Origin of the sequence: Kitasatospora sp. NPDC051914 (genome assembly GCF_040680995.1) — a bacterium.
Lineage (GTDB): Bacteria > Actinomycetota > Actinomycetes > Streptomycetales > Streptomycetaceae > Kitasatospora.
Map to the genome: position 1 here is coordinate 1 of NZ_JBFAXX010000036.1, position 56,611 is coordinate 56,611.

47 protein-coding genes, 1 rRNA gene and 1 riboswitch are annotated in these 56,611 nt (G+C 73.3%); of the genes, 20 read left to right on the forward strand and 28 right to left on the reverse strand.

Features of this window, described 5'->3' with window-relative positions:
* The 4 genes from AB0M03_RS23305 to AB0M03_RS23320 form a co-directional block, all read right to left on the reverse strand.
* A 16S ribosomal RNA gene (locus AB0M03_RS23305) occupies positions 1–93 on the reverse strand; the annotation flags it as partial.
* Between the two features lie 681 nt (positions 94–774).
* Positions 775–1,860, reverse strand: a complete 1,086-nt coding sequence (locus AB0M03_RS23310) for a low specificity L-threonine aldolase (RefSeq protein ID WP_363493956.1) — start codon at positions 1,858–1,860, stop codon at positions 775–777.
* A complete protein-coding gene (locus AB0M03_RS23315; RefSeq protein ID WP_363493840.1) occupies positions 1,857–2,600 on the reverse strand; it encodes an SDR family NAD(P)-dependent oxidoreductase in 744 nt (247 codons plus the stop codon). The genes AB0M03_RS23310 and AB0M03_RS23315 overlap by 4 nt, the downstream gene beginning before the upstream one ends.
* Entirely contained in the window at positions 2,597–3,994 is a 1,398-nt protein-coding gene (locus AB0M03_RS23320; protein ID WP_363493842.1) for a DUF6421 family protein, read from the reverse strand. The genes AB0M03_RS23315 and AB0M03_RS23320 overlap by 4 nt, the downstream gene beginning before the upstream one ends.
* Before the next feature lie 417 nt (positions 3,995–4,411).
* Here AB0M03_RS23320 and AB0M03_RS23325 point away from each other — a divergent pair, with 417 nt between their 5' ends.
* Together AB0M03_RS23325 and AB0M03_RS23330 are read left to right on the forward strand one after the other, a co-directional pair.
* Positions 4,412–5,032 (forward strand): DUF5134 domain-containing protein, encoded by a 621-nt coding sequence (locus tag AB0M03_RS23325; protein ID WP_363493844.1) that lies wholly within the window; start codon positions 4,412–4,414, stop codon positions 5,030–5,032.
* Positions 5,033–5,242: 210 nt separating this feature from the next.
* Positions 5,243–6,211: a M56 family metallopeptidase gene (locus AB0M03_RS23330; RefSeq protein WP_363493846.1), complete on the forward strand. Its 969-nt coding sequence runs from the start codon at positions 5,243–5,245 to the stop codon at positions 6,209–6,211.
* 31 nt (positions 6,212–6,242) lie between these two features.
* Here AB0M03_RS23330 and AB0M03_RS23335 read toward each other — a convergent pair whose 3' ends face one another.
* A complete protein-coding gene (locus tag AB0M03_RS23335; protein WP_363493848.1) occupies positions 6,243–6,641 on the reverse strand; it encodes a MarR family transcriptional regulator in 399 nt (132 codons plus the stop codon).
* 87 nt (positions 6,642–6,728) lie between these two features.
* Here AB0M03_RS23335 and AB0M03_RS23340 point away from each other — a divergent pair, with 87 nt between their 5' ends.
* The 4 genes from AB0M03_RS23340 to AB0M03_RS23355 all read left to right on the forward strand — a co-directional run bounded on the left by AB0M03_RS23340 (position 6,729) and on the right by AB0M03_RS23355 (position 11,289).
* On the forward strand, positions 6,729–8,249 hold the full coding sequence (locus AB0M03_RS23340; RefSeq protein WP_363493850.1) for an MFS transporter: 1,521 nt from the start codon (positions 6,729–6,731) through the stop codon (positions 8,247–8,249).
* Between the two features lie 247 nt (positions 8,250–8,496).
* Positions 8,497–9,120: a helix-turn-helix domain-containing protein gene (locus AB0M03_RS23345; RefSeq protein WP_363493852.1), complete on the forward strand. Its 624-nt coding sequence runs from the start codon at positions 8,497–8,499 to the stop codon at positions 9,118–9,120.
* A gap of 90 nt (positions 9,121–9,210) precedes the next feature.
* Positions 9,211–10,863 carry a LuxR C-terminal-related transcriptional regulator gene (locus tag AB0M03_RS23350; RefSeq protein WP_363493854.1) on the forward strand — a complete coding sequence of 551 codons (1,653 nt, stop codon included), beginning with the start codon at positions 9,211–9,213 and terminating at the stop codon, positions 10,861–10,863.
* A 126-nt stretch (positions 10,864–10,989) separates the two neighbouring features.
* Positions 10,990–11,289 carry a hypothetical protein gene (locus AB0M03_RS23355; protein WP_363493856.1) on the forward strand — a complete coding sequence of 100 codons (300 nt, stop codon included), beginning with the start codon at positions 10,990–10,992 and terminating at the stop codon, positions 11,287–11,289.
* 74 nt (positions 11,290–11,363) lie between these two features.
* On the opposite strand, the gene AB0M03_RS23360 is transcribed toward AB0M03_RS23355, so the two are convergent.
* Positions 11,364–12,230, reverse strand: a complete 867-nt coding sequence (locus AB0M03_RS23360) for a helix-turn-helix transcriptional regulator (protein ID WP_363493857.1) — start codon at positions 12,228–12,230, stop codon at positions 11,364–11,366.
* Between the two features lie 418 nt (positions 12,231–12,648).
* Here AB0M03_RS23360 and AB0M03_RS23365 point away from each other — a divergent pair, with 418 nt between their 5' ends.
* Positions 12,649–13,167, forward strand: a complete 519-nt coding sequence (locus tag AB0M03_RS23365; protein WP_363493859.1) for an ATP-binding protein — start codon at positions 12,649–12,651, stop codon at positions 13,165–13,167.
* Between the two features lie 260 nt (positions 13,168–13,427).
* Here the strand turns inward: AB0M03_RS23365 and AB0M03_RS23370 are convergent, their stop codons facing one another.
* Positions 13,428–13,664 carry a DUF397 domain-containing protein gene (locus AB0M03_RS23370; protein ID WP_363493861.1) on the reverse strand — a complete coding sequence of 79 codons (237 nt, stop codon included), beginning with the start codon at positions 13,662–13,664 and terminating at the stop codon, positions 13,428–13,430.
* 385 nt (positions 13,665–14,049) lie between these two features.
* On the opposite strand from AB0M03_RS23370, the gene AB0M03_RS23375 reads away from it, so the two are divergent.
* Positions 14,050–14,943 (forward strand): hypothetical protein, encoded by an 894-nt coding sequence (locus AB0M03_RS23375; protein ID WP_363493863.1) that lies wholly within the window; start codon positions 14,050–14,052, stop codon positions 14,941–14,943.
* A gap of 122 nt (positions 14,944–15,065) precedes the next feature.
* Here the strand turns inward: AB0M03_RS23375 and AB0M03_RS23380 are convergent, their stop codons facing one another.
* Entirely contained in the window at positions 15,066–17,171 is a 2,106-nt protein-coding gene (locus AB0M03_RS23380) for a hypothetical protein (protein WP_363493865.1), read from the reverse strand.
* A gap of 260 nt (positions 17,172–17,431) precedes the next feature.
* A riboswitch (cyclic di-AMP (ydaO/yuaA leader) is annotated at positions 17,432–17,630 on the forward strand.
* Between AB0M03_RS23380 and AB0M03_RS23385 the strand changes: the two genes are divergently transcribed.
* Positions 17,615–18,814: a transglycosylase family protein gene (locus AB0M03_RS23385; RefSeq protein ID WP_363493867.1), complete on the forward strand. Its 1,200-nt coding sequence runs from the start codon at positions 17,615–17,617 to the stop codon at positions 18,812–18,814. It overlaps the preceding riboswitch by 16 nt.
* A 198-nt stretch (positions 18,815–19,012) precedes the next feature.
* On the forward strand, positions 19,013–19,216 hold the full coding sequence (locus tag AB0M03_RS23390; RefSeq protein ID WP_363493868.1) for a hypothetical protein: 204 nt from the start codon (positions 19,013–19,015) through the stop codon (positions 19,214–19,216).
* 145 nt (positions 19,217–19,361) lie between these two features.
* On the opposite strand, the gene AB0M03_RS23395 is transcribed toward AB0M03_RS23390, so the two are convergent.
* From AB0M03_RS23395 to AB0M03_RS23425, 7 genes are all read right to left on the reverse strand, one after another.
* Positions 19,362–20,405 carry a LacI family DNA-binding transcriptional regulator gene (locus AB0M03_RS23395; protein ID WP_363493870.1) on the reverse strand — a complete coding sequence of 348 codons (1,044 nt, stop codon included), beginning with the start codon at positions 20,403–20,405 and terminating at the stop codon, positions 19,362–19,364.
* 1 nt (position 20,406) lies between these two features.
* Positions 20,407–22,125, reverse strand: coding sequence for a glycoside hydrolase family 13 protein (locus tag AB0M03_RS23400; RefSeq protein WP_363493872.1), 1,719 nt, complete (start codon positions 22,123–22,125; stop codon positions 20,407–20,409).
* A gap of 137 nt (positions 22,126–22,262) precedes the next feature.
* Positions 22,263–23,168, reverse strand: coding sequence for a carbohydrate ABC transporter permease (locus tag AB0M03_RS23405; RefSeq protein ID WP_363493874.1), 906 nt, complete (start codon positions 23,166–23,168; stop codon positions 22,263–22,265).
* A gap of 49 nt (positions 23,169–23,217) precedes the next feature.
* Positions 23,218–24,219 (reverse strand): sugar ABC transporter permease, encoded by a 1,002-nt coding sequence (locus AB0M03_RS23410; RefSeq protein WP_363493875.1) that lies wholly within the window; start codon positions 24,217–24,219, stop codon positions 23,218–23,220.
* Between the two features lie 111 nt (positions 24,220–24,330).
* The gene (locus AB0M03_RS23415) at positions 24,331–25,614 is read right to left on the reverse strand and encodes an extracellular solute-binding protein (RefSeq protein ID WP_363493877.1); all 1,284 of its coding nucleotides are present in this window, start codon (positions 25,612–25,614) and stop codon (positions 24,331–24,333) included.
* A 343-nt stretch (positions 25,615–25,957) separates the two neighbouring features.
* Positions 25,958–27,025 (reverse strand): aldose epimerase family protein, encoded by a 1,068-nt coding sequence (locus tag AB0M03_RS23420; RefSeq protein ID WP_363493879.1) that lies wholly within the window; start codon positions 27,023–27,025, stop codon positions 25,958–25,960.
* Positions 27,026–27,353: 328 nt separating this feature from the next.
* Entirely contained in the window at positions 27,354–30,308 is a 2,955-nt protein-coding gene (locus AB0M03_RS23425) for an AAA family ATPase (RefSeq protein WP_363493881.1), read from the reverse strand.
* 288 nt (positions 30,309–30,596) lie between these two features.
* On the opposite strand from AB0M03_RS23425, the gene AB0M03_RS23430 reads away from it, so the two are divergent.
* Positions 30,597–31,547 (forward strand): terpene synthase family protein, encoded by a 951-nt coding sequence (locus AB0M03_RS23430; RefSeq protein ID WP_363493883.1) that lies wholly within the window; start codon positions 30,597–30,599, stop codon positions 31,545–31,547.
* A gap of 71 nt (positions 31,548–31,618) precedes the next feature.
* Here AB0M03_RS23430 and AB0M03_RS23435 read toward each other — a convergent pair whose 3' ends face one another.
* Entirely contained in the window at positions 31,619–32,041 is a 423-nt protein-coding gene (locus tag AB0M03_RS23435) for a DUF6325 family protein (protein ID WP_363493884.1), read from the reverse strand.
* A gap of 185 nt (positions 32,042–32,226) precedes the next feature.
* Between AB0M03_RS23435 and AB0M03_RS23440 the strand changes: the two genes are divergently transcribed.
* The 4 genes from AB0M03_RS23440 (at position 32,227) to AB0M03_RS23455 (ending at position 36,319) form a co-directional block, all read left to right on the forward strand.
* Positions 32,227–32,550 carry a nuclear transport factor 2 family protein gene (locus AB0M03_RS23440; RefSeq protein WP_363493886.1) on the forward strand — a complete coding sequence of 108 codons (324 nt, stop codon included), beginning with the start codon at positions 32,227–32,229 and terminating at the stop codon, positions 32,548–32,550.
* Positions 32,551–32,654: 104 nt separating this feature from the next.
* Positions 32,655–33,722: a LacI family DNA-binding transcriptional regulator gene (locus AB0M03_RS23445; protein WP_363493888.1), complete on the forward strand. Its 1,068-nt coding sequence runs from the start codon at positions 32,655–32,657 to the stop codon at positions 33,720–33,722.
* Positions 33,723–33,931: 209 nt separating this feature from the next.
* Positions 33,932–35,953, forward strand: coding sequence for a TIM-barrel domain-containing protein (locus AB0M03_RS23450; RefSeq protein ID WP_363493890.1), 2,022 nt, complete (start codon positions 33,932–33,934; stop codon positions 35,951–35,953).
* Positions 35,954–35,989: 36 nt separating this feature from the next.
* The gene (locus AB0M03_RS23455) at positions 35,990–36,319 is read left to right on the forward strand and encodes a hypothetical protein (RefSeq protein WP_363493892.1); all 330 of its coding nucleotides are present in this window, start codon (positions 35,990–35,992) and stop codon (positions 36,317–36,319) included.
* Between the two features lie 327 nt (positions 36,320–36,646).
* Here the strand turns inward: AB0M03_RS23455 and AB0M03_RS23460 are convergent, their stop codons facing one another.
* Positions 36,647–37,870, reverse strand: a complete 1,224-nt coding sequence (locus tag AB0M03_RS23460) for a serine hydrolase domain-containing protein (protein WP_363493958.1) — start codon at positions 37,868–37,870, stop codon at positions 36,647–36,649.
* A gap of 88 nt (positions 37,871–37,958) precedes the next feature.
* Between AB0M03_RS23460 and AB0M03_RS23465 the strand changes: the two genes are divergently transcribed.
* Positions 37,959–38,468, forward strand: a complete 510-nt coding sequence (locus tag AB0M03_RS23465; RefSeq protein WP_363493894.1) for an NUDIX domain-containing protein — start codon at positions 37,959–37,961, stop codon at positions 38,466–38,468.
* On the opposite strand, the gene AB0M03_RS23470 is transcribed toward AB0M03_RS23465, so the two are convergent.
* Complete coding sequence (locus AB0M03_RS23470; RefSeq protein ID WP_363493896.1) at positions 38,444–39,067, reverse strand: cytochrome b/b6 domain-containing protein; 624 nt, start codon at positions 39,065–39,067, stop codon at positions 38,444–38,446. The genes AB0M03_RS23465 and AB0M03_RS23470 overlap by 25 nt on opposite strands.
* Positions 39,051–39,704 carry a molybdopterin-dependent oxidoreductase gene (locus AB0M03_RS23475; RefSeq protein WP_363493960.1) on the reverse strand — a complete coding sequence of 218 codons (654 nt, stop codon included), beginning with the start codon at positions 39,702–39,704 and terminating at the stop codon, positions 39,051–39,053. Before AB0M03_RS23475 ends, AB0M03_RS23470 begins: the two co-directional genes overlap by 17 nt.
* A 213-nt stretch (positions 39,705–39,917) precedes the next feature.
* Here AB0M03_RS23475 and AB0M03_RS23480 point away from each other — a divergent pair, with 213 nt between their 5' ends.
* Entirely contained in the window at positions 39,918–40,703 is a 786-nt protein-coding gene (locus AB0M03_RS23480; protein ID WP_363493898.1) for a TetR/AcrR family transcriptional regulator, read from the forward strand.
* Between the two features lie 46 nt (positions 40,704–40,749).
* Here AB0M03_RS23480 and AB0M03_RS23485 read toward each other — a convergent pair whose 3' ends face one another.
* The gene (locus AB0M03_RS23485; RefSeq protein ID WP_363493900.1) at positions 40,750–41,613 is read right to left on the reverse strand and encodes a helix-turn-helix transcriptional regulator; all 864 of its coding nucleotides are present in this window, start codon (positions 41,611–41,613) and stop codon (positions 40,750–40,752) included.
* A 174-nt stretch (positions 41,614–41,787) separates the two neighbouring features.
* On the opposite strand from AB0M03_RS23485, the gene AB0M03_RS23490 reads away from it, so the two are divergent.
* Both AB0M03_RS23490 and AB0M03_RS23495 read left to right on the forward strand, forming a co-directional pair.
* Positions 41,788–43,776 carry a hypothetical protein gene (locus tag AB0M03_RS23490; protein ID WP_363493902.1) on the forward strand — a complete coding sequence of 663 codons (1,989 nt, stop codon included), beginning with the start codon at positions 41,788–41,790 and terminating at the stop codon, positions 43,774–43,776.
* Between the two features lie 365 nt (positions 43,777–44,141).
* On the forward strand, positions 44,142–46,394 hold the full coding sequence (locus AB0M03_RS23495; RefSeq protein WP_363493904.1) for a glycosyl hydrolase family 18 protein: 2,253 nt from the start codon (positions 44,142–44,144) through the stop codon (positions 46,392–46,394).
* Between the two features lie 18 nt (positions 46,395–46,412).
* Here the strand turns inward: AB0M03_RS23495 and AB0M03_RS23500 are convergent, their stop codons facing one another.
* The 7 genes from AB0M03_RS23500 to AB0M03_RS23530 all read right to left on the reverse strand — a co-directional run bounded on the left by AB0M03_RS23500 (position 46,413) and on the right by AB0M03_RS23530 (position 54,074).
* Positions 46,413–47,102: a spermidine synthase gene (locus tag AB0M03_RS23500; protein ID WP_363493906.1), complete on the reverse strand. Its 690-nt coding sequence runs from the start codon at positions 47,100–47,102 to the stop codon at positions 46,413–46,415.
* A gap of 51 nt (positions 47,103–47,153) precedes the next feature.
* Positions 47,154–48,230 (reverse strand): putative sulfate exporter family transporter, encoded by a 1,077-nt coding sequence (locus AB0M03_RS23505; protein ID WP_363493908.1) that lies wholly within the window; start codon positions 48,228–48,230, stop codon positions 47,154–47,156.
* A 5-nt stretch (positions 48,231–48,235) separates the two neighbouring features.
* Complete coding sequence (locus AB0M03_RS23510; RefSeq protein WP_363493962.1) at positions 48,236–48,847, reverse strand: cysteine dioxygenase family protein; 612 nt, start codon at positions 48,845–48,847, stop codon at positions 48,236–48,238.
* Positions 48,848–49,030: 183 nt separating this feature from the next.
* Positions 49,031–49,936, reverse strand: coding sequence for a LysR family transcriptional regulator (locus tag AB0M03_RS23515; protein WP_363493910.1), 906 nt, complete (start codon positions 49,934–49,936; stop codon positions 49,031–49,033).
* Positions 49,937–50,058: 122 nt separating this feature from the next.
* A complete protein-coding gene (locus AB0M03_RS23520) occupies positions 50,059–50,319 on the reverse strand; it encodes a LapA family protein (protein ID WP_363493912.1) in 261 nt (86 codons plus the stop codon).
* A gap of 111 nt (positions 50,320–50,430) precedes the next feature.
* Entirely contained in the window at positions 50,431–52,221 is a 1,791-nt protein-coding gene (locus tag AB0M03_RS23525) for an ABC transporter ATP-binding protein (protein ID WP_363493914.1), read from the reverse strand.
* The gene (locus AB0M03_RS23530; RefSeq protein ID WP_363493916.1) at positions 52,200–54,074 is read right to left on the reverse strand and encodes an ABC transporter ATP-binding protein; all 1,875 of its coding nucleotides are present in this window, start codon (positions 54,072–54,074) and stop codon (positions 52,200–52,202) included. Before AB0M03_RS23530 ends, AB0M03_RS23525 begins: the two co-directional genes overlap by 22 nt.
* A gap of 379 nt (positions 54,075–54,453) precedes the next feature.
* On the opposite strand from AB0M03_RS23530, the gene AB0M03_RS23535 reads away from it, so the two are divergent.
* A complete protein-coding gene (locus AB0M03_RS23535; protein ID WP_363493918.1) occupies positions 54,454–55,308 on the forward strand; it encodes an aldo/keto reductase in 855 nt (284 codons plus the stop codon).
* A 125-nt stretch (positions 55,309–55,433) separates the two neighbouring features.
* On the opposite strand, the gene AB0M03_RS23540 is transcribed toward AB0M03_RS23535, so the two are convergent.
* Complete coding sequence (locus tag AB0M03_RS23540) at positions 55,434–56,270, reverse strand: MarR family winged helix-turn-helix transcriptional regulator (RefSeq protein ID WP_363493921.1); 837 nt, start codon at positions 56,268–56,270, stop codon at positions 55,434–55,436.
* Positions 56,271–56,611 lie beyond the last annotated feature (341 nt).

Consider the following 56,611-nt stretch of genomic DNA (forward strand, 5'->3'; position numbering starts at 1 on the left):
ACTGATCCACCCCGAAGGGCTTCACCGTTCGACTTGCATGTGTTAAGCACGCCGCCAGCGTTCGTCCTGAGCCAGGATCAAACTCTCCGTGAATGCTTTACCCGTCATCGGGTGCACACTCGCGTTGAGCGGCACGGCAACCACCGGAATAGGGCGGCCCCGCGCACTGCGTCCTCGCTGTGTTATTTCAAAAGGAATCTCCAACCGATCGATGACCGACCGGCCGGGGATGTCAACATATCTGGCGTTGACTTTTGGCACGCTGTTGAGTTCTCAAGGAACGGACACTTCCTTCGGACCGCCTTCCAGCGGACCCTCCGGGCGTTTCGCTCTTTCGTGTTTCCAGCTTATCAGACCCGAGTCAGTGCTCTTCGCCGACTTGCTTTCTCCACCGCTTTGCCGGAACCGGCCCTGCGGCCCGCCCGACGTTTCAAACCTTAGCCGATCCCCGCTCCGAGAAGCGAATCGGCCGCAATCCGAATGCAATTCCTATAAACAGGCACGCCGAATTCGCACTGGGACGCGACAAGACGCGACCCAGCCCGAGCCGGGAAGTGGTGTTTCAAGGGATTGGCCGCTCCGGGACCGTCCGCGCAGACGCGTGTCCGGTGCTCCCTGCCGAGCGACCAGTGAACACTACGCCGATCCGGGAGCGGATGCAAAACTGCGCCGCAGGCCACCGGCCGGGGCCGCACGAACGGCGACGGCCCCGGCGCGGGTTTCCGCGCCGGGGCCGTCGGTGCCGAGCCTCGAGGGGCCGGTCGTCGGGTCAGGTCAGACCCGGCCCATCTCCTCGGCGATCGCTGCCGCGAAGGCGTCGATGTCGGCCTCACTGGTGTCGAAGGACGCCATCCAGCGCACCTCGCCGGTGTGCTCGTTCCAGAAGTAGAAGCGGTAGCGCTTCTGCAGCCGCTCGCTGACCTCGCGCGGGAGGATCGCGAACACGGCGTTGGCCTGCACCGGGCGGACGACCGTCACGCCGTCGATCCCGCTGACGGCCGCCTCCAGGCGCTTGGCCATCGCGTTGGCGTGGCCGGCGTTGCGCAGGTACAAGTCGCCGGCGAGCAGCGCCTCGAACTGCACGGAGACGAAGCGCATCTTCGACGCGAGCTGCATCGACATCTTGCGCAGGTACTTGAGGTTGCGGACGCGCTCGGGGTTGAGCACGACCACGACCTCGCCCAGCATCAGGCCGTTCTTGGTGCCGCCGTAGGACAGCACGTCCACGCCGGCGTCCGTGGTGAACTCGCGGAACGGGCGGCCGAGGGTCGCTGCGGCGTTGGCGAGCCGGGAGCCGTCCACGTGCACGAGCATGCCGCGCTCGTGGGCGTGGTCGCAGATCGCCTTGATCTCCTCGGCGGTGTAGACGGTGCCGAGTTCGGTGCTCTGGGTGATGGAGACGGCGAGCGGCTGCGCGCGGTGCTCGTCGTCCCAGCCCCAGGCCTGCTGGTCGATCAGCTCGGGGGTGAGCTTGCCGTCCGGGGTGGGGACGGTGAGGATCTTGATCCCGGCGATCTTCTCCGGCGCGCCGCACTCGTCCACGTTGATGTGCGCGGACTCGGCGGCGATCACCGCGCCCCAGCGCGGCAGGAGGGCCTGCAGGGCGACCACGTTGGCGCCGGTGCCGTTGAAGACGGGGTACGCCTCGGCCCGGTCGCCGAAGTGGCGGCGGAAGACCTGCTGCAGGTGGGCGGTGTAGTCGTCCTCGCCGTAGGCGACCTGGTGGCCGTCGTTGGCGAGGGCTATCGCGGTGAGGATCTCCGGGTGGATGCCGGCGTAGTTGTCGCTGGCGAATCCACGCACGGCGGGGTCGTGGTGCCGCACCGCGTCGGTGCGGGCGCCTTCGGTGCCGATGGTCATCGGGCTGTCAGCCACAGGTGCTGTCCGTTCAGTTCTGCTGCGGGGCGGTCCCAGAGGCCCGCCAGGGTCTCGGCCAGGTCGGCGGTGTCGGTGAATCCGGCGAACTTGGCCTCCGGCTTCTCGGCCCGCATCTCCGGGGAGACCAGGGCCTTGATCACCAGGATGGCAGCTGCGGCGGTGGGCACGCCGTTCCCGGAGGTGGTCTCCTTCACGAAGGAGTCCGCCATGGCCAGCGTCCAGGCCTCGGTGGCGGCCTTCGCGGCGGCGTACGCGGCGCCGCCGGCGGTCGGCTTGTGGGCCGCGGCCGCGGACACCATGGCGTAGCGGCCGCCGCTGCGGACCAGCGCGGGCTGGAAGGCCAGCGAGGTGTGCTGCAGGGTGCGGACGACGGTGTCGTGCAGGAAGTCCCAGTCGTCGATGCGGCTGTCGAAGAAGGTCTTGCTGCCGCGCCAGCCGCCGACCAGGTGGAGCAGGCCGTCGACGTGGCCGTGCTCGGCCTCCAGGTGGTCGGCCCAGTCGTGCACCTCCTGCGGGTCGAGGAGGTCGATGACCTGGCCGTCGACCTTGGCGCCGGGCACGGTGGTGCGGACGCTGTCGAGGGCCTTGTCGAGGCGCTGCTGGTCGATGTCGGCGCCGATGACGGTGGCACCGTCGGCGGCGAGGCGGCGCATCGTGGCCTGGCCGGCGGGGCCGCTGGCCCCGGCGACGGCGATCACCTTGCCTTCGAGGCGGGCGGTCACGCGGCGACCCCCTGCACGCCGGCGCCGGTGATGCCGGTGGTGGCGGCGATGACGCCGCCCAGCTTCTTGGCGAGGGCCTCGTAGAACATGCTGAGCGGGAACTCGTCCGGCTTGACCGCGTCGCACAGGGCCTTGTTGAGGGCCTTGCCGTCGGTGATGTCGAGCGGGAGCGCCTCGGTGCCCTTGGCCCAGGTGGAGGCCGGGTGCGGGGTGAGGTAGCGGGAGACCAGCTCGTAGGCGGCGATCCAGTGGGCCGTCTTCGGGCGGTCGATGCCGTCGCGGTAGAGGTTCTCGATCTCGCCGCACAGCTGGTTGGTGACCTCGGCGACGCGGTCCCAGTCGATGGAGAGGCGGTTGTCGCGCCAGCGCAGCGCGTCGTGCTTGTGCAGGTACGCGAAGAGCAGCTGGCCGCCCATGCCGTCGTAGTTGCGGACGCGGTCCCCGCTGACGGGGAAGCGGAAGAGGCGGTCGAAGAGGATCGCGTACTGGACGTCCCGGCCCTGGGCGTAGCCCTCGGCCTGCAGCTTCACGGCCTCCTTGAAGGCGGTGAGGTCGCAGCGGAGCTCCTCCAGGCCGTACATCCAGAACGGACTGCGCTGCTTGATCATGAAGGGGTCGAACGGCAGGTCGCCGTGGCTGTGGGTGCGGTCGTGGATGAGGTCCCACAGCACGAAGGTCTGCTGGGCGCGGTCCTGGTCCTTGAGGAGGCCGGTGGCGTCCTCGGGGATCTCCAGGCCGAGCAGCTCGACGGCGCTGGTGGAGACGGCGCGGAAGCGGGCCGCCTCGCGGTCGCAGAAGATGCCGCCCCAGGTGAAACGTTCCGGCGCCTTGCGGACGGCCACGGTCTCCGGGAAGAGCACGGCGGAGTTGGTGTCGTAGCCGGCCGTGAAGTCGGTGAAGGTGATCGGCACGAACATCGGGTTGTCGAAGCGCTCGCGCTCCAGCTCGGCCAGCCAGTCCGGCCAGACGACCTTCAGGAGGACGGCCTCGAGGTTGCGGTCCGGGTTGCCGTTCTGGGTGTACATGGGGAAGACGACGAGGTGCTCGAGGCCGTCCGCGCGCTGCTCGGCGGGCTGGAAGGCGAGCAGCGAGTCGAGGAAGTCGGGCTCGCGGTACCCGGTGTCGGCCCACTTGCGCAGGTCGTCCTGGACGGCGGCGAGGTACGCGGCGTCGTGCGGGAAGAGGGGGGCGAGCTCCTGCACCGAGGTGAGCACCGTCTCGACCAGCGGGTCGACGGTGGTGCGCTGGACGTCGGAGAGGTCGATGGAGCCGTCCTTGGACTGCAGCGGGCGGAGGGCCTCCACCGCGTCCTTGAGACGGAGCCACGCGGGGTGGCCGGCCGGAGAGGCGGAAGCATCGCCCGCTACGGCGAGCGTCGGCGAAAGATTCTGCATCGGAGACTCACTTCGACAGGAGGTATTGCGACGTACCCACCATAGATACGAAAGGTTCTTCTGTTCAAGGGGGGTCTACCGGGCAATCCTGCGGCTCACGGGCTTCACGGCGGGAAATCCGGCCGTTCGATCACCCCTCGGGGCTGTCCCGGGCGGTGCCGGGACGGCGGGCAGCGGGGCGGCCGGACGGTCGCCGGGGCATCGTCGCGGTACGGCGGTGCCGCCGTATCCCGACCATCCCGCGCGACCCGCGGCCCCGCCACCGGGGCGGGCGCGCCCCGCCGGCCGGGCACCGCTCCCCCGCCCCCGGCGCCTCGCCCCGAGGACGGGCCGGGGCGCGACCCGGCGTTCCGGCCGGAGCAGCACCACCGTGCGCCCCCCTGCGCGCCCTGCTGCCCCCGGCCGCCATCGGTGATCGTGGACGTACTGTCCGTACGCACCGGTCGGGAGGGCGCCGTGCACGGTCCGGCCGTCGTCACGTGGTTGCTGGCGGGGCTGTCCGCGGGCTCCGCCGCACTGTGCGTCCTGCGGCTGCGGCATCCGGGCTGCACTGCCGCGCACCGGGAGGGCGATGCCGCGGAGGCCGCGATGGCGGTGGGGATGGCGGGCATGGCCGTCCTCCCGGGGGCCCTCTGGGGCTGGCTGTTCACCGTGCTCGCCGGCGGGCTGGTGCTAAGCGCCCTCGCGGTGCGGGGCGGGCGGGTGCACCGGCTGCACCACGGCGTCGGGGCGCTCGCCATGGCCTACTCGGCGCTCGCCATGGCCGGGGCCCCCGCGCACCCCCACCACACAGCGGGAGTCCCCGGCGCAGCCGCCGCCCCGATGGGGCTGCCGCTGCTGACCGGCGTGCTGCTGCTCTACTTCGGCGGGTACACGCTGTGGGCCGGGAGCCGGCTGCTGTCCGTCCCGGGCGCGGTGGCGGGGGTGGCGGCCGGGGCCGGCGGGGTCGTCGGGCCGGGGCACGGGGAGGACAGGACGGTCCGGGCCTGCCGGGTGGCGATGGGCATCGGGATGTTCGCCATGCTGCTGACGATGTGAGGGCCCGCGTTCACCGCCCCGGGCCGGCCCCTGCGGCTCCGTCCGTGCGGGAACGGCCCGCCGCCCCACGTCCTGGCGGTGGCCCGAAGAGCCTGACGGGGTGTCGTTGGTCACCTGTGCACCGAACCCGTTCCACGGCGGGCGCCGGGCGCATAGGTTGGGAGCAGCGCACTGTCGCGCTCCTGACCGCTCCTCGGGGGAGCCCCTGTCATGACGGCCCTGCTGAGCCTGCTGCTGCTCGGACTGCTGCTCGCCACCGTGGCGCCGGGCCGGCTGGCCCGGGCCCGCTGGCCCGAGCGAGAACCCGTGCTGGCCCTGCTCGCCTGGCAGTCCCTGGTCGTTGCCGTGCTGCTCTGCTGCCTGCTCAGTCTGCTGCTCGCCTGTGCGGCCGCGCTCCCCGCGCTGCGGGAGGCGGTGTTCGCCGGCGCACCGTCGGGGGTGGAGGAGGCGTACGGCCTTGCGGGCGCGGAGGGCTGGGGGCGTCTGACGGCCGCTCTGCTCGCGCTGGGCGCGCTGCAGACCGCGGTGGCGCTGACCCGCGAGGTGCGCGCCGCCCGTGCGCTGCGCGGCGCCCGGCAGGCCCATCTGGACGATCGCGCACCGGAGTTGCCCGCCGAGCTGACGGCGGGCAACCGCTCCGGCGCGGAGCGGCGCACCGGCGAGCGGCTGGTGGTGCTGGAGAACGTCCGCCCCGAGGCCTGGTCGCTGCCCGGCCCGGAGGCCCGCCTGGTGGTCACCACCGGCGCCCTGCAGCAGCTGACCGACCGTGAGCTGGCCGCCGTGCTGAGCCACGAGCGCAGCCATGTGCGGGCCCGGCACCACTGGCTGGCGCAGTGCGCGGAGGCCCTGGCGACCGGGTTCCCGGGGGTGGGCGTGTTCAGCGCGTTCCGGCACCAGGTCGGCGAGTTGGTGGAGCTGGCGGCCGACGACCGGGCGGCGAGGCGGCACGGGCGGCTCACCACGGCGCTGGCCCTGGTGGAGATCAACGCCGGACGCCGCGTGTTCGGCTCGTGCCCGCCGCATCATCTGGCGCAGGCGCCGCGGCGGGTGGACCGGCTGCTGGCCGGGCGGCCGCGGCTGACGGTGCTCCACCGGCTGCGGCTGACGCTCGCGGCCCTGGTGGCTCCCGCGGGGGTGGTGCTGGTGGCACTGGCCCCGGCGCTGGCCGCCGTGCTGTAGGGCGCACTGCTCACGGCCTCCGGCGAGAGCCTCAGCCGAGGGTGCGGGCGAGCACCTCGCGGTGGAGCGGCTTGGCCTCCAGGTAGCGGGCGCGCCCGTCGTCGGTGAGGGCGACGAAGATGCCGCGGCGGTCGAGCTCGCACATCACCCGGCCGACCAGGCCGTCCTTCTCCAGCCGGCCGATCAGCCGCGAGAGGGCGCTCTGGCTGAGGTGCACCGTCTGCGCTATCTCCTGGACCCGGAGCTTGCCGGGGCCCTCGCGCAGCTCGTCCTCCCAGAGGCGCTCCAGCACCTCGAACTCGCTCATGCCGAGGCCGTACTGCTCGCCCAGGGCGCGATCCAGCGCGCAGGAGACGGCGGCGTGCCGCGCGAGCACGTCCCGCCACTCGAACACGAGGGCGGACTCTGGGGCAAGGTCCGGTTCAGCCACCCTGCAAGGCTAGCACATGCCCGCACATCTAATGCAGGTGCATTAAATTCACTTGCACTGGATGCATGCGCATGTACTCTCATTGCCATGACGACCGCATCTGACGACCCGTCGACGACTCAGGCCTGGAGCCCACGACTGTGGGGCACCCTCGTCGTCCTCTGCGCCGCCCTCTTCCTCGACGCCCTCGACGTCTCGATGGTGGGCGTGGCCCTGCCGTCCATCGGCACCGACCTGCACCTGTCCACCTCCGCCCTCCAGTGGGTGGTCAGCGGCTACGTGCTCGGCTACGGCGGCCTGCTGCTGCTCGGCGGCCGCGCCGCGGACCTGCTCGGCAGGCGCCGCGTCTTCCTGATCGCCCTCGCCGTCTTCGCCGCCGCCTCGCTGCTCGGCGGCCTGGTGGACGACGGCGGCCTGCTGATAGCCGCCCGCTTCCTCAAGGGCGTGAGCGCCGCGTTCACCGCCCCGGCCGGCCTGTCGATCATCACCACGACCTTCGCCGAGGGCCCTGCCCGCAACCGCGCGCTCTCCATCTACACGACCTGCGGCGCCAGCGGCTTCTCGCTCGGCCTGGTGCTCAGCGGCCTGCTCACCTCGGCCGGCTGGCGCTGGACGTTCCTGATGCCCGTCCCCGTCGCGCTGATCGCCCTGGCCGCCGCCTTCCGGCTGCTGCCGCGGCAGCCCGCCCCGCCGCGCGGCACCTCCGGGTACGACGTGGCGGGCGCGATCACCGGCACCGGCTCCCTGCTCCTGCTCGTCTTCACCGTGACGGAGGCGCAGAACGCCGGCTGGGCGAGCGCCCGCACGATCGGCTCGCTGGCCGCCGTGGCGGTGCTGATGGCCCTCTTCCTGGTGATCGAGTCCCGGGCGGCCCACCCGCTGGTCCGCCTCGGCATCTTCCGCAACGGCGGGGTCACCCGGGCCAACATCGCGGCGCTGGCGGTCTTCGGGTCGTACGCCGGCTTCCAGTTCATCGCCACGCTCTACCTGCAGCGGCTGCTGGGCTGGTCGGCGCTGGAGATGGCCCTCGCCTTCCTCCCGGCGGGCGCCCTGGTCGCCCTGTCGGCGACGAAGATGGGGGCCGTGGTCGACCGGTTCGGCACCGCCCGGCTGCTGCCGCTCGGTGTGCTGTCGCTGACCGCCGGCTACGCGCTCTTCCTCCGGCTGGACGAGCACTCCGGATTCCTGGGCCTGGTGCTGCCGAGCATGGTGCTGCTCGGCGTGGGCTTCGCGCTCGCCTTCCCGTCGGTCAACATCGCCGCCACCAACGGGGTCGCCGACGACGAGCAGGGGCTCGCCTCGGGCCTGGTCAACACGGCCTTCCAGGTCGGCAGTGCGATCGTCCTCGCCGCCGCCACCGCGGTGATCACCGCGGGCAGTGCCGGCGGCCAGAGCCCGCAGGCCCAGCTCGACGGGTACCGCCCGGCCCTGCTGCTGGTGGCCGGGGTCTCGCTGGTGGCGCTGCTGGTGACGACGGTCGGATGGGTCCTGGAGCGCCGCCCGGTCAGGCCGACCGGGGAGGCCGCTGCTGTCGCTCCCGTCGGCGACCCGACTGCCGCGGCCGGGGAGCCGGTCGGCACCTCACGAAAGGTCCTCGCCGACCGCTGATCGGCACCGGCCGCGCCGCCCGCTCCGTCCCGCCGGACGGGCCGCGGACTGCCGGGGAACACGGCAACGCCGGCTCCACCAAACCCCCGTGTTGGTGGAGCCGGCGTTCGCCGTACACCGCCGCCGACGGCCTCGGCCCGACTCGTCCGGCCGTGCCGCGACGGGCCCGGCCAGTATATTGGCCGGGAGCCAGTCAACGTACGGAGCAGACACGATGGCACCTCGCGGGGAATCGGTCAATGAGGAGATGCGCCGGCGCTCCCGCCGCCGCATCATGCGCGCCACCGTGGAACTCGTGGACCAGCGGGGATACGCCGGGACGACCCTCGGCGACATAGCCGAGCAGGCAGGGCTGGCACGTGGTCTGGTCTCGTACTACTTCGACGGCAAACGGCTGTTGATGCAGGCCGCCACCCATCGACTGATGCATCTGGAGCTGGCCGCCGCCCTGGCGGAGCTGCCCGCCGGGGCCTCCCCCGACGCCCGGCTGGCGCGGGCCATCGACGCCGTCCTCGGCCTCGCCCTGGACCACCCGCGGGTGATGCGCTCGCACCTGGCCCTGATCCTCGACCCGGACGTCGGCGCCTTCGTCCAGGACCCGGAGCAGCAGCAGCTCGGCGCGATCCTGCGCGGCCTGCTGAAGGACTGGGGCGCACCCGACCCGGTCGCCGAGCACGCGGTGCTGCGCAGCGCACTGATGGGCGGCTGCATCGGCGTCCTGCTGCCGGGGGCGTCGACGCCGCTGGCCCCGATCCGCGCGGATCTCTTCGCCCGCTACGGGCTCCCGTGGTGCCTGGGCGTACCGCCGCAGCCCGAGGCGCCCGAGCGCGCCCAGACGTCCGCCCGCGCGGGGGCCTCGACCCGGGTGTGACATCCCGCCCCCCCGGCCCTGCCGGCCGACGCCCGCCCGGGCCTGCCGCGCACTTCTGCCGGTCCGGTCCGGCGGATCGATAATCGGCTCGTGGACACCCGCACCGATCTCGTCCGGGGCCGTGCGAGCTACACCGCCGACGCCTGGCGCGAGGCATTCGAGAGCCTGAGCGCCGCCGACAGGGCCGCACCGGTGGGCGCCGGCGACCTGGAGCTGCTGGCCAGGTCCGCCTACATGCTCGGGCTCGACGAGGACTACGTGGCCGCGCTGGAACGCGCCCACGCGGGGTGGCTGGACGCCGGCGACGTGCCGCGGGCCGTCCGCTGCGCGGTGTGGATCGGCCACAGCATGCTGTTCCGGGGCCACGGTGCGCGGGCGAGCGGGTGGTTCTCCCTGGGCGAGCGCCTCCTCGATGCCGACGGGCGGGACTGCGTCGAACGCGGCTACCTGCTGATCCCCGTGTGGCTGGGCCAGATGGGCGGCGGCGACTGGCAGGCCGGCCACGCGACGGCGGCCGAGGGCGCCGCGATCGGCGAGCGGTTCGGCGACGCCGACCTGGTGTGGCTGGCGCGTGACGAGCAGGGCCGGGCGCTGATGAACCTGGGCCGCCTCCACGAGGGCCTCCGGCTGGTGGACGAGGCGCTCGTGGTCGTCGAGTCCGGCGCACTGTCGCCCGTCGTCAGCGGCATCGTCTACTGCAACACCATCAGCTTCTGCCACGACCTGTACGACCTGCGCCACGTGCGCGAGTGGACGGACGCACTGACCCGGTGGTGCGAGCGCCGGCCGCAGATGGTCGCCCACAACGGACTGTGCCTGATGCACCGCGCCGAGGTCATGCAGTACGGCGGCGCCTGGCCCGCCGCACTCGACGAGGCCTGCCGGGCCACCGGCCGCTACACCCGGGGGGTGCTGAACCGGATCGCCTGCGGGCAGGCCTTCTACCGGCAGGGCGAGATCCACCGGCTGCAGGGCCGTCCGGCCGAGGCCGAGCAGGCCTACCGGGAGGCCAACCGCTGCGGGTTCGAGCCGCAGCCCGGGTTCGCGCTGCTGCGGCTGGCGCAGGGCAACGGCGAGGCCGCGGCGGCAACGATCCGCCGGGCCGTGTCCGAGCACACCCGGGAGCTGGAGCGGGCGGCCCTCCTGCCGGCGTACGTCGAGATCGTGCTGGCCGGCGGCGACATCGACGCCGCGGCCGAGGCCGCCCGTCAGCTGGAGGCCATCGCCGAGCACCAGGACAGCGAGGTGCTCCGCGCGGCGGCGGCGTACGGCTCGGCCTCCACGGCACTGGCCGGGGGCGACGCCGCCACCGGTCTCGCCGCGGGGCGGCGGGCGTGGCACGGATGGCAGGAGCTCGAGGTGCCGTACGAGGCGGCGCGGGCCCGTGTCCTGGTGGCGCGCGCCTGCCACGCGATGGGTGACGACGACACCGCCGCCCTCGAACTCCAGGCGGCCCGTGCGGTGTTCGCCGAACTCGGGGCCGGCCCGGACCTCGCCCGCATCGACTCGCTCGCCCACGACGGCCCGGACACCGGCACGGGCGCGAGCGGCTACGGTCTCTCGCCGCGCGAGGTCGAGGTGCTCCGCGAGGTAGTAGGCGGCGCGAGCAACCGGCAGATCGCCGCCGCCCTGGTGATCAGCGAGCACACCGTCGCCCGGCACCTGCAGAACATCTTCGGCAAGCTGGGCGTCTCCTCTCGCACCGCGGCGAGCACGTTCGCGCTGGAGCACGGCCTCGTCTGAGCCGCATGGCCAGGATTGACCATCCCGCCCGCACCGGTTTGGTGAATGTGCGGGACGCGGCGGCCGCCTCCGCGGGCCTAGCGTCGAACCGTCGGTACAAAGCGACCACGAGCGAGGAGGACTCCCATGTACGTCGTGGTCCAGCACACGATCCTCAACCCGGAGACCGCGTTCCCCCGCGGCCAGGCCCTCATGAACGGCACCGGCGCCCCGGACGGCACCCGGGTGCTGCAGTTCTACCCGCACGTCGACGGCTCCGCCGTGACCTGCCTCTGGGAGACCGGGTCCGTCGGGGACGTCCAGCGCTTCGTCGATACCACCCTCGGCGACTCGAGCATCAACCTCTGCTACGAGGTCGACCCGGAACAGGCGTTCGCCGACCGCCCCCTCGGCCTGCGGCCCTCACCGGCACCGGTCGCCCGCTGAGACGAGTCGTCAAAAAAAGTCGGGCACCCCGCCAGGGGCGCCCGACCGTCCTCCGTCCTGTGCCGCGGATCCGTTCAGCGCTCCTTGAGGATGGAGGTGAGCAGGTCGACGGTCTGATCGGGCGTCAGGCTGTCGACGCAGAGGCGCTCCATGACCTGGATGTAGGCGTCGACGTCGTCCCGCTTGTCGAGGTAGAGGGCGCTGGTGAGCTGCTCCAGGTAGACGACGTCGGCGAGGTCCTGCTCGGGGAAGCGCAGGATGGAGAAGGCCCCGCTCTCGCCGGCGTGGGCGCCGAAGCGGAACGGCATCACCTGGATGGTGACGTTCGGGCGGTCGGCCATGTCGATCAGGTGCTGCACCTGGGCCCGCATGACGGCCGGGCCGCCGACCGGGCGGCGCAGCGCGGCCTCGTCGATGACGGCCCACAGGCGCGGGGCGCGCTCCTCGGTCAGGAGGTTCTGCCGACGCATGCGCAGGCTGACCCGGCGCTCGAGCTCCTCGGGGGCGATGGCGGGGCGGCTCTGGGAGAAGACGGCGCGCGCGTACTCCTCGGCCTGCAGCAGACCGGGGATGAACTGCACCTCGTAGGTGCGGATGAGGGCGGCGGCCTCCTCCAGGCCGACGTACGTCTGGAACCAGCCGGGCAGGACGTCGTTGAAGCTGTGCCACCAGCCGGACTTGTTGGCCTCGCGGACGAGTCCGAGCAGCGCCTCGCGCTCGGTGGTGTCGTCGACGCCGTAGAGGCTGAGGAGGTCGGCGACGTCGCGCTCCTTGAAGGAGACGCGGCCGAGCTCCATGCGGCTGATCTTCGACTCGGAGGCGCGGATGGTGTAGCCGGCGTCCTCGCGGGTGATGCCGCGTCCTTCGCGCAGGCGCCGCAGCTGGGAGCCGAGGAGGATGCGGCGCACCATCGAGCCCCCGCCGGGCTGAACTGTGGTCATGCGGTCGGAACCTCCACCTCGGGTCAAACAGCGCACAGTCTGCCATCAGTTGGGCGCGCTCGGTGCCCGTAGTGGCGCAAGGTTCTCCTATTTCTGCATCACTTCCTCCATCTTGCACGTGCATCCGCTCCTTGCATATGCCAATCATGCGATTGCACGTGAATCGACTCTTGCATCTGCAGTGAGCGCAGAGGACCATGGTGCACGTGCACTTGCACGCACCTGACAACTCCGCGGGCTTCGCGTCGACCGAACGCGCGACCCCCCATGCCCTCCCGGCCGCTCCCCTGTGCGGCCGGGAGTTCGTGTGCGGGTCCGGGCTTACGGGCGAACGGCCGAGCGGCCGAGCGAGTCGGAGGTGACCGGCATGACCCGGGTGGGTCCCGCCGTGTCCGCCCCCTTATGGGAGGAGCTCTTCATGAGCACCGGTACGGCCATCGCTGCCGACCCGTACGTGGTCAGCTGTACCCTCGCCCCTCGCTACGAAGCCGTCAGATCGGCCCGCGACTTCGCCAGGACCACCCTGCGGAACTGGGGACTCGAGTCGCTCTTCGACGATGTCGCCCTGGTGGCCTCGGAGTTGGTGACCAATGCGCTGCGCCACGCGGTGGGTGCACCGCCGGACGGCTGCACCGGCCAGGGCGTCCAGGTGCCCGCGCAACCGAGCCGGCTGCAGGCGGCGGACAGCCGTACCCCCATACGCATAAGCCTGGTGCACCGCGCCCCGCAGGTGGTGTGCGCGGTGAGCGACCCCAGCAGCCAGGGCCCGGTCGCGCGGGAGGCGGACTTCGTGGCGGAGTCCGGTCGCGGCCTGCACCTGGTCGATTCCTTCAGCAGTTCCTGGGGCTGGCACCCGCTGGCCGGCGCGGGCAAGGTCGTCTGGGCCCTGTTCGAATCAGCCCCGGCCACCGGCACCGGTCGGCACCGCTCGATCTGACCCCGGGAGCTGCGGCCCCGGGAAGTCGGAAGGCGGCCGCAGACACAACCGGGCCGCCGCGGCGATCCTCCACGACGGCCCTCATATATCGGTGCAACGACCACCGGTGCAACAACTGCCGGTACAACAACTGCCGGCGCGAACGACTCCCGGCGCATCGCCCACCGGCGCAGCCCCGCCCGGCAGAACCTCGTCGGCACGACACCCCCACCGGCCGCCCGACGCACCGGGCCCGCGTGCCGCCGCGGGCCGGCGCCCCGTCAGGTCGCCAGGTGGTCGAACTCCCCGTCTTTCGCCCCGAGGAGCAGTGCGGCTATCTCGGCACGGGTGTAGATGAGCGCGGGCCCGTCCGGGAAACGGGAGTTGCGCACGGCGACCTCGCCGCCCGGGAGGGCCGCGAACTCGACGCAGTTGCCCTGCGAGTTGCTGTGCCGGCTCTTCTGCCAGACCACCCCATCGAGGTCCGTCGCCGCCATGCCGTTGTACGTGTCACCCATGGTCTTCTCCCAAAGCCTGGCGTTCGCCTCACTTGACGTGATGATAGCTGGCCTGCACGTGCATCAGCACGGGACAAAGCGCGTGCATTTGACCCATCAGTAGCGTCGAATCCGGGTGCATCAATCTGGGCAAACCAGGGCAAGCCGACCCAGAGGTCCACCGGGACGATCACGGTGGGTGCGGGCGGCCCTGCGGCCCGTCGATCCTCAACCTTCGTATCGGAGCTTACGCGCAGTCACATCAGCCACTGTGAGCCGCGTCACGCGGGCATCCGGCGCACGGCGTAGAGCTTTGCGCGCTTATGTCCGGGGTTGCGCCGTCACCACCAACCCCTCACGGGAGTCGACTGCAGTCCGGACCCCGGAATGTCCTACGATCTCCGCCATGAGCACCGCAGCCATCCCGGGCGCGCCACTGCCCGTCCGTACGCCAGGCTCCCGTGCGCGGGGGCGCCACCGCCGTCCCGAGCGCCCCGAGGTCCCGGCCGGCTCCCCGGCCCTGCTGCTGGCCGTGCCGGCCACGGCCGGCCCGGAGGCCCGCCCGATCGTCGACGAGCTGCTCTCCATCGTGCGCGGCGAGCAGCCGGGCATCGAGATCGCCGCCGGCTACCTCGCGGACGAGGCGGAGGACGCCCCGACCGTCGCCGGCCTGCTGGCCATGGCCGCCGGCAACGGCGCGCCGCCGCCGATCGTCGTCCCGCTGCTGCCCGGCCCGCACGGCTTCCTGACGGAGCTGCACGAGGTCGCGGCCGGCGCCGGCTCCCCGGTGACCGATCCGCTGGGCCCGCACCCGCTGCTCGCCGAGGCCGTCCACGTCCGCCTCTCCGAGGCCGGTCTGGCCCGCGCCGACCGCGCCCGGCTGTTCGCCATCGCGACCTCCGCCGACGGCGTGGTGCTGACCGTGTCCGGCGGTGAGGAGGCCGCTGCCGCGGCCGGGATCACCGGCGTGCTGCTGGCCGCCCGCCTCGCGGTGCCGGTGGTGGCCGCGGCACTGGACGTGCCCGGCTCGGTGGCCGCCGCGGTGGACCACCTGAAGGCCACGGGTTCGCAGCGTCCCGCGCTGGCTCCGCTGGTGATCGGCCCGGAGGCCGACTCGGAGCTGCTGGCGACCGCCGCCGAGGAGACCGGCTGCCCGAGCGCCGCGCCGCTGGGCGCCTACCCGGCCGTCGGCCAGCTGATCGCCTCCACGTACCTGGCCGCGCTGCCCGCGCCGGCGCCGGTCGAGGAGCAGGAGCAGGAGCAGGCCGCCGAGGCCGAGGAGCCCGCGGCCGAGCAGTGAGCACGGGCGAAGGGCCCCGACCGGAGCGGTCGGGGCCCTTCGCCATGCCCGCACATGCACACCGAACCTGCGCGACCCTCACCGGATCCGCACGAAAGGGAGGTCCGCGTCGGACCCGCACCTCAGACGGGCAGCCGCCGGGTGGGCGCCGCGGCGTCCGCGAGCCGGATCGAGGGGGTGCTGACGGCACGGGGCGGGCCGTCCACGGCGACGGGTGCCGCCGCCGCGTTCCACTGCGGTTTGCCGGCGCCCGGCTCCAGCCGCACGGCCTGACGCTCGCCGGCCCTGCGCAGCACGATCCGGGTGGGCGGCGGGGACTGCGGGTCCAGCCAGACCTCGTTGCCGCCGAAGGAACAGTCGAGCACCGCGATGTCGTCCGGCTCGCCGTCGGGGGCGGCACGGAAGGCCACTCCGGCCTTCCGGTAGCCCGTCAGGCGGCTCCGGCCGATCGTCACCGTCGTTCCGGCGAGCTGATGCTTGGCGGTGGCGACGGCGCAGTCGGACTGCCCTGCGGCGTCGATGAGCATGCCGTCGAAGACGGTGCCCTTGTCGCGGCCGAGGGCGTGCACGGCCACTCCCCCGGCGGCGTTGCCGTACAGCACGCCGGAGGTGTAGTCGAAGTCGTTGAGGTAGGCGCCGTGCTCGATGCCCCAGCCGCCGTTGTGGTAGGCCACGAAACGGTCGACGGTGTGGTGGTGGCGGGCGTTCAACCAGACGAAGATCCCGTTCTGCAGGTTGTTGTGGGCGAGGCAGCGTTCGAAGGTCCAGACGCCCTCGCTGGTCTCCGGCCACTCGTAGCCGGAGGCGCCGGCGGCGCCCTGGACGCCGACCGCCACGCAGTCGCGGGCGGTGCCGCCGGTGCCCGCCCCGAGCGAGAAGCCGGTGAGCCGGTAGCCGCGCGGGACGGGCTCGTACACGGTGCGGGAGGCCACGCAGGACTCGTAGGCGATGTCGTCGGACGGCTCCTGCGGGGTGCGGGTGTCCGTCGGCCCGTCCCACCAGTAGGCGTCCTCCCAGGTGTCGTGGCTGATGCAGCTGCGGAAGGTGATGCCGTGGCTGGCGTGCGGGACGAAGGCGTGGCTGCCGGCGTCGCGGACGACGACGCCCTCGACGGCCGTGCCGCGGGAGGCGTCGCCGAGCATGTGGAAGTGCAGCCCGTACCGGCCGAGGACCGGCTCGGTGACCGGGGTGCCGTTCCAGGTCTCCTTGCCCGCCTTGCGGGGGCCGACCCAGCGGAGGGCGGCGTGCCGGACGTCGGCCCGCCGGGAGCTGGTCAGGTGGACGTGGGTACGACCGCGGGGGGTGCCCTCGATCCGCACGCTGCGGGTCAGGTTGAGCACCTCGGCGCCCGCGGTGACGCCGCCGCCGACCGCGACGCGCGGGTGGGCGTGCGCCAGGGGTGCGGTCAGCGTGACGGTGCGGCCGTCGATCCGTCTGATCGTGCACAGATCGTACCGGGTGGAGAAGTCGTCCTCGTCGGGGGGTCCGGTCGGGGTGACGGCGAGCTCGTCGCCGGGCTGCCAGCCGGTCGGCGGCTCGGCCAGCTGCAGCTCGATGGCGCCGGCTTTCAGCGCGGCCGCGGCCCGCACCCACGCGGTCTTGGCGGCGCCGTCCAGTCGCAGGTAGCCGGAGCCGGTGACCCAGAGGCCGGTGTCCCCCTCCACCACCGTCATGCCGCCGCCCCGGAAGGATCGTTCGTCCACAGATGGAAATCTCAGGGCGTGCACGGAGCCGTCCGCGGGGGCCAGCACCAGGGTGCCGCGCACCTCGACGCTGCCCGCCGAGGCCAGCGCGACGCTGCGCCCGGGGGCGAAGACCAGCGAACCGCCCGGCTCCACGAGCAGCGAGCCGACCGCGGCGTCCACGTCCAGCAGCACCCGGTCGGCGATCCGCACGGCGCTCTTCGAGCCGGGTACGGCGCCGCCCCAGCCGGCCGCGTCCGACCAACGGCGGCCCGTCAGATCGACCGGGGAAGGCGAGGGCTCGGCCGGGGCCGGGGCGGCGTGCGCGTGCCCGGCAGAGGCCCCTGCAGGGCCCGCGGAGGGTGCCGCGGAGGCCGGCGGCGGGGCGGCCGGAGCGGCGAGCGCCCGGCGGGCCAACTCCCCGCCGCCGACCGCTGCGGCGGCGACCGGCGCGGCGATCCAGCCGAGCAGCCGGCGGCGCCCCGGGCGACGGTGCGAGCCCGCCCGCCGCGGCACCCCTTCGGGCATCCCGTCACCGTGCTCCATGATCGGCCCACCCCTCCCCCGGGCCCCGCCCGGGCCCGACGCCTGAAGCATAAACAAGCCCGTTTCGACCCAAGAGTTTTGCGCAGAAGCGGCCGAATTCGATCACGATCACACCGAAGAATCGATCATGAATTCATTCAAGATCGACTGTGATCGGCATCACACATGTTTGCGGTTTGAACTTAACTCTGTCTAATGTCCTCCCACGTTCGTGGTCACACGGACCCAGTTGGCCCGAACGCCGAGTCCTGCCGGCGGTCCGACTGGCAATGCGAAACGCACTTCGGCAGGGGCGGGGGAACCAGGTAAGTCGCCCGGGAACGGCCATGCGCCGTTCCTCGGCTTGGGGTGAAGCCGCGCGCGCGGAAACAGCGGAAAGACCGCTGCCTCCGCGCGGGCGGCCGGGCAACTCCAGCCCGAATCCGACAGCTCACCTCGCAGGCGTGGGAGAGGAACGCTCCTTCATGCTGTCCATCAACTCCAAGCGCGGCCGCCGCATTCTCGCCACCACCGGCGTCGTCGGCATCGGTCTGTCGATCCCGTCCCTCGCCGCCGGCACCGCCTCCGCCGCCTCGGTCGCCACCTGGGACAAGGTCGCCCAGTGCGAGAGCACCGGCAACTGGCACATCAACACCGGCAACGGCTTCTACGGCGGCCTCCAGTTCACCAACAGCACCTGGTCCTCCTTCGGCGGCACCGCCTACGCCGCCCGCGCCGACCTCGCCACCAAGGACCAGCAGATCGCCATCGCCGAGAAGGTCCTGGCCGTCCAGGGCCCCGGCGCCTGGCCCGTCTGCTCGGTCAAGGCCGGCCTGACCAAGGGCGGCCCGGCCCCGGAGATCAACCCCGGCGGCTCGTCCTCCACCACCACCGCCTCGACCGGCAGCAGCACGGCCGCCAAGCCGGCCGCCCCGGCCGCGCCGAGCACCGGCTCCACCACCGCGAGCAGCGGCTCCACCGCCTCCGCCGGCACCTCCCAGGACGGCAAGGCCTGGCAGGGCAAGAAGTCCTGGCAGCAGAACCGCTGGAACCACGGCGGCACCTACACCGTCCGGGCCGGCGACTGGCTGTCGACCATCGCCGAGCGCAACCACGTCCAGGGCGGCTGGCAGAAGCTCTACGAGATCAACAAGTCGGTCCTGAAGAACGGTCCGCACTCCATCTACCCGGGCCAGAAGCTGTCGCTCGGCACCGGCGCCACCCAGGCCGCCCCGGCCAGGGCGCAGGCCGCCCCGGCCACCGCGGTCAAGGCGAGCACCACCACCACGGCCGCGAAGGCCACCGGCTCCAAGGCCGCCGCGGTCAACTTCGCGCTCTCCAAGGTGGGCCAGGCCTACATCTACGGCGGCACCGGCAACGGCGGCTGGGACTGCTCCGGCCTCACCCAGGCCGCGCTGCGCGCCGCGGGCATCTCCGTCCCGCGCATCGCCGCCGACCAGGCCGACTACTCGACCCGCGTCTCGCTGGACAACCTGCAGCCGGGCGACCTGCTGTTCTGGTCCAACAACGGCGCCAACTCGGGCGTGCACCACGTCGCCATGTACATCGGCGACGGCAAGTACGTCGAGGCGGCCAACCCGCGCGCCGGTGTGCGCGTCCAGACCATCGCCAACTGGGCGCCGGACTTCGCCGGCCGGGTCTGATCCACCCCCGCCCCGGCGTCCCGTACGCCGGAGCCAGGCGCCCGAAGCCGTGACTGGGTCCCACGGCCCGGGCGCCCCTCTCCCGACCGACGCCCCGGAGCAGCCTTCCGCCGCTCCGGGGCTTCGGCCTGCCCGCTTTCCCGCTTCCCGCTTTCCCGCCCGGATAGGCTGACGCTCCCCCGGAGTTGAGGAGTCGCCATGGCAGCGAAGGTCACCGTCACACTGGACGCCGATCTGGCGATCGAGGTCATGCTGGCCGCCGGAGCGGGCAACCCGCAGGACGCGGTCGAGCTCGTCGTCCGCGACTACCTGGCCCGCAGCCGGCGCACCGAGGCCCGCACCGGCGATGCCGCCGACGCCGAACGCACCGCCCGGCCGCACCGCACCGTCGAAGAGGGCTGAGGGATCGTCTGACGGCCCCGGGCAACCACCAGGGGCACCGGGACAATCGCTGGGGCGCGGGACCCCCAGGGACGGCTGCGGCCCCGGAGAGAGGGCTCTCCGGGGCCGTACGGGTGTGCCGCCGCCCGGTGGGCTCGGCGGGGGGTCAGCGCACGCTGGCGCCGGTGGAGCCGCGCATCACGAGCTCCGGCTGGAACATGAACTCCGCGCGCTGCGCGGGGTTTCCGCCGACCTCCTCGAGGAGGGCGTCGACGGCGGCGGTGGCCATGGCCTCCACCGGCTGACGGATGGTGGTCAGCGGCGGCTCGGTGAACGCTATCAGCGGCGAGTCGTCGAACCCGACCACCGAGACGTCCTGCGGCACGGACAGCCCGCGCTGCCGGGCCGCGCGGATCGCGCCGAGCGCCATCATGTCGCTGCCGCAGACGATCGCGGTGCAACCCTTGTCGAGCAGCACACCGGCCGCGGCGTGCCCGCCCTCCACGCTGAACAGCGTGTGGTGGACCCAGCCGTCGGCCTCCTCCTCGGTCAGCCCGAGGAGTTCCTGCACTGCCGCCCGGAAGCCCTCGACCTTCCGGAGCACCGGCACGAAGCGCCGCTGCCCGATCGCGAGGCCGATCTTCGTGTGTCCGAGCTCGACCAGGTGCTGGACGGCCATCCACATCGCTGCCCGGTCGTCCGGCGAGATGAACGGCGCGGCGATCCGCTCGCTGTAGCCGTTGATCATCACGAACGGCACCTGGCGGCCGATCAGCTTGTTGTACCGCTCGTGGTCGGCCGTGGTGTCGGCGTGCAGGCCGGAGACGAAGACGATGCCGGCCACCCCCCGCTCCACCAGCAGCTCCACGAGTTCGTCCTCGGTGGAGCCACCGGGGGTCTGGGTGCACAGGACCGGCGTGTAGCCGTGCCGGCTGAGCACCTGCTCGATCACCTGCGCGAGCGCCGGGAAGATCGGGTTGTTGAGCTCCGGGATGATCAGGCCGATCAGACCCGCGCTGCGCTGCCGCAGCCGGGTGGGCCTCTCGTACCCGAGTACGTCGAGGGCGGCCAGTACGGTCTGGCGGGTGGTCGCGGAGACGCCCGCCTTGCCGTTGAGTACGCGGCTGACGGTGGCTTCACTGACCCCCGCCTGCGCCGCGATGTCCGAGAGTCGCGCCGTAGTCACGATCCCAGAGCCTATTGCAACCATCTCAGACCGCCCACCATACGGTGCTGTCCGCTGCCAGCAGAATCTCGCCGTCCGCGGCCTCGGTGTCCGCGGAGGACAGCAGGATACGTCCGGGAGCCGCGATCCGGACCGGCGCACCGGTGGTGTTGGAGGTGCAGACGAAGGAGCCCTGCGCGCTGTCCCGGCGGAAGGCCAGCACGCCCTCGGGCGCCTCCAGCCAGGTCACCTCGGTGCCGGCGCCGAGCGCGGGGTGCGCGCGGCGGACGGCCAGCGCGGAGCGGTAGAGCTCCAGGGTGGAGGTCGGGTCGCCGGTCTGGACCTCGACGCTCAGCCCGGCCCACTCGGCGGGCTGCGGCAGCCAGCTCGGGCCGCCGGCGTTGGGGCCGAAGCCGTACGGGGCCTCGGTGCCGGACCACGGGATCGGCACCCGGCAGCCGTCGCGGAAGCCGTCCTGGCCGGAGGCCCGGAAGAAGGACGGGTCCTGGCGGACCTCGTCCGGCAGGTCGGTGACGTCCGGCAGGCCGAGCTCCTCGCCCTGGTAGACGTAGGCGGAGCCGGGCAGCGCCAGCATCAGCAGGCTGGCGGCGCGGGCGCGGCGCAGGCCGAGCTCGCGGTCGCCGGCGGTGCGGATCTGGGTGCCCTGGCCCGGCTCGTTGGCGAAGCGGGTGGCGTGCCGGGTGACGTCGTGGTTGGAGAGCACCCAGGTGGTGGGGGCGTCGACCGGGCGCATCGAGTCGAGCGAGACGTCGATGACCTCGCGCAGCTCGGCGGCGTCCCAGGAGGTGCCCAGGTACTGGAAGTTGAAGGCCTGGTGCAGCTCGTCGGGGCGGACGTAGTTGGCGGTGCGCTGGACGGTCGGGGTCCAGGCCTCGGCGACGCCGATGCGCTCGCCCGGGTACTCGTCGAGGATCTTGCGCCAGTCGCGGTAGATCTCGTGGACGCCGTCCTGGTCGAAGAAGGGCATCACGTCGTTGCCGAGCAGCTTCAGCTGGTCGCCTGCGCCGATGTCGGGCAGGCCGGCCTGCTTGACCATGCCGTGCGCGACGTCGATCCGGAAGCCGTCGACGCCCATGTCCAGCCAGAAGCGCAGGATCGAGCGGAACTCGTCGGCGACGGCCCGGTTCTCCCAGTTGAAGTCGGGCTGCTCCGGGGCGAACAGGTGCAGGTACCACTCGCCGGGGGTGCCGTCCGGGTTGACGGAGCGGGTCCAGGCCGGGCCGCCGAAGATCGACTCCCAGTTGTTCGGCGGCAGCTCGCCGTTCTCGCCCTTGCCGGGGCGGAAGTGGTAGCGGTCGCGCAGCGGGGAGCCGGGGCCCTCGCGCAGCGCGCGCTGGAACCACTCGTGCTGGTCGGAGGAGTGGTTGGGGACGAGGTCGACGATGATCCGCAGGCCGAGCTCGTGGGCGTCGCGGATCAGGCCGTCGGCGTCCAGCAGGGTGCCGAACATCGGGTCCACCGCGCGGTAGTCGGAGACGTCGTAGCCGGCGTCGGCCTGCGGGGAGGCGTAGAACGGGGAGAGCCAGACCGCGTCGACGCCGAGGTCGCGCAGGTAGGGCAGGCGGCTGCGGATGCCCGGCAGGTCGCCCATGCCGTCGCCGTTGGAGTCGGCGAAGCTGCGCGGGTACACCTGATAGATGACCGCGTCCCGCCACCAGCCTCTGGACGCGCCCGCACTCGCTGCGATCGGCTCGGCGGCGGGAACGGGGGCGGGCCGGGAGGCGCCGGCCAGGTTCTGGGTCATTGGTCAGTCATCCCTTGGGGATTCGCGGCGAACAGAGCGTGTTTGACGGTACGTCGGCCCGTGGGCCTCGGTGGGGGTTCGGCCGGGCGGCGGCGGTCGGCGGACCGACCGCCGTGCCCGGGCGGCCACGTCGGCGGTCAGGACTTCGCGGCACCGGCGGTCAGGCCGGTGACCAGGTGGCGCTGGACGAGGTAGAACACCAGCGCGGCGGGCAGCGCGATCAGCACCGAGGTGGTGGCCATCAGGCCCCACTGGTGGTCGTGCTCGCTGATGAAGGACTGCAGGCCCACCGCGAGCGTGTACTTGTCCGAGCTGAGCATGAAGGTCGAGGCGAACGCGACCTCGGCCCAGGCGGTGAGGAAGGAGTAGAAGGCGGCGACGGCCAGGCCCGGGCGGGCCAGCGGCAGGATGAGCCGCCAGAAGGTGCCGAACGGGGAGAGCCCGTCGACCCGGCCGGCCTCGTCGATCTCCACCGGGATGGTGTCGAAGTAGCCCTTGAGCAGCCAGGCGCAGTACGGCACGGTGGTGCCCGAGTAGACCAGGATCAGGCCGAGGTAGCTGTCCAGCAGCTGGAGGTTGGACAGGATGTAGTACATCGGCACGATCAGCACGGCGATCGGGAACATCTGGGTCACCAGCAGCGTCCACATCAGCTGCTTGTGGCCGGCGAAGCGCATCCGGGAGACGGCGTAGCCGGTGCTGGCGGCGAGCATGACGCCGACGACGGTGGTGCCGCCGGCGACGATCACCGAGTTGCCGAACCAGCTGAAGAAGTCGGTCTCGTTGAGCACCTTGGTGTAGTTCGACAGGGTCGCCTTGCCGAGGATCTCACCGGGGTGCAGGTAGTCCATGTCGTCGGGGCCCAGCGAGATGTAGGCGATGTAGACGACGGGGAAGAGCGCGATCAGGCTGGCCGTGATCAGTGCGAGGTGGCTGAGCGCGGTGGCGATCGGGCTGCGCTGCTCACGGCTGCGGACCTTCGCCGGCCGGGCGGCGTGGGCGGCCGAGGAGCGGGCGGCCGGTCGTTCGGTGGTGGTGGTCATCGGGTACCTGCCTCGTGGATGTCGCTGGTCTGCTGGATGCGCGCGGCGCTCAGCCGTTCGCCTGCTCGTTGCGGGCGAGCCAACGGCGGTAGAAGCTGGTGAAGACGATCAGGAGCGAGAGCAGCAGTACGCCGTAGGTGGCGGACACCGCGTAGTCGCGGGGCATCTGGCCGAAGCCGAGGCGGTAGGCCCAGGTGACCAGGATCTGGGCGTCGGGGGCGCCGTTGCCGAACAGCAGGAAGATGACGGCGAACTGGTTGAAGGTCCAGATCACGCCGAGCAGGACGACGGTGCTGCTGACGGTGCGCAGGCCCGGCAGGGTGACGTAGCGGAAGCGCTGCCACGGGGAGGCGCCGTCCATCTCGGCGGCCTCGTAGAGCTCGGCCGGGATGGACTGCAGGCCGCCGAGCAGGGAGACCATCATGAACGGGACGCCGACCCAGGTGTTGACCGCGATGGCGGCGGCCTTCTGCGCGAACGGGTCGGAGAGCCAGCCGGGCTCGGGCAGGCCGACGGAGCCGAGGACGGCGTTGATCGCGCCGCCGTCGGCGAGCATCAGGCGCCAGGAGAAGACCGTGACGAAGGTCGGCACGGCCCAGGGCAGGATCAGCAGCATGCGGTAGAGGCCGCGGCCGCGGAGCTTCTGGTTGAGCAGCAGGGCGAGGGCGAGGCCGATGGTGTAGTGCAGGAGGACGCAGATGGCCGTCCAGGCGATCGTCCACACGAAGTGCGACCAGAAGCGGTCGTACGAGCCCGGACCCCACAGCACGTCGGCGTAGTTGTGCAGGCCGACGAACTTGAAGCTGTCCGGGATGTGGTTGACGCCGATCTGGCGGCCGGTGTTGAGGCTGGTGGCGTCGGTGAGCGTCAGGTAGACGCCGCGCACGAGCGGGTAGCCGACCAGCACGCTGAGCACGATCACGACCGGCGCGATCATGGCGTAGGCGTACCAGTACTTGCTGTACGAGAGCTTGAGGCGCTGCACGAGGCCCGGACGCGGTTCGCGGCCGCGGCTGCTCTTGCCGGGAGCGCCCTGCACGGCGACTGCCATTGTTGACACCTTTTCGGGAGGTCCGCCGCCTCGCGTCGGCGACTGGGTCTTCGTACGGGGGTGGCCGACGGCCGCCCGGCCCACCAGGGGTGGGCCGGGCGGCCGTGGGTCTTACTTGGCGAAGCCGGGGAGGAGCTTCGCGTAGTCGACGGCGGTGGCGTCGAGGCCGGCCTTGGTGTCGGCCTGGCCCTGGACGATCTTGCCGAGGTTGGTGCCGATCGAGGCGAACAGCGAGGAGTACTCGGGCAGCTCGGGCCGCGGCTGGGCGGAGCTCAGGATGGCCTGGTAGCCCGCGATGCCCAGGTTGGCCTTGACCTCGGCGGTGAAGGCGTCACCGCGGGTCGGCAGGGTGGAGTTCTTCAGCGCGAGGGTGGTCTGGCTCTCGGCCGAGGTCAGGAACGCGGCGAGCTTCTCGGCAGCGGCCTTGTGGGCGGCGTCGGAGCCGGCGTAGACGGAGACGTTGTGGCCGCCGGTCGGGGCGCCGGCCTTGCCGGTGGAGCCGGCCGGGACGGGGGCGATGCCCAGGTTGGCCTTGTTGCTGAACGCCGCGCCCTTGTAGATGTTGGTGATCTCCCAGGGGCCCTGGATGATCATCGCGACCTTGCCGGTGTTGAAGGCGTCCATCATGTGGGCGTACGAGTCGGTGGTCACGTCGGCCTTGACGGTGCCGGGCGAGGTGAACATCGACTTGTAGGTCTCGACGGCCTTGACGGCCTCCGGCGAGTTGACGCTGATCTTCTTGTTCTTGGCGTCCACCATGTCGGTGCCCTCGCCGAACAGGAACGGCATGGCGTAGTAGCCGTCGCCGGCCCGCATGAAGAAGCCGTCCACGCCGGCCTTCTCCTTGAGCAGCGCGGCGTCGGCCTTCAGCTCGTCCCAGGTCGCGGGGGCCTTGGTGATGCCGGCCTTGGCGAACAGGTCCTTGTTGTAGAGCAGGCCGAGGGTGTCGGTGACCAGCGGCGCGCCGTAGGTCTTGCCGTCGTACTTGGCCTGCTGGATCAGGCTCGGCTGGAAGGCGGAGGCGTCGGGGAGCGCCGGGGTGCCGTCCAGCGGCTCCAGGAAGCCGGCCTTGGCGAAGGCGGAGGTCCAGCCGACCTCGGCGCGGAACGCGTCCGGCGCGCCCTTGGCGCCCATGGCGGTCTGCAGCTTGTTCTGCGCCTGGTCGAACGGCACGTTGACGAAGTTGACCTTGATGTTCGGGTTGGCGGCCTCGAACTTCTGGACGAGCGCCTGGTAGGTCGGAGCCTCGTTGGTGGCGTTGGAGGTGTCCCAGTAGGTGATGGTGACCGGACCGCCGTCGCCCTTGGCGTCCGAGCCGGAGCCGCTGCTGCCGCAGGCTGCAAGAGAAACCGCAAGGGCCGCAACGAGTGCGGAGGCCGCAATGCCACGCCGCATGAGAACTCCTAGGAAGGTGGGGGTGCCCGAATTGGTGGAGGACCGCGCATAATGGCTGTCCCGTGCCGACTGCGCCGTTGCGGCCGTCGGGCTTGGGGAGGAACGTAACAGCGCCGAAAGGCAACCTGAAAGCCCTTGCAGCAACTTTCTGCAAGCTCGCCCGGATCGTTACATCCACGTGTCCTCCGAGTTGCCGGCCCGCGAACCCCCACCGCAGCCGCACACCGCCGCGTTCTGCCAGTTCACGGCAGGAACGCCGACGGCCCGCACCGGCCGGGGCTTCCGGGCGGTACGGGCCGTCGTTGCGGCGCTTGCAGCAATGGCTGTCAGGCGGCCACCGCGGTCAGGCGGCCGAGAGGCGCAGCACGGTGGTCGAGCGGAACTCCTCCCCCGGGCGCAGCTCGGTCGAGGGGTAGCCGGGCTGGTGCGGCGAGTCGGGGTGGTGCTGGGTCTCCAGTGCGACGCCGGAGTAGGGGCCGTAGGGCACGCCGCGGGCGCCGGTGACGGCGCCGCGGAAGCCGTTGGCGGTGTAGACCTGGATGCCGGGCTCGGTGGTCAGCACCTCCAGGGTGCGGCCGCTCTCCGGGTCCTCCAGCAGGGCCGCGCGGCTCGGGCTGCCGTCGGCCGGGCGGTCGCGCAGCACCCAGTTGTGGTCGTAGCCGCGGGCGGCCACGACCTGCGGGTGGTCCTCGGTGATGCCCTTGCCGATCGGCCGGGCGGTGGTGAAGTCGAACGGGGTGCCGGCCACCGGCTCGTACGGGCCGAGCGGGATCTGCCGGGCGTCCACCGGGGTGTAGTGGTCGGCGTCGACGGTGAGCAGGTGGCCGAGGACGTCGCCGTTGCCCTCGCCGGCGAGGTTGAAGTAGGCGTGGTTGGTCAGGTTGACCACGGTGGGCTTGTTGGTGACCGCGTGGTAGTCGATGGTCACGGCGTCGGCGGAGAGGGTGTAGGAGACGGTGACGTCCAGGGCGCCGGGGAAGCCCTGGTCGCCGTCCGGGCTGTGCAGGCGGAGCCGGACGCCGCCGGGGATCTCCTCGGCGTCCCAGACGCGGTGCGCGAAGCCGTCCGGGCCGCCGTGCAGGGTGACGCCGTTGCCGGTGGGGGCCAGCGGGTGGTCCTCGCCGTCGACGGTGATCCGGCAGTCGGCGATCCGGTTGGCGTAGCGGCCGACCGTGGTGCCGTAGTGGCGGGCCGCGCCGAGGATCAGCGGCAGTTCGTCGGTGGAGAGCAGGATCTGGCCCGGGGTGCCGGAACGGTCGGGCGCGGTGAGGGAGTGGAGGGTGGCGCCGAGCGTGAGGACGGTGGCCTCGAGCGGTCCGTTGCGCAGGGTCCACTGCTCGATCGCGGCGCCGGCGCCGCTGGGCTCGAAGGGCCGTCGCCGTACCTCGGTGGCCTGTGCCGATGCCGCCATGGCGTGCTCCTCACCGAAGCGGCTCCGCGTCCGCCTCACCTCGACATCTGTTCGATTCTGAGCGATCTTGTCGCCCCGGGAGCAGCCTAGCCCGACCGGGGCCCCGCACGGCGCTGCTGCGCCCTGCGTGCCCCTGTCGGCCACGGCGGCCGGGCGGACCAAGGGCTTGCCCGACGATTCCCGCCGCGCACGCAACGCCGGTCATCCCGCCCGGACGCGCCGCCGCACCGCCCCAGTACGTCCGGTACGAGGCCGATGCGGCGGCACGCCCGGGCGGGCGCCCGACGCTGCGCGCCGATGCGACGCGAATCGTCGGACAAGCCCTGGGTCAGTCGCCGGTGTCGGTGTCCCGGTCGGGGAGCCCGAGGGCGGCGGCCAGGCCCTCGGGGCCTGTGCCCGCCTTGCGGTGCACGGCGGCCAGCCGGCGGTGCACCAGGCTCAGCGGCAGGTCGAGGTCCTCGGCGATCCGCTGCGGCGGCAGGCCGCGGACGGCGAGTTCGGCGACCTCCCACTCGTGCTGGCTGAGGGCGTCCTTGGAGAGGGTGCGCAGCCGGTTGGGGCGCAGCCCGGAGACGGCGAGCTCGCGCCGGGCGCGGGCGGCCAGGCCGTCGGCGCCGCACTGCTGGGCGAGCTCCATGCCCTGGTAGAGGTATTCGCCGGCGTCGACCAGGCGGCCGCCGCGGCGCAGGGCGGCGCCGAGGTCGATCAGGGCGTGGGCGTGCTCGTGGCCGGCCGGGGACTGGCCGAGCACGGCGACCGCCTCCTCCAGGAGCTCGACGCCGACCGGGCCCTCGTTGACGGCGGCCTGCAGGCGCAGGGCGGTGCCGATCGCGGAGGCCGAGCCGAAGTGCCGGGCGCGTTCGACGGCGTCCTGGGCGAGCTTGCGGGAGGCGTCCTGGTCGTCGGGGGCGACGGCGAGCGCCAGGTGGCTCGCCCAGGGTGCCCAGACGGTGTTGTAGCGGCCGCGGTCGTCGAGCTGTCGGCCGGCCTCGGTGAGGACCTCGACGGCCTCGGCGCGGTCGCCGCGGGCCAGCAGCAGCTTGCCGTAGAGGGTGGGTGCGTCGGGCAGCACCATGGCGGTGGGGTGGTAGGGCGGCCCGAAGCGGTACTGCTGGGCGAGTTCCCAGGCCTCCTGGACGCGGCCGCGGGCGAGCAGGGTGTCGGCGAGGACGCCGACGATGTCCCACTGCAGCGGCAGGTCGGGGGCGATCCGCTCGGAGATCCGCAGACCGCGGCGGAGGAAGTCCTCGGCCTCCAGCAGGAATCCGCGGCGGAACCGGACGAGCCCCATCAGGAAGTAGGCGAAGCCGCGGTGGGCGCCGCTCCAGCCGGCCACCTCGAACTCCATGATGGCGTCGGAGAAGAGCCGTTCGGCGCGGTTGAGTTCGTCGGTGTAGGTGAGGGTGAGGCCGATCAGGGCGGGCAGTTCGAAGCCCCAGGTGGTGGCCGTCCAGCCGAGTTCCCCCGGCAGCCGGCCGTTGACCAGGGCCCGGTCGGCGAGCTCGACGGCGCCGACGGCGGACTCCCCGCGGAGGGTGAGGTCCCAGGCGCGCATGGCGAGCAGGGCCCGCTCGGCGCTGTCCCGGCCGGTGAGCGAGTCGGAGAGCTCCTGCAGGCGGCGCGAGCGGCCGAGGGCGTCCTCCTCGTCGCGCCGGAAGGCGGCCCACATGAAGTGGGCGGCCTGCAGCCGCAGCCGGTCGGGCCCGGGCGGGGTGCGGTCGGCCTCCTCCTGGCAGAGCGCGGCGGCGCGGGTCAGCTCGCCCGCGTGGGCGAGCGCCTCGGAGAGCCGGAAGGTGGCGTCGACCCTCAGCTCCGGGCGCAGGCCGCTCTCCGGATCGAGGGCGAGGCTGAGCTGGTTGACGGTGGCGGCCGGGTCGGTGAGCAGGGCGGAGCAGCCGAGCTCGTAGATCACCTCGGCGCGGACGTCCTCGTCCGGCGGCTCGTTGAGGGCGCGCTCCAGGCAGCGCTTGGCGGCGTCGGGTGCGCCGATCGCGAGGTGTTCCTGGGCGGCCTTGCGGAGTTTGCGGACGATCGCGTCGTCGCCCTCGCAGTGCACCTCCAGCAGGTGGCGGGAGGCGGCGAGCATCGATCCGCCCGCGTTCTCGATGGCGGCGGCCGCGATGCCGTGCATGGCGGTCTTGGTGCCGGCGGGCATGGTGAGGTAGATCGAGGTGCCGATCAGCGGGTGGACGAACTCCAGGCGCCCGTTGGGCTGGCTGGTGAGGACCCGCTGGCGGCGCAGCTGGCGCACCGACTCCTCGGCCTGCTCGGGGCCCTGGGCGGAGATGGTGGCGGCGAGGCTCTGCCGGATGTCGGTGCCGAGCAGCGCGGCGGCCCAGGCGAACCGCAGGGTGGTCGGGCCGAGCTTGTCGAGCCAGTGCTGGAGGGTCTCGCCGCGGGCCGCGGCGGCGAGGTCGTGCAGTTTGCGGGCGTTCTCCTCGCTGGGCTCCAGGGCCTGGTCGCGGACCTCCCTGAGCAGCGAGACGACCTCGTACGGGGTGCCGCCGGTGACGGCCCAGACCTGGCGGCAGAAGGCGTCCTCGGCGTCGCCGCCGAGGTCGGCGCGGACGAGGTCGGCGACCGTGTCGGGGGTGAGGCGGCGCAGTTCGTGGCGGTGGTGGGCGATGGACTCGATCTGGTGGCGCAGCCCCTGGGCCTTGTGGTCGAACTCGTCGCGGAAGGCGAGGACGAGGAGCACGGGCAGTTCGCGGGAGCGGACGGCGAAGGCGGCGAGCCAGTTGAGCGACTCCTGGTCGGCCCAGTGCAGGTCGTCGACGACCATGACCAACGGGGCGCGGCGCGGGGCGAGTTGGGTGAAGACGAAGTCGAGGCCGTCGCGGACGCCCTGCGGGTCGAGCGGCTCGAGCTCGTCGGAGGGCGGGACGAGGCCGATGGCGGGGCCGACGATGCCGTACCAGTTGCCGAAGACCTCCTCCTTCTCGCCGTCGGGGAGGGCGCCGAGGACGGGCTGGAGCAGCTGGCGCAGGACGCGGAACGGCTCGTTGCGCTGGCGCTCGCCGCCGCGGGCGAAGAGCACGGTGCACTCGGGCTGGAGCTTGGCGAGGCGGCGGACGCGGTGCAGCAGGGAGGTCTTGCCCATGCCGCCGGGGCCGGAGTAGAGCAGCACCTCGCCGATCTCGGTGCCGCCGGCGGCGAACTTGCGGCACAGCCGGGCGACCGCCTCGTCGGCGGCACGCAGCTCGGCGTCGCGCTCGCGCAGGGTCTCCTCGGTCGGCGGGTTGCCGTGCTCCTGTCCGACCGGGCCGTTCTGATCTGCCGCCACCGCCGTGACCTCCGCCTCTTCCGATCCTCGTTCCGTTCACGACCCTAGCGCCGCGTGCGCCCGCGCGGGCGGCATTCGTGCAGGCACCGGTGGCGGCCCATGGTTGAGCCACAACACGAGGGGCAAATGCCCTGGTGCGCATGCCATCTGATGATCCGATCGGGTAATCTGCCGGGCCGGACGACACAGTCGATCTTCGTTACGTCCCAGTATCAGCAGCAGCATCGAGGCAACCGCACGACGCGCACGCATCGCACCACACCCGAGAGTTACCGCGCTGGGAGCACCATGTCCGACGACAGCTCGCTCGACTTCCCGTTCCCCCACCGGCGCAGCCGGCACCACGCCCACGCGGCCGCCCGGCACCGCTCCTGGCTCGACCGCCACCGCGCGCTGGCGGACGTCGCCGGCACCGCCGCCTACGGCCACTGGGAGGTGGCCGAGCTCGCGGCGCTCAGCCATCCCACCGTCGGGCCGGACGAACTCGCGCTCGCCGCCGACATGCTGGGCTTCTTCTTCCTCTTCGACGACCAGTTCGACAGCGAGCTGGGGCACCGGCCGACCGAGGTCGCCAGGATCTGCGACCGGCTGACCGGCATCCTGCACGGCGCGCTGCCCGACGGCTCCTCGGACGTCGAACGGGCCTTCTCCGACCTCTGGAGACGGTCGACCCTCGGCATGCCGGGACGCTGGCGGGCACGCGCCGCCGCCAACTGGGAGTGGTACTTCGCCAGCCACCCGGCCGAGGCGGCCGGCCGCCGCTCCGGCCGCATCCCGGACCGCGAGGGCTATCTGACGCTCCGTCGCGGCACGGCCGCCATGGAGACCATCTTCGACATGCTGGAACGCCTCGGCGGCTTCACCGTGCCGCAGAGCACCTTCCACCATCCGGTGCTCCGCCGGCTGCGCCAAGTGGCCGCCGACATCCCCTCGTTCAGCAATGACGTCCGCTCCTACCCGCTGGAGGCACCCCGCGGGGACGTGTACAACATCGTGATGATCGTCCAGCGTGAGCGCGCCTGCCCGCCGGAGGAGGCCTGTGCGGTCGTCCTCGCCGAGGCGCAGCTGATGATCGAGGACTACGCCCGACTGCTCGCCGAACTACCCTGCGCGTTCCGAGAATTGGAACTGGACGAGGAACAGCGCGGCACCGCACAGCGCTACGCCGACGGCATCACCGCCTGGCTGGCGGGCTATCTGCACTGGGAACGCCGGACGGGCCGCTACCGCACCGGGTGACCGGTGATGCACCCACCGTAGCGGAACGCCCGCCCTGCGGCCAGAGCCACCGGCACACCCGTACGGGCCGCTCAGCGCGCGCTGCGGGCCCGGGCGGCGCGGACGGCCTCGTCGATCCGCTCCGGGGAGATCCGCACCCCCGAGGCGATCCGCCCGCCGACCGCCCCCAGCGCCTCCGCCGCACTCCTGGCCCATAGGTGTTCGATGAGCACCAGCACCGCGACGCTGCCCGGCTCCAGCAGCCGGGCGGCCTCCTCGGCGTCGGCCGGGCCGATCAGCGGCAGCTGGTCGCCGCCGGCGGCGACCACCCCGCCCAGGTGCTCGACCTCGCCGACCTCCGTGTAGTCCACGGCGCCGTCGGCGCGCCGGGTGACCACCAGGGAGTCGACCACCCGGATGTCCCCGGCCGTCCGCAGCGCACCGAGCGCGCGGGCGGCCTCGGCGGTGATGGCCTCGTACGGGAACGTCAGGACGATCAGTTCGGCCGGCCCCATCCAGGGCACTCCTTCCGTCGGCGGTTCCCCGCGGTCAGCCCCCGGAAGCGGATCAAAGCACAGCCCGCGCCGCGCACCGGGGAGGCGGGGCGCGGACGGCGCACGGCCGCTGGCGGGCGGCCGGGCCGCGTGGTCTCTGGAAAGCACGGCACCGTGCCGTGAACCGGGACGAAGGAGCCCCACAGATGACGATCCCCGCCGCCAAGCTGTCCAATCCCGCCGTGCGCGCCCTGGTCACCGCGATCAACGGCGGCGACCCGAACGCGTTCTTCGCCGTGCTCACACCGGACGCCACCATGTCCGACGACGGCTCCGACCGCCCGCTGGCGGCCTGGGCGGACCGCGAGATCTTCTCCTCGCGGGGCCACATGGAGGTCCAGACCGAGAAGGAGGGCGGGCTCGCCCTGATCGCCAACTACCGCAACGACACCTGGGGCGAGATGCGCACCGCCTGGCGCTTCACCGTGGACGGCGACCGGATCAGCCGCTTCGAGACCGGACAGGCGTAACGCCCCGGCCGGGCTGGTGAAGCGCTTCGACACCGGGTCTGGACACAGTCCATCTGCCTCTCTAAGCTCTCCGGGCAGGACAGCATCGAGCCGCACAGCAGACATTGTCGAAGCGCTTCACCAGGGGCGTCCGGCAGTGTCGCGAGATGGAGCACCAGATGGTCACGCTCGCCCAGGTCGCCCGGCACGCCGGGGTGTCCCCGAGCACGGTCTCGTACGTCATCAGCGGCAAGCGGTCCATCTCGCAGGAGACCCGGCTGCGGGTGGAACGCAGCATCGCCGAGCTCGGCTACCACCCGCACGCGGGGGCCCGGGCGCTGGCGAGCAACCGCTCCAACGTGATCGCGCTGATGATCCCGCTGCGCACCGACATGTTCGTACCGGTGATGATGGAGATCGCGATCGCCATCACCACCACGGCCCGCCGCTACGGCCACGACGTCCTGCTGCTCACCAGTGAGGAGGGCCCGTCCGCGGTGAAGCGCATCGCCGCCAGCGGACTGGCCGACGCAGTGATCCTCATGGACGTCGAACTGGAGGACGAGCGCATCCCGCTGCTCCGACAGACCGGGGCCGCCGCCGCGCTGATCGGGCTGCCCGCCGACCCGTCCGGGCTCACCTGCGTCGACCTCGACTTCGAGGCCACCGGCGCACTGGCCGCCGACCACCTGGCCGACCTCGGCCACCGCGAGGTGGCGCTGATCGGCGCCGCCGAGTCCGTCTACCGGCGGCACACCGGCTTCGCCGAGCGCACCCTCGCCGGCTTCCGGCAGCAGGCCGCCGCCCGCGGCCTGAGCCACCTGCACCGCCCGTGCGGGGCCGGCCACGAGGCCGCCAGCGGCACGATCTCCCGCATCCTCCAGGAGCGGCCGCACACCACCGGATTCGTGGTGCAGAACGAGGCCGCGCTGCCGCACCTGCTCGGCCAGCTCCGCCAGTCCGGGCGGGCCGTGCCGGAGGACGTCTCCGTCGTGGCGATCTGCCCCGACGAGGTGGCCCTGCACTCGGCGCCGCAGCTCACCTCGGTCTCCATCCCCGCCCAGGAGATGGGGCGCCGCGCCGTCGAACTGCTGATGGCACAGGCCGGCGGCGAGGACACCTCCGGGCTCACCCTGCTGCGTCCCACCCTCACCATGCGGGAGTCCAGCGGCCCCGCAGCCGCCGCCCCCTGACACACCTCCCCCGACACACCGCCCGACCACCGCCGGGGCCGCCCGCCCCGCCCGCACCACCCGCTCCACCGGGCCGCTCGCGCGCATCGCCGATCCCCGGGACACCGGGCGCACCCGCACGCGCCCTCTCCCCCACCGATCCCGCACGCCACGGCGCAGCCGCCGCCGGCACGCCCCGCGCTGCCCGCGCGCACCCCCAGGAGCCGTCCGTGAACCACCCCCTGCCCGTCCCCCCGCCGGAGAAGCCCGAGGCCCCCGGTGTGCTCCGCGAGCGCGAGGGCGCCCTGGAGTGGCACGGCCACCTGGAGACCCTGCGGCTGGAGCCCTGGGGCCCGGACGCGATCCGGGTGCGGGCCGTACGCGGCGGCCGGCTGCGGCACGACCTGCCGGGCGCCCTGGCCGAGCAGCCGCCGGCCGCGCCGCAGGCCGTGGTGAAGACCGAGGGCGCCGTCGGACGGATCGTCAACGGCGCGATCACCGCCGAGGTCACCGACCGGGGTGTCGTCCGCTTCCTGCGCGCCGACGGCAGCGAACTGCTCTCCGAGCAGCCCGCGCACTTCTGGTGGCCCGGTGCCCGGCTGTACACCCCGACCGGCAACGGCTACCACCGGCTGGAGCAGCGCTTCGCCGCCTACGACGGGGAGAAGCTCTTCGGACTCGGCCAGCACCGGCACGGGCTGCTCGACCAGAAGGGCGCCACGATCGACCTGGTGCAGCGCAACGCCGAGGTGTCCATCCCGGTGCTGCTCTCCGACCGCGGCTATCTGCTGCTGTGGAACAACCCCGCGATCGGCCGGGTCGAACTGGCCGTCAACGGCACCCGCTGGGTCGCCGACAGCGCCCGGCAGTTCGACTACTGGATCACCGCCGGCCGGCCCGCGCAGACCCTCGCCCGGTACGCCGACGCCACCGGCCACTCCCCCGAACTCCCCGAGTGGGCCACCGGTTTCTGGCAGTGCAAGCTGCGCTACCGCACCCAGGACGAACTGCTCGCCGTCGCCCGCGAGTACGAGCGCCGGGGCCTGCCGCTGTCCGTCGTCGTCAACGACTTCTTCCACTGGACCCACCTCGGCGAGTGGAAGCTCGACCCCGCCGAGTGGCCCGACCCGGCCGCCATGGTCCGCGAACTGGACGACATGGGCGTGCGGCTGATGGTCTCCGTCTGGCCCTCCGTCAGCCCGCTCAGCGAGAACCACGCCGAGATGGAGCGCCGCGGCCTGCTGATCGGCACCGAGTACGGCCCGATGGCGCACGCCGAATGGCCTGACAAGGGCGTCGACTCCACCGTCCAGGTCGCCTTCTACGACGCCACCAACCCGGAGGCCCGGGAGTTCCTGTGGGAGCGGATCTCGCAGAACTACCTCGCCCACGGCATCAAGGTCTGGTGGCTGGACGCCTGCGAGCCCGAGATCAACCCCGGCCACCAGGCCAACCTGCGCTACCACGCCGGCCCGGGCCTCGAGGTCGGCAACCTGTACCCGCGGGAGAACGCCCGCGCCTTCCACGAGGGCATGCACGCCGCCGGCGAGACCGAGGTCGTCACCCTCAACCGCTCCTCCTGGGCCGGCGCCCAGCGCTACGGCGCCGCCCTGTGGTCCGGCGACATCGGCACCGACTTCGCCACCCTGCGCGACCAGATCAAGGCCGGCCTGCACGTCATGGTCTCCGGCATCCCCTGGTGGACGACCGACATCGGCGGCTTCCACGGCGGCGACCCGGACGACCCGGCGTACCGCGAGGTGATCGTCCGCTGGTTCCAGTACGGCGCGTTCTGCCCGCTGTTCCGGCTGCACGGCTACCGCGAGCCCTGGATGCCGCTCGGCCCGGCCATGACCGGCGGCCCCAACGAGGTCTGGTCGTACGGCGAGGAGGCGTACGGGATCTTCAGCCGGTACCTGCACCTGCGCGAGCGGCTCCGCCCGTACATCCAGGAGCAGATGCGGCACACCGCGGAGACCGGCGTACCGCCGATGCGGCCGCTGTTCGTGGAGTTCCCCGACGACCCGGCCGCCTGGGAGACCGGCGACCAGTTCCTGCTCGGCCCCGACCTGCTGGTCGCACCGGTCGTCGAGGCCGGCGCACGCGAACGCACCGTCCGGCTGCCCGAGGGCGCCACCTGGCGGTGCGCCTGGACGGGCGAGGAACACCCCGGCGGCACCACGGTGACCGCCGACGCCCCGCTCGACCGCATCCCGCTCTACCTGCGCGACGGCGCCGAACTGCCGATCTGACCGGGCACCACACCACTCCGTGGCAAGGAGACCACCATGCACCCGAGCACCGTGCACCCGAGCACCACCGCGCACCCCACCGCCGTACGGGGCCGCGGCCGCACCCAGCCCGCCGGACGGCTCGCCCCGTACCGGCAGCAGCCGCCCGCGCCGCAGACCCGACGCCCGGCGGCCGGACTGCTCGCCCCCGAGGAACACCAACTGCTGCTGCTCCTCGCCGAGGGCCTCCCCCTGGACGCCGTAGCTCGCAGGCTCTCCACGTCCAGCCGCACCCTGCGGCGCCGCATCCGCGTCCTCTGCGACCGCATCGGCGTCCGCACCCCCCTCCAGGCCGCCGTCTGGGCCGCCCGCCGCGGCCTGATCTGAACCCCGCGCCCCTGGGCAGTCCGCCGTACGAGGAGTTGCTGCGACACCGGCCGGAGGCGGCCGGGCCGGAGAGGCTGGAGGTGTTCCGGGAGGGCACGCCGGCCGAGGCCGGGGCGGTGAACATCGAGGTGTGGCGGTTCGGCGGACATGCGGGTGGCCGGGCCTCCCAGCAGCAGCAACTGGAGTGGCTGCACAAGCACGGCCTGGGGCTTGTCCGACAATTCGCGTCGCATCGGCGCGCGGCGTCCAGGCGGGATGACCAGCGCCGCGTGCGCGGCGGGAATTGTCGGACAAGCCCCAGGACCGGAGAAGTGACCCTCCGTCAGGTCACAGCGCGTCGAGGCACTGGCGGACGGCGGCCATCAGCGTCCGTGAGCGGATGTCGCCGGTCACGCCCGGCTGCATGCCGTTGGTGACGTAGCCGAAGCCGATGCCGAGCTCCGGGTCGGCGAAGCCCAGCGAGCCGCCGCGCCCGGGGTGGCCGAAGCTGGCGGGCGAGGCCATCGGGGACGTCCCGCCGTGCCGGAAGAAGCCGTGCCCGAAGGTGGTGTTGACGATGAGCACCTTGTCCGGGCCGCTGACGGCCGGGCCCATCGCCTCCTTGAGCACCTCGGAACCGAACAGGGCGGGCAGCCGCTCGCCGGGCGCCCCGCCGTGCCGGTCGGCCGCGCCGATCAGCGAGGCGTAGAAGCGGGCCACCGAGCGGGCGGTGCCGATGCCGCCCGCGCCGGGCACCTCGGCGGCCTGCACCGCCGGGTCGTTGAGGTCGACGGTGGAGCGGACGGCGCCGAAGGCCCGCGCGGTGAGCGAGGTGCGGTCCTGGTAGGCGCGGACCACGGACGCCTTGGGGCGGACCTTCATGCCGTTCGGACCGGTGTGCGCGGCCTCCGGGGCGGGCAGGTCGACCAGCCGGCCGACCCTCGGCGCGGCGCCCGCGGGCAGGCCGATCCACAGGTCCAGGCCGAGCGGGCGGGCGATCTCCTCCGCGAGGTAGTGGCCGATGCTGCGGCCGCTGACCCGCCGGACCACCTCGCCGACCAGCCAGCCGAAGGTGAACGGGTGGTAGCCGTGCGCGGTGCCCGGCTCCCAGACCGGAGCCTGGGCGGCGACCGCGGCCGCGGCCGGCTCCCAGGTCAGCAGGTCCTCCAGGCGCAGCGGCACGTCCAGGACGGGCAGCCCGGCCTGGTGCGAGAGCAGCCAGCGCACCGGTATCCGGCCCTTGCCGGCGGCGGCGAACTCCGGCCAGTACGAGGAGACCGGGGCGTCCAGGTCGAGGGCGCCGCGCTGGACGAGGTGGAGCGCGGTGGCGGCGGTGAGGCCCTTGGTGACGGAGCGCAGGACCTGCGCGGTGTCGGCCGTCCACGGCACGGCAGGTGCGGGCCGGCCGCCGACCTCGGGCCGGGCGTCGCCGCCCCACAGGTCGACCACCTTGCGGCCGTCGGCGTAGAGCGCGAACGCCGCGCCGAGCTCGCCGTACTCGCGGAAGTTGCGGGCGAAGGCCTCGCGCACCGGCTCGAACCCGGCCGCCGTCTCGCCCCAGATGTCCACCACTGCCACGTGTCCGCCGTTCCCTCGCCTGCGCCTTCGCTTGGAACGATAGTCGGGTGGTCCCACCGGTGCCGCTGTAGTGTCCGTGACCATGACGAACCCTGCCGAGGAACTGCTCGACGTGGTGGACGACCGGGACCGGGTGATCGGCACCGCGACCCGGGCCGAGGCGTACCGGGACGGGCTGACCCACCGCTGCGTCTTCATCCTGGTCCGCGACCCGCAGGGCCGGATCTTCGTGCACCGGCGCACCGACACCAAGCTGTTCGCCCCCGGCGCGTACGACTGCTTCGTCGGCGGGGTGGTCGGCGCCGGGGAGACGTACGCCGAGGCCGCCGTGCGGGAGGCCGAGGAGGAGCTGGGCGTGCACGGGATCGAGCCGGTGCCGCTGTTCCGGTTCCTGTTCGAGCAGGAGGGCCTCTCCTGGTTCTGCGACATGCACGAGGCCCGTTGGGACGGCCCGGTCTCCCCGCAGGTGGAGGAGGTGGCCTGGCACGGCTGGGTGACCGAGCAGGAGCTGGCCGAACGGCTCGCCGAGTGGGACTTCGTGCCGGACGGCCGCGAGGCGTACCGCCGCTACCTGGAGCGGCGCTCCTCCTGAGGGTCCCACCCGGGGTGCTCGCGGACGGCCCAGTGCCGGTCCACCAGGCCGGTGCGCATGCCGCGGCGGGCCTCCGGGTCGCGCACCGCCATCCAGACGTGCCCGGCCAGCACGACGGCCACCGCCACCGCCAGCCAGTCGTGGACGAAGGTCGCACCGGTGCGCCACACCAAGGGCGCCAGGTGCGTGAACCACATCAGCAGACCGGTGCCGAGCATCACCAGCACCGCGCCGGCGATCCACGCCGCGTACAGCTTCTGCCCGGCGTTGAACTTGCCCGCCGGCCGGTCGTACGAGCGGCGGCGCACCGCCCGCAGCCAGCGGCGGTCGGCGTCCGTGAACCGGTTGAGCCGGGCGAGGTCGGCGCGCAGCGCACGGGAGGCGAGGCCCAGCAGCAGCGGCACCGGCAGCAGCAGCCCGCACCACTCGTGCACCAGGACGACCAGTCGGCGGCGGCCGACCAGCTCCGACAGCGGCGGATAGTACAGCATCAGCGCGGTCGCCAGGCAGACCAGCATCAGGGCGGCGGTGCCGCGGTGCACCCAGCGCTCGGCACGGGCGAAGCGGTGCACCCGCGCCGGGTCAGCCGGTGGGTGCATCGTCGCGTCCGTTCGAACGGCCGACCCAGGCATCGACGTCGTACCCGAGGCGCTCCCAGTAGCCGGGGTGGACCTTCTCGGTCACCGTGATGCCGGAGAGCCACTTGGCCGACTTGTAGAAGTACATCGGTGCGACGTACAGCCGCACCGGGCCGCCGTGCGCGTGGCCGAGCGGGCGGTCCTGCATGCGCAGGGCGACCAGCACGTCGTCGCGGCGGGCCTGGTCCAGGGTGAGGCTCTCGCCGTACGCGCCGTCGAAGCAGGTGAAGCGGACGGCGGTCGCACCGTCGCGGACGCCGGCCCGCTCCAGCAGCACGCTCAGCCGCACCCCCTCGAACGGGGTGCCCGGCACCCGCCACCCGGTGACGCACTGGACGTCGCGGACCAGCCGGGTCTGCGGCATCGCCTGCAGGTCGGCGAGGCGGTAGGTGACCGGGCGGTCGACCAGGCCGTCGATCTTCAGCGTGTAGTCCGCGGCCGTCCGCTGCGGCACGGCCGCCACCACCGAGTAGTAGCGGAACCCGCCGCCACCCGGCACCAGGCCGCTGAGGCCCGTCGGGTCGCGGCTGGTGACCGCCTCGACGACGCGCTGCAGGTGCGGCCCGGCCGCGACACCCGCCGCGCCCAGCCCGAGCATGCCGAGCACCACCCGGCGCCCGACCGGCGATCCGGTGGATTCGTTCACACCCCGATTCGACCACCCGACGCGGCCGCGGACCAGGCCCTGCGGCCGCACGTCAGACTTTCGTCACCTTTGGACCGGCCGGCACATGGGGGGCGGTCTTGGTTCGGGGCGGTTTCCGCATGATCGGGTGATCATCCGGTGACCGAGCCTGGATAGGGTGGCGCCATGGTTTCCCGTACGCCCTCGGCGGCGCCCCGGTCGGAGGATCAGCCCAGCCGTGCCGAGAAGGCGCCGCGGCGCCGGCTCAGCGTGGACGAGCGGCGGGAGCAGTTGATCGCGGTCGCACTGGAGCTGTTCAGCCGGCGCCCGCCCGAGGAGGTGTCGATCGACGACATCGCCGCCGCGGCCGGCGCCTCGCGCCCGCTGGTCTACCACTACTTCCCCGGCAAGCAGGCGATCTACGAGGAGTCGCTGCGCCGCGCCGGGCAGGAACTCGCCGCCCGCTTCGAGGAGCCCGCCGAAGGCCCGCTCTCCGAGCGGCTGCTGCGGGTGATGGGCCGCTACCTCGACTTCGTCGACAGCCACGGCCCCGGCTTCGCGGCCCTGCTGCGCGGCGGCTCGGTGGCGGCCAGCCCCGGCACCAACGCGGTCATCGACGAGGTGCGGCGGGCCGCCCACGAACAGATCCTGCTGCACCTGGCGCTGCCCAAGCCCAGCCCCGGCGTGCGGCGCACGGTACGGGCCTGGATCGCCAACGCGGAGATCAGCTCGCTCGACTGGCTGGGCGACCGGGCCGTCCCCCGCGAGGAGTTGGAGCTGCAGCTGGTGCAGGAGCTGGTCGCCGCACTGGCCCTGACCGCCGCCCGCGAGCCGGACCTGGCCGTCGAGTTCGCCTCCTTCTTCGCCGACGAGCGGCCCGACGGCCCGTGCGCGGGCCTGGTCCGCGACCTGGCCGGCCTCCTCGCCGTCGACGGCATAGCCGACGCCCTGGGCCGCCTCGCCTCCGGCTGAAACCCTCCGCGGGGCGGTCGTTCAGAGGTGCGGAGAGCTGCGCCGCTCACGGGGTTGCCTGTTCGGCGGGGGCCGACCAGGCGAGGAGCATGTGCAGGGCGTCGTGGGAGGGGGTGCCCGGGTCGGCGGCGTAGGTGATGAGGGCCTGGTCCGGGTCGTCGGCCGTGCGCAGCGTCTCGTAGGCGAGTTCGAGGTCGCCCACCAGCGGGTGGTGGAACCGCTTGGTGCCCGAGGTCTTGTCCTGGACGGGGTGTTCGGCCCACCAGCGGCGGAAGTCCTGGCTCTTGACCGACAGTTCCCCGATCAGGCTCGCCAGCAGCGGGTCGTCGGGGCGCTGTCCGGCCTGCAGGTGCAGGTAGGCGACGTTCTCGCGGGCGCAGGAGGTCCAGTCCGCGTACAGCGTGCGGGCCGCCGGGTCGAGGAAGGTGATCCGGGCGACGTTCCGCTCGGCCGGGTCGAGGAGGGAGTAGTCGCCGAGCAGGGCGCAGGCCGCCGCGTTCCACGCCAGGACGTCCATCCGGCGGCCCATGACGAAGGCGGGCACGTCGTGGAGTTCGTCGAGCAGCCGCTGCAGCATCGGCCGCACCTTCTGCGGGCGGGGCGGCTGCGGGCGGGCGGACCCGGCGGTGCGCCGCGGCCGGGCCAGCTGGTGCAGGTGCCGGGTCTCGTCCTCGGTGAGGCGCAGCGCGCGGGCCAGCGAGTCGAGCACCGCCTCCGAGGGGTTGGCGACCCGGCCCTGTTCCATCCGCGTGTAGTAGTCGACGCTGACGCCGGCGAGTTGGGCGAGCTCCTCGCGGCGCAGGCCGGCGACGCGGCGGGCGCCGCCGTACTCCGGCAGGGACACGTCCTGCGGGCGCAGACGGGCGCGGCGGCTGCGCAGGAAGTCGTTGAGACTGCTCGCTGTGCTCATGTCGGCCATTGTGACCCGCACCGGGGATGCGCTGCCTGGCCCTGCCGGTACCAGGCGGCGCACCTGTCGACCGGTCAGGCGGGCGGCCGGTACGGATCGGGGCATCGCCGCCGCGTCGGCACGGTCTGATAGAAAGTGGACCGACTTTCCACCGAGAGCGAGGGGGCTCGGCGCATGACTCTGGACGGCTTCGCGGCAGCGGAGCGGATCGCCGCCACACTGGACGTGTTGGCCGAGGCGCTGCTGGACGAACGGGCCACCCACCACCCGGTGGAGTCGCTGACGGCGGTCCGCAGGGACGGCCACTCCTCCGCCGAGGAGCTCTTCGGCCTGCGGATCTCCCCGGGTGGGCCCGGTGTGCTGACGGTCCGTGGGCTCGGCACGGTGGTGGAGGCCGGCACTGCGCGCAGCACCGGGTCCGCCGCCGGCGCGACCGCCGCGCTGGCTGCGCGGTACGGCGCCGGAGAGGTGTGCGGCGTCCCGGTCGACGGCACCTCGGGCGACGGCGGTGCGGCCCCGGCCGCCTTCCAGCTGCCCGTGCTCCCGGAGCCCGGCGACAGCAAGCTCCGCCCGCCGTTCACCGCCCCGCTCGCCGCGCTGGCCTCCGACCGGCCCACCCGCGGGCCGGAGGAGCTGTCCACCGGGTCCGGGGTGGAGGTGCGCCTGGTCGTGCCGACCGTGTTCCACCCGCTGACCGCGCGTGGCGGCGGCGCCGCGGTGGCCGAGCACCTCGCCGAGGTCGCCGAGGAGGTCTTCGCCGGCAGCCGTGCCGCGGAACGCCGCACCTGGTCGGTGCTGGCCGCCTCGCTGGCCGACGAGGCCGCGGCGGCCGGGGTGGTCTTCGCCGGCCTGTGCGCGCTCGACGCCGGCGGCCGCACCAGCCACGCCTCGCTGACCGTCTCCTTCCACCCGCACAGCGGCCCGGCCGACGAGCTCGCCGTCCGGCTGGCCGACGCCCGGCCGCACGCCGAGGTCTGGACGGTGCTGCTGCCGGCCGGTCCCGCGGCGCTGCTGGTGGAGCCGCGCACCTCGCCGGTGCCGGCGCCGGTGGCCGCCGACGGGCAGCGCCGCTGGGCGATCAGCTCCGTGGTGGAGGCGGTGCTCCCGCTCCCGGACGGCGCCTCCGCGCTGGTGCTGCAGCTCGGCACCGTGCAGGCGGACGACTGGGAGCTGTACACGGCCGCCTTCGCCGACGTCCTGCAGAGCGTGCAGCTCGGCTGGGACGGCGTCTTGGCCGCCCCGCCGCAGGCCGCCGCCCAGCAGGCCGTCCCCGCCGCAGCCCAGGCGCCGGCGCCCGAGCCAATCGCGCCGCCCGTCCCCGCACCGCCTGTGCCTGTACCGCCCGCCCCCGTGCCGACAGTGGCGCCCGAGGCGCCGACGCTGCCGCAGGCGTCCTTCGAGCCCGTGCCCGCCGCCCCGCCGGCACCGCCGATGCCCCCGGTGCCGCCGATGCCGCCGACCGTCCCTGCGCCCGCCGAGCCGGCTCCGGTCCTGGCCTCCGCCCCGGCTCCGGAGGGGCCCAAGGGCACGCCGGTCCGGGTGCCGCCGCCGGACTTCAACCCCTTCGCCCCGCCCGCACCGACGCCCGCGGCAGCCACGACGGAGGCCGAGGCCGACGAGGCACCCGCGGGCTCCGGCAAGGGCACCCCCGTCCGCGTCCCCCCGCCGGACTTCAACCCCTTCGCCCCGCCCGCACCGACGCCCGCGGCCCCGGCCGCCGCGCCCGCTCCGGTCGCCGCTGCGCCGGCTGCGGCTCCGGCCGTGGCCGACCCGTTCGGCACGGTGGTTTCGAACGAGCCGCAGGACCCGTTCGGCACGGTCACCTCGGCGCCGGCCGCGGCTCCGGCGGCCGTTGCGGCTCCTGCTCCGGCAGCGCCTGTCGCTCCCCCGGCCGAGGAGGCACCGGCGGGCTCCGGCAAGGGCACGCCGGTCCGGGTGCCGCCGCCGGACTTCAACCCCTTCGCCCCGCCCGCACCGACGCCCGCGGCAGCCACGACGGAGGCCGAGGCCGACGAGGCACCCGCGGGCTCCGGCAAGGGCACCCCCGTCCGCGTCCCCCCGCCGGACTTCAACCCCTTCGCCCCGCCCGCACCGACGCCCGCGGCCCCGGCCGCCGCGCCGCCGGCCCCGGAGGAGCCTCCGGCGTACAACCCGTTCGGCTGACGCACGGGAGCACCCCACGGGGGCGCGGAGAACTGCGCGGATGCGGTCGGCCTCGACAGTCGAGGCGGGCCGCCTCCCGACTACGCGGTTCTCCGCGCCCCTTGTGGTGTCCGCACCTTCCTGCCATCGGAATGACGGATCGTCACCGTCCGGGCACGCCCTGGATGGTCCAGACCTATTGCCAGTGGCGGCCGCGGTCCCTAACCTCCTGGACAGGACCTCCGCGGCAACCCGACGGCCCGGGGCCCCGGCTCCGCCGCGCCCTCGCGACCGGAGCCCTGCACCTGCACCTGCACCGCCCCCACAGGTAGCGGAGCCCCGGGCCGTACGCGGTCCGGCGTGCTCCCGGACAGGAGCTCTCACCCATGCGCAGACGTCGGTTCCGCCTTCCCCTGCTCGCCGCGGGGACCCTGCTCGCCCCGTTCCTCGCGGTGGCTCTTCCGGCCACCACGGCGCACGCCGCCACCGCCACCGCCACCTTCACCAAGGACCAGGACTGGGGCAGCGGTTACGGCGGCAGCTACACCATCACCAACGGCACCGCGAACGCCATCAACGGCTGGACCCTCGAGTTCGACCTGCCGGCCAACAACTCGGTGGCCTCGCTGTGGAACGCGAGCTACACGGTGGCGTCCTCGCACGTCACCGTGAAGAACCCGAGCTGGCAGCCGACCATCCCGGCCGGCGGCTCGTACAACTTCGGCTTCAACATCGCCTATTCGGGTGCGTACGCGCCGCTCGCCAACTGCAAGCTGAACGGCGCCCCGTGCGGCGGCGGGGGCGGCGACACCGCGCCGCCGTCCACCCCCGGCAACCTGACCGGGACGCTGAGCGGCAGCAACGGCGCGGCACTGTCCTGGACGGCCTCCACCGACAACGTCGGGGTGGCCGGCTACGACATCCTGGAGGGCACCACCAAGCGGGCCACCGTGACGGGCACCTCGGCCACGGTCACCGGGCTGTCGGCGGGCGCGCACAGCTTCACCGTGGTCGCCTTCGACGCGGCGGGCAACCGCTCCAACCCGGCCGGGCCGGTCACCGTGACCGTCCCGAACACCACCGACCCGCAGCCGCCGACCGTCCCCGGTACGCCGACGGTCACCGGCACCACGTCCAGCTCGGTGTCGCTCACCTGGGCCGCATCCACCGACAACGTCGGCGTGGTCGCCTACGACGTCTACAACGGCGGCACCATCGCCGCGACCGTCACCGGCACCTCGGCCACCGTCGGCGGCCTGGCCGCGGACACCTCGTACACCTTCACCGTGAAGGCCCGGGACGCGGCGGGCAACGCCTCGGCCGCCTCCGGCCCGGTCACCGCCCGCACCCAGATCGGCGGCGGGGGCGGCGGCAACCTGAAGATCGGCTACTTCACCCAGTGGTCGATCTACTCCCGCGGCTACAGCGTCAAGCAGTTGGAGACCTCGGGCACGGCCGGGAAGCTCACCACGCTCAACTACGCCTTCGCCAACATCCACCCGACCACCAAGCAGTGCTTCATCACCAACAAGGCGGCCGGCAACGACTCCGACCCGAACGCGGGCGACGGCGCCGGTGACGCCTGGGCCGACTTCGGCAAGGGCTGGGACGCGGGCAACTCGGTGGCCGGCACCACCGACACCTGGGACCAGCCGCTGGCCGGCAACTTCAACCAGCTCAAGCAGCTGAAGGCCAAGCACCCCAACCTGAAGATCCAGATCTCCCTCGGCGGCTGGTCGTACAGCAAGTGGTTCTCCGACGCGGCCGCCACCGACGCCTCCCGCAAGGCGCTGGTGAGCTCCTGCATCGACATGTACATCAAGGGAAACCTGCCGGTGATCGACGGCCGCGGCGGCGCCGGCTCGGCGGCCGGCATCTTCGACGGCATCGACCTCGACTGGGAGTGGCCGAACTCGGAGGGCCACCTCGGCAACATCTACAAGCCCGCCGACAAGGCCAACTACACCCTGCTGGCGCAGGAGTTCCGCCGCCAGCTGGACGCGCTCGGCACCACCACCGGCAAGCACTACACGCTGAGCGCCTTCCTGCCGGCCGACCCGGCGAAGATCTCCGCGGGCATCGACATTCCGGGCCTGTTCGGGGCGTTCGACTTCGCCACCATCCAGGGCTACGACTACCACGGCGCCTGGGAGACCACCACCAACCAGCAGTCGGCGCTCAAGCTGCCGGCCGGCGACCCGAGCCCCGCCAACCAGCGGTTCAGCTCCGAGATCGCCATCAACGCGTACGTCACGGGCGGCGCGCCGAAGAGCAAGCTGACCCTCGGCATCCCGTTCTACGGACGCGGCTGGCAGGGCGTGCCGCGCGGCACCACCAACGGCCTGTTCCAGACCTCGAGCGGCGCCGCCCCCGGCACCTACGAGGCCGGCTACGAGGACTACCACAAGCTCAAGGACATGGCCACGAGCGGCGGTTACACGATCTACCGGGACCCGGCGGCGGGCTTCGCCTACATCTACAACGGGAACGTCCTCTACACCTACGACGACCCGACGGAGATCGCCCGCAAGACCGCCTGGATCAAGGCGCAGGGGCTGGCGGGGGCCATGATCTGGTCCTTCGACGGCGACACTGCGAACGGCGAGCTCATGACCGCGGTGGACAACGGCCTGAAGTAGCCAGCGCAGGGGCGCACTTCACGCGCGGCGTGCCAGATGCACCACGTCCGGCACGCCGCGCGCCACCGCGATCTCGAGGGTGTGCACATCCTCGAACCCGGCCTCGCGCAAGGCCTGTTCGAAGGCGGCGGAGGGCTTCGCGCTCCATACCGCCAGCACACCACCGGAGTTGAGCCGGCGGCGTGCTGCCGCGAGGCCCGCCGGGCCGTAGAGGCCGTCGTTGGCCTCGTCGACCGTCCAGTCCGGCCCGTTGTCGATGTCGAGGCAGAGCGCGTCGTACGCCGGACCGGGCCCGGCCAGGTGCGCCACCAGGTCGGTGTGCAGCACGGTCACCCGGGGATCGGCCAGCGCCCCGGCCGAGATCGCGCCGAGCGGGCCGGTGCGGTGCCAGTCGATCACCGCCTCCTCGCGCTCGGCCACCGCGATGGCGCCCCAGCGCGGCTCGGCCGCCGCGTACGCCAGGGAGAACCCGACGCCGAGGCCGCCGATCAGCACCGACGGCCGCGGAGCGGCCAGCAGGTCGAGCGCGGCCTGCACGAGGAGCCGCTCGGAGCGGCCGTCCGCGGTGTCCATCAGGAAGCAGCCGTTGGCGATGATCTCCAGGTGCTCGCCGCGGCGGCGCAGCACCACCTCGCCGTGGGGGCCGTCCCGGCGGTCCAGCGTCACGGGGGCGGATGCGGCGCCGTCCCTGACGGGCGGTCGGTTCATCGCTGGCACCTTCGCGGGTCGATCAGGTCGGACGCGATCGACTGTATCCGCTCACCGCATCAGCAGGACACCGATATAGGACACCCCGGCCACCACCGCCCAGGAACCGAGCCCGAGCAGGGCGATCCGGCCCCCGGTGCGCGCCAGCGAGGGCAGGTCGACGGCGCTGCCGAGGCCGAACAGGGCTGCGGCAAGCAGGAGTTCGCGCCCGTCCTGGGCGAGGTCGAGGGCGTGCTGCGGCAGCAGGCCGGTGGAGCGCAGCCCGACCGCCAGCAGGAAGCCCAGCACGAACAGCGGCACCGGTGCCGGGCGGCGGGCGGCGCCGGTGCCCGCCGCGGCGGAGGCGGCCGCCCGCCCGTCCGCCCGGCCCGGCCGGACCCGGCGGGCGAGCGCGAAGGCCACTCCGGCGACCAGCGGTGCGAGGAGCAGCACCCGCATGAGCTTGACCACCACCGCCTCGCGCAGCGCCACCGGCCCCGCGGTCTGGGCGGTGGCCACCACCTGCCCCACGTCGTGCACGCTCGCCCCGACCCAGCGGCCGAAGCCGGGCGCGTCCAGCCCGAGCGGGTGGTGGAGCAGGGGCAGGACGGCGATGGCGAGGGTGCCACAGAGAGTGACCAGGGCGACCGAGGCGGCGACGTCCTCCTCGTCGCTGCCGGCGGTCTCGGCGACCGCGCCGATGGCGGAGGCGCCGCAGATCGAGTAGCCGGTGGCTACCAGCAGGGGCTGGTCACCGGGGAGGCCGAGGCGCCGGCCGAGCCACAGCGTCCCGGCGAAGGTGGCGGCGACCACGGCGAGCACCATGGCGACGGTCGCCCAGCCGAGGCCGAGCAGGTCGTCGAGGCCGAGGGCGAGGCCGAGCAGGACGATGCCGGCCCGCATCAGACGGCGGCCGGCCAGCGACAGCCCCGGACGGGCCGGGCCGCGGACGACCTGGCGCAGCCCCGGCAGGTGGGCGGCGGCCACGCCGAGCACGACGGCGGCGGTCAGCCGCGGGACGGCGGGCAGGGAAGCATGGACGCCCCAGGCGGCGGCGGTGCCGAGGCAGGCGAGGAGCAGGCCGGGGCCGGTGCGGGGCAGCAGCGGCGGGGCGGCCGGGCGGGCCGGGAGGCGCAGGCCGAGAGCCATCGGGCTCACACTCCGTCGGCGGACGGGCGCGGGTCGACGCAGGATCCGTCGGCGGCGGAGGGCCGCGGCTCGGCGGGCAGCCGGTAGATGCGCCGGATGCTGGTGGTGAGGCGGGCGATGTCGGCGCCGTAGACGTGGACGGAGAGCGCGGTGCCGGGGCCGGGGTTGCGGACGAGGTGGATGTCGCCGGGCGGGGCGAAGGCGGCGACCGTGCCCTGCGGGTTGACGGTCTCCTCGGTGAACTCCAGGCGCGCGGTCGGGCCGTCCGGGACGAGCCGGTAGCGCAGTTCGCTCTCCGTACCGCGGTGGACGCCGGCCACGCACCAGGCGACGTGGTCGTGGATCGGGGTCTGCTGGCCGGGAAGCCAGACCAGGGCGACGACGGAGAAGGAGCCGTCCTCCTCGGCGTGCACCAGGTGCTGGCGGTAGCGGGACGGGTCGCCCTGCTGCTGTTCGGCGGTGAGCAGGTCGTCGGGGCCGAGGTGCGGGGCGAGGCACTCGCCGACCAGGCGGGTGGTCTCGTCGGGGTGCAGACCTCGGCGGACGACGGCGCGGAGCTCGTCGATCAGCCGCTGCATCCGGGGTGTGCTGCGGCCTTCGGGTGCTGTGCGGGCCATGGGAAGAGCGGCGACGGCGGACGGCGGCACAGGTGCGGGAGCGGCGGCGCGGGCGGGGACGGCGGCTTGGTTCGCGGCGGTGGCCATGGAAGCAGCGTCGGACGCGCCATCCATCACGTCCAACGACAGTTCTTTGCGGTCCCCCCAACTCCCGCTTATGGATGCGGGACGCCGGCAGTGCCGTCAGCAGCCGGAACGGGCCGCGGCCGCCCTCTGCAGCTCGGCCAGCACGAGCGCGGTGGCCGGCACCCTCAGGTGCTCGCGGAGCACGTAGGCGAGGACCCGGCGGCGCTGGTGCGGCTCCACCACGCGTCCGGTGACCTTGGCGTGGCACAGGAAGGACAGCACCAGCGCGGGCATCAGCGCAATACCGACGCCGGCGGCGACCAGGCTCTGCACGGCGAGGTTGTCGTCGGTGGTGAAGACGATGTCCGGGGTCCAGCCCTCCTCGGCGCAGATGTGCAACAGGTTCGCCCGACAGCGCGGACAGCCCGCGATCCACCGCTCGCCGGCGAGGTCGGCGAGCCGAACGCCGTGCCGGCGGGCCAGCGGGTGGCCGACCGGGAGCAGGACGGTGAGCTGGTCCTCCAGCAGCGGTGTCTCCACCAGCTCGGGCGGGACCTCCACCGGCAGGCCCGGGTACTGGAAGGCCAGGGCGATGTCGCACTCGCCGCGCAGCAGCCGGTCCACGGACTCCGGCGGCTCGGCCTCCAGGAGTTCCACCCTGATTCCGGGGTGGTCGGCGAGCAGGCGGGCCATGGCCTGCGGGATGAGGGTCGCATTGGCGCTCGGGAAGGCGCACACCCGGACGCGGCCGGCGCGCAGCCGGGCGAGTGCGCCGAGCTGCTGCTGTGCGGAGGCGAGGCTGTCGAGGATCGTCTCCGCGTGCCGGGCGAGCGCCTCGCCCGCCTCGGTCAGCCGCAGGCCCCGCCCCGCCCGGGTGAACAGCGGCACGCCGACCGACCGCTCCAGGGCCTTCATCTGCTGGGTGATCGCCGGCTGCGTGTAGCCGAGCTCGCGGGCCGCCGCCGAGTACGAGCCGGAGGTGACCACCTGGTGGAACGTCCTGATGTGCCGTGAATCGAACACCAACGAATCATAAGCGGACGTTGGGGACGGATTCGACGGTGCGTCAGCTCGCGGTCACCGTAAGCGCTCCACGCCGGCCCGCGGCCGGGGCCGGCCCCGGCCGCGGGCCGGCCAGGGGCTGGTCACCTGTCGTTGCGGCCCCGGAGCAGCCAGCCGATCGCACCGCCGGCCAGCAGGGTGGCCAGCAGGGCGATCCACAGCGGCGCGGTCACACTGAACACCCAGAACTGGATCTTCACGTCGTCCAGATTGGCGAAGAGGAACCAGATCGCCAGCACCGCCACCACCGCGATGGCGATCACCCTGGTCGACACGCCCGCGATCTCGCCCCGCGGGCGCCGGCCGGACGACCCGCCCGAGGTACCACCGGAAGTCTTGGTCACACCATCAGTCTGCTCCGTTCGATCCGTTCTGTGGAGGTTTGCCCGTATCGCGCCGCCCGGTGCGACCCGGGCGGCGCAATGTCCGGCAGGCTCCGGCAGCGGCCGCCGGCGTCAGCGCTCGTCGCGCCAGGACCGCCAGAGCGCGGCGTACGGGCCGCCGGCCGCCACCAGTTCGCGGTGGCTGCCGTACTCGCTGATCCGCCCCTGCTCGACCACCGCGATCACGTCGGCGTCGTGCGCGGTGTGCAGCCGGTGCGCGATGGCGATCACGGTGCGCCCCTCCAGCACCCGGGAGAGCGAGCGCTCCAGGTGACGGGCGGCGCGCGGGTCGAGCAGCGAGGTCGCCTCGTCCAGCACCAGGGTGTGCGGGTCGGCGAGGACGAGCCGGGCGAGCGCCAGCTGCTGGGCCTGGGCCGGGGTGAGGGCGGTGCCGCCCGAGCCGACCTCGGTGTCCAGCCCCTCGGGCAGGGCGTCCGCCCACTCCTCGGCGTCGACCGCGGCGAGCGCTGCCCTCAGCTCCGTGTCGTCCGCCTCCGGCCGGGCCAGCCGCAGGTTGTCCCGGAGGGTGCCGACGAACACGTGGTGCTCCTGGTTGACCAGGGCGACCTCGGAGCGGACCCGCTCGGCGGGCATCGCCGCCAGTGCGGCGCCGCCGAGGGTGACCGAGCCGCGGCCCGGGGAGTAGATGCCGGCGAGCAGCCGGCCGAGCGTGGACTTGCCCGCGCCGGACGGCCCGACCAGGGCCACCCGGCTGCCGGGTGCGATGTCCAGGCTGATGCCGTGCAGCACGTCGGCGCCCTCGCGGTAGCCGAAGCGCACCTGCTCGGCCTGCACCCGCCGCCCGTCCGGGAGGAGGGTGTCGTCGGTGTCCGGGTCGGGCACCTCGCGGACCCCGACCAGCCGGGCCAGCGAGGCCTGCCCGATCTGCAGCTCGTCGTACCAGCGCAGGATCAGGTCCACGGGGTGCACGAGGGCCTGGGCGTACAGCACGCCGGCGGTCAGCTGCCCCACGCCGATCCAGCCCTGCACGGTGAACACCCCGCCCAGGGTGAGCGTACCGAGCACGGCCAGCGCGTAGGTCGCGTCCACCGTCGGGAACCAGACCGAGCGCAGCCACAGCGTGTACCGCTCCCAGGCGACCCACTCGCCGATCTTGCGGTCGGTCAGCCGGACGCGCCGGTCACCGAGGCGCAGCGTCTCCACGGTGCGGCCCGCGTCGACCGTCTCGGCGAGCACGGTGTTGACCGCCGCGTACCCGGCCGACTCGGCCCGGTAGGACTGCGGTGCGCGCCGGAAGTACCAGCGGGAGCTGACGAGCAGCAGCGGCAGGCCGATCAGTGCGGTGGCGGCGAGCAGCGGCGAGGTGAGCACCAGTGCGCCGAGCACCAGCACCACGGAGACCACGGCGACGGCGAGCTCGGGCACCGCCTCGCGGACGGACTTGGCGAGCCGGTCGATGTCGGTGGTGCCGCGGGAGACCAGGTCTCCGGTGCCGGCGCGCTCCAGCACGCCGGGCGGCAGGGCCACCGAGCGGACCAGGAAGTCCTCGCGGAGGTCGGCGAGGACCTCCTCGCCGAGGACGCCGCCGCGCAGCCGGGACAGCCCCATGAACACGGACTGGACGAGCAGTGCGGCGAGGTACCAGCCGACGGCGGCGAGGATGCGGCCCTCGGTGGTGCCGGTGGAGAGGGACTCCACCAGCGAACCGAGCACCCAGGGGCCGACCAGGCCGGCCAGGGTGGCGACCGAGTGCAGCACGACCACGGCGGCGAACCCGCCGCGGTGGCGCCGGGCGAGCAGGCGGACGTAGGCGCGGACGGTGGCCGGGCCGGCCACCGGGAGCATGGTGGCGGGCCCCTGCTCCTGGACGGTGGGGGGCTTCAGCCCTCGAGGGAGCCGCATGCCGCCTCCTTCGGGGTGTCGTCGTGCGGGGTGTCGTTCTGCTGGGCTTCGTTCTGCGGGGTGCTCGCGGCACGGGCGGGCGCCGGGGCGGACCCGGCGGCGTCCTCGTCGCGGGTCACCACGGCGCGGTACTGCGGGTGGTCGGCCAGCAGCCCGCGGTGGGTACCGACGGCGACGACCCGCGCGTCCTGGACGAGGACGACGGCGTCGGCCTGGTCCAGCAGCAGGGGGCTGGTGGCGAAGACCACCGTGGTGCGGCTGTCGCGCACCTTGCGCAGCCCGGCCGCGATCCGCGACTCGGTGTGGGCGTCGACCGCGCTGGTGGGCTCGTCCATGACCAGCACCGGCGGGTCGGCGACCAGCGATCGGGCCAGGGCGAGGCGCTGGCGCTGGCCGCCGGAGAGCGAGCGGCCCCGCTCGGTGATCCGGGCGGCCATCGGGTCTCCCCCGCATTCGGGCGAGCCGTCGACCAGGGCGTCCAGCACGTCCTCGGCGCGGGCGGCGGCGAGCGCGTCGGCGACGTCGACCCGGCCGGCACCGGGCACGTCGAGCAGTTCGGCGAGGGTACCGGAGAGCAGCACCGGCTCCTTGTCGTGGACGAGCACGGCGGCCCGGACGTCGGCGAGCGGCGCGCCGTCCAGCGGGACGCCGCCGAGCCGCACCGAGGGCTGCGGCTGCTCGTCCTCGGCGAGCGGGACGTGCCCGCCGAGCCGGGCGGCGAGCTCGCCGGCGAAGTCCGGGTCGCCGCAGACCACGGCGGTGAACCGGCCGGCCCGGGCGGTGAGCCCGGTGACCGGGTCGTGCAGGTCGCCCCGCTCGGGGCGGCCGAGGCTCTCGGTGAACTCCGCGCCGGGCGCGGTGCGGCTGAGCGCGAGGACGCGGGCCGCGCGGCCGGCCGACACCCGGGCGACCGACCAGGCGTGCGCGGCCTCGCCGAGGATGCGCAGCGGTGCGGCGAGGAAGGCCGTCGCTCCGTAGACGGCGACCAGCTCGCCGATGCCGAGGCGGCCGGTCGCGGCGAGGTGGGCGCCGTACCAGGTGACGCCGACGACGAAGAGGCCGGGCAGCAGGACCTGCTGGGCCTGCATCAGCGACCAGGTGCGGGCGGCACGGACGGCGGCCCGGCGGACCTTCTGCGAGGCGGTGCGGTACCGCTCGAGGAACAGTTCCTCGCCGCCGATGCCGCGCAGCACCCGCAGGCCGGCCACGGTGTCGGCGGCGAGCTCGGTGGCCTTCCCGCCGAGTGCGCGCTGCTCGGAGTAGCGCCGTTCGAACGGGCCGAGCAGCGGCCAGACGGCGACGGCGAGGACGGGCACGCCGAGCAGGACGGCGGCGCCGAGCAGCGGCTCGCGGACGAGCACCACCAGGCTGACCCCGAGCCAGACGAGGACGGCGGCACGGACGCGGGCCATCAGCTCCACGTACCAGCCCATCTTCTCGACGTCGCCGCTGCTGACGGCGACGACCTCGCCGGTGGCGATCCGGCGGGAGAGGCCGGCGCCGAGACCGGAGGCCCGGCGGGCGACGAGCTGGCGGATCTGCGCCGCGCAGGTGATCCAGTTCCACACGGCCTGGCGGTGCAGCAGCACGGTGCCGGTGGCCTGGAGGACGGCGAGCAGGACGGCGAGGCCGCCGGCCCGCCAGATGCCGGCGGTGTCGCCGTCGACGGCGGACTGGATGCCGAGGCCGAGGGCGAGCGGCAGGGCCGCCTGGCAGCCCATTTCGAGGACGCCCCAGCAGGTGGCGAGCACCTGGCCGCGCCGCTGGGCGCGGGAGAGCCAGCGCAGCAGGCCCAGCGGGGAGGAGAGGTCGGGACTGCCGGGGTCGTCCAGCGGCAGGTGTACGAGCGGCATGACGCTCCGTTACGGGGGTGGTACGGGCAGGTCGGGGCGCGCGGCCCGGGTCGCGGGCACGGCGGCATGGCCCGGCGCATGGTGCTGCCTGGGCTGCGGGGTGCGGTGGCGGGGCGGCCGGCCCGGTCGGGGGAGGCGGGGCGCCGCAAGGGGTTCAGGACGTCATGGTCACCGAGCGTGCCCGCCCGGCTGCGGGCCGCGCAACAGGTTTTCCGTCCGCACCGCCCTGTTCCGGCCAGGGCGGCGGGAAGCCCACCGGTTCGAGGGGCGCGAAGCTCACCGGTTCGAGGGAATGCGCGACCACCGGGGAATGTTCTCCTCCGGCCGCCGGTTGGTTGATTCCGGAAGTACTTGGACGACCAGGAGGGCACCCCTTCCCGTGAGCTCTATCCCCACCGTCACGCTCAACAACGGCGCGGTGATCCCGCAGCTCGGTTACGGCGTCTGGCAGGTTCCGGACGCGGAGGCCGTGCCCGCGGTCGGTGCCGCGATCGAAGCGGGCTACCGCTCGATCGACACCGCCGCCGTGTACGAGAACGAGACCGGCACCGGTGCGGCGATCGCCAAGTCCGGCGTCCCGCGCGAGGAGCTGTTCGTCACCACCAAGCTGTGGAACTCCGGCACCGCGGACTGGTCCGGGCCGCAGGGCCGGGACGCGGTGCTGCGCGCCTTCGACGAGTCGCTCGCCAAGCTCGGGCTGGACTACGTCGACCTCTACCTGATCCACTGGCCGCGCCCGATGCACGGCAGCTTCGGCAACATCTGGAAGGCCTTCGAGCAGCTGGCGGCGGACGGCCGCGCCAAGTCGGTCGGCGTCTCCAACTTCGGCCCGCAGCAGCTGGAGGTGCTGCTGCAGGAGAGCTCGGTGGTGCCGGTGCTCAACCAGGTCGAGCTGCACCCCTACTTCCCGCAGCAGGAGCTGCGCGCCTTCCACGCGCAGCACGGCATCGCCACCGAGGCGTGGAGCCCGCTGGGCCAGGGCAAGTCGCTGCTCGGCGAGCCGGCGCTGGCGGCGATCGCGGCCAAGCACGGCCGCACCCCGGCCCAGGTGGTGCTGCGCTGGCACCTGCAGAGCGGGATCATCGCGATCCCGAAGTCGGTCACCCCCGCGCGCATCAAGGAGAACCTCGACGTGGCCGGCTTCGAGCTGGACACGGAGGACATGGCTGCGATCGCCACGATCGACACCGGCAGCCGGATCGGTCCGGACCCGCAGGGCTTCGACTGGAACTGAGCCGGGCACGGCAGTCGGCCGGGAGGGCCGGCTGCGACACCCGGGTACGACCGAGGGCCGTCACTCCGCACAGGTGACGGCCCTCGGGGCGGCTGCCCGGCCACGGCCGTGCAGCTGCCGAATCGTTACAGCCCGGCGTCGAGGCGGGCGGTCTTGCCGAGCAGAGCCAGCGCCGGCTCGTGCTCGTGCGGTTCCAGCGGGGCGAGGAGCAGCTCCTGCACCTCGCGCACCCCGGCTGCCGACCGGTGCAGCAGATCCTGCCCGGCGGGCGAGAGCGACAGCAGGTTGCGGCGGCCGTCCGAGGGGTCGCGGCGCCGGAGCACCAGGCCGCGCCGGACGAGCCGGCTGACCATCTCGGCCATCGTCGCCTTGTCGAGCGAGGCGAGCTCGCCGACCGTGCGCTGGTCCGCACCCGGCTCGGCCTCCAGCGCTTCCAGCACCGCATACTGGGGCGCGGTCAGCTCGGCGCCGACCTTCTCGGACCAGAGCTTGGTGTGCACCTGCTGGGCCACCCGGATGAGGTAGCCGATCGCCCGCTGGGCGTCGAGCAGCGGGCGGGCGTCGGTCAGTGCGGCGACCGCGGCCGGTTCGAGGCGGGCTATCTTGGCCATGACCCGGACGATCTCGATCTGCTCGTCGGGTGTGAGCGGCTCGAAGAGCGTCCGCTGCACGCGGACGACTCCGCCGGTGGCCTCGCGGACCGCCTGGGCGCCGTTCTGAGACAGGGCCAGCAGCTTGCGCCGGCCGTCGGCCGGATCGCGGCGGCGCAGCACCAGGCCGCGCCGGACGAGACGGGCGACCATCTCGGCCATCGTCGCCTTGTCCAGCGAGGCCCGTTCGCCGACGGTGCGCTGATCGGCACCGGGCTCGAGGGCGAGCGCGAGGAGTACGGCGAACTGCGGAGCCGTCAGATCGGCTCCGACGTGCTCGGACCACAAGCGGGTGTGCACCTGCTGGGCCACGCGGATGAGGTGTCCGGGCGACTGCTGCAGTCGACCGGCCACTCGGGTTGTCGGGATCTCCCCCAGCACCATGAAATCCGTCCCGGTGTCACGCTCGGTGTGTGTGGGACACCCGAGCGGGGCAGTAACGGCGAGTAAGCGTCCCGCTGTGTGGGAGGGCGCGTCAGCCGTGCAGCCGGTGGCTGCTGGCGCACACTATACAAACGGTCGAGCCGCCCTGGCAGGCAGGGGCTGATAGTAGTCGCATGTTCGGCAAAGTTGGCATATTTCCGCCACCTGTCGGGCCCACGACAGGTCGGGTTTCCCCCGTCCGGCCGCGGCCCGTCCTCACCCTCCGTCAC

What these genes read in the sequence shown, in the direction of transcription:
- AB0M03_RS23355 (WP_363493856.1), top strand. Translation starts at nt 10,990, where the DNA reads ATGTACGTCGTGGTCCAGCACACGATCCTCAACCCGGAGACCGCGTTC.
- AB0M03_RS23380 (WP_363493865.1), bottom strand. Translation starts at nt 17,171, where the DNA reads ATGGAGCACGGTGACGGGATGCCCGAAGGGGTGCCGCGGCGGGCGGGC.
- AB0M03_RS23475 (WP_363493960.1), bottom strand. Translation starts at nt 39,704, where the DNA reads ATGCTCGGGCTGGGCGCGGCGGGTGTCGCGGCCGGGCCGCACCTGCAG.
- AB0M03_RS23485 (WP_363493900.1), bottom strand. Translation starts at nt 41,613, where the DNA reads ATGAGCACAGCGAGCAGTCTCAACGACTTCCTGCGCAGCCGCCGCGCC.
- AB0M03_RS23530 (WP_363493916.1), bottom strand. Translation starts at nt 54,074, where the DNA reads ATGCCGCTCGTACACCTGCCGCTGGACGACCCCGGCAGTCCCGACCTC.
- AB0M03_RS23415 (WP_363493877.1), bottom strand. Translation starts at nt 25,614, where the DNA reads ATGCGGCGTGGCATTGCGGCCTCCGCACTCGTTGCGGCCCTTGCGGTT.
- AB0M03_RS23500 (WP_363493906.1), bottom strand. Translation starts at nt 47,102, where the DNA reads ATGAACCGACCGCCCGTCAGGGACGGCGCCGCATCCGCCCCCGTGACG.
- AB0M03_RS23330 (WP_363493846.1), top strand. Translation starts at nt 5,243, where the DNA reads ATGACGGCCCTGCTGAGCCTGCTGCTGCTCGGACTGCTGCTCGCCACC.
- AB0M03_RS23525 (WP_363493914.1), bottom strand. Translation starts at nt 52,221, where the DNA reads ATGCGGCTCCCTCGAGGGCTGAAGCCCCCCACCGTCCAGGAGCAGGGG.
- AB0M03_RS23470 (WP_363493896.1), bottom strand. Translation starts at nt 39,067, where the DNA reads ATGCACCCACCGGCTGACCCGGCGCGGGTGCACCGCTTCGCCCGTGCC.
- AB0M03_RS23345 (WP_363493852.1), top strand. Translation starts at nt 8,497, where the DNA reads ATGCGCCGGCGCTCCCGCCGCCGCATCATGCGCGCCACCGTGGAACTC.
- AB0M03_RS23360 (WP_363493857.1), bottom strand. Translation starts at nt 12,230, where the DNA reads ATGACCACAGTTCAGCCCGGCGGGGGCTCGATGGTGCGCCGCATCCTC.
- AB0M03_RS23465 (WP_363493894.1), top strand. Translation starts at nt 37,959, where the DNA reads ATGACGAACCCTGCCGAGGAACTGCTCGACGTGGTGGACGACCGGGAC.
- AB0M03_RS23505 (WP_363493908.1), bottom strand. Translation starts at nt 48,230, where the DNA reads ATGGCTCTCGGCCTGCGCCTCCCGGCCCGCCCGGCCGCCCCGCCGCTG.
- AB0M03_RS23495 (WP_363493904.1), top strand. Translation starts at nt 44,142, where the DNA reads ATGCGCAGACGTCGGTTCCGCCTTCCCCTGCTCGCCGCGGGGACCCTG.
- AB0M03_RS23310 (WP_363493956.1), bottom strand. Translation starts at nt 1,860, where the DNA reads ATGACCATCGGCACCGAAGGCGCCCGCACCGACGCGGTGCGGCACCAC.
- AB0M03_RS23420 (WP_363493879.1), bottom strand. Translation starts at nt 27,025, where the DNA reads ATGGCGGCATCGGCACAGGCCACCGAGGTACGGCGACGGCCCTTCGAG.
- AB0M03_RS23410 (WP_363493875.1), bottom strand. Translation starts at nt 24,219, where the DNA reads ATGGCAGTCGCCGTGCAGGGCGCTCCCGGCAAGAGCAGCCGCGGCCGC.
- AB0M03_RS23375 (WP_363493863.1), top strand. Translation starts at nt 14,050, where the DNA reads ATGAGCACCGCAGCCATCCCGGGCGCGCCACTGCCCGTCCGTACGCCA.
- AB0M03_RS23430 (WP_363493883.1), top strand. Translation starts at nt 30,597, where the DNA reads ATGTCCGACGACAGCTCGCTCGACTTCCCGTTCCCCCACCGGCGCAGC.
- AB0M03_RS23365 (WP_363493859.1), top strand. Translation starts at nt 12,649, where the DNA reads ATGAGCACCGGTACGGCCATCGCTGCCGACCCGTACGTGGTCAGCTGT.
- AB0M03_RS23395 (WP_363493870.1), bottom strand. Translation starts at nt 20,405, where the DNA reads ATGGTTGCAATAGGCTCTGGGATCGTGACTACGGCGCGACTCTCGGAC.
- AB0M03_RS23435 (WP_363493884.1), bottom strand. Translation starts at nt 32,041, where the DNA reads ATGGGGCCGGCCGAACTGATCGTCCTGACGTTCCCGTACGAGGCCATC.
- AB0M03_RS23455 (WP_363493892.1), top strand. Translation starts at nt 35,990, where the DNA reads ATGCACCCGAGCACCGTGCACCCGAGCACCACCGCGCACCCCACCGCC.
- AB0M03_RS23440 (WP_363493886.1), top strand. Translation starts at nt 32,227, where the DNA reads ATGACGATCCCCGCCGCCAAGCTGTCCAATCCCGCCGTGCGCGCCCTG.
- AB0M03_RS23390 (WP_363493868.1), top strand. Translation starts at nt 19,013, where the DNA reads ATGGCAGCGAAGGTCACCGTCACACTGGACGCCGATCTGGCGATCGAG.
- AB0M03_RS23340 (WP_363493850.1), top strand. Translation starts at nt 6,729, where the DNA reads ATGACGACCGCATCTGACGACCCGTCGACGACTCAGGCCTGGAGCCCA.
- AB0M03_RS23320 (WP_363493842.1), bottom strand. Translation starts at nt 3,994, where the DNA reads ATGCAGAATCTTTCGCCGACGCTCGCCGTAGCGGGCGATGCTTCCGCC.
- AB0M03_RS23370 (WP_363493861.1), bottom strand. Translation starts at nt 13,664, where the DNA reads ATGGGTGACACGTACAACGGCATGGCGGCGACGGACCTCGATGGGGTG.
- AB0M03_RS23400 (WP_363493872.1), bottom strand. Translation starts at nt 22,125, where the DNA reads ATGACCCAGAACCTGGCCGGCGCCTCCCGGCCCGCCCCCGTTCCCGCC.
- AB0M03_RS23405 (WP_363493874.1), bottom strand. Translation starts at nt 23,168, where the DNA reads ATGACCACCACCACCGAACGACCGGCCGCCCGCTCCTCGGCCGCCCAC.
- AB0M03_RS23490 (WP_363493902.1), top strand. Translation starts at nt 41,788, where the DNA reads ATGACTCTGGACGGCTTCGCGGCAGCGGAGCGGATCGCCGCCACACTG.
- AB0M03_RS23510 (WP_363493962.1), bottom strand. Translation starts at nt 48,847, where the DNA reads ATGGCCCGCACAGCACCCGAAGGCCGCAGCACACCCCGGATGCAGCGG.
- AB0M03_RS23480 (WP_363493898.1), top strand. Translation starts at nt 39,918, where the DNA reads ATGGTTTCCCGTACGCCCTCGGCGGCGCCCCGGTCGGAGGATCAGCCC.